The following is a 57671-nucleotide window of genomic DNA, read 5'->3' on the forward strand; positions in this document are numbered from 1 at the left end:
CAAGGCTCAGAGCTATCGGCAGAGGCACATATGGGCATTGACCAAGTAACACTGGAATCGCGCAATTATGGATTTGCTAGACATTTTAATCCTTATATTGTGAACACTGTAGTTGGCTTTATTGGCCCAGAGTATTTATACAACAATAAACAAGTAATTCGAGCAGGTCTCGAAGATCATTTCATGGGCAAAATGCATGGTATTCCTATGGGGGTAGATATTTGCTATACCAACCATATTAAGGCAGACCAAAATGATGTGGAAGATTTAAGTGTATTGCTGACAGCTGCTGGTGTTAACTTTATTATTGCTGCGCCAATGGGCGATGACGTGATGCTCAACTATCAATCGATGAGCTTCCATGATGTGGCTACATTACTCCAAACATTTGGTAAAAAACCAGCACCAGAGTATTTAGCATGGTTAGAGAAAATGGGCATTTATGAAAATGGTCGACTGTCAGCAAGAGCTGGCGATTTATCCATTTTTGAAAGGTAGGTGAGTTAAGTGAATGATCAATTAGTTTCTATGATTACACAGCTTGTCATGGAGAAGATGGAGAAAAGTACAGGTAGCCAAACACCTGAAATAGCAGCTACTCCAACAGAACAACCACTTATTAAATTTTATGATACAGTAGAAAATCGTTCTTCAGGAACAACAGAAACTATCGCAACATCACAGGAACCATTAATTCAGCTGTATCAGCATGGAGCTCCACAGCAAGTAACGACGGTTACTTCTGCTACTTTCGAACAACCAGTAAATGACGCTGTGCCAATCAAGCCCTTTCAGTTTGAGGCGGGCTCGTTAAGTGAAAGTGTGCAGGCTGCTAAGAAACATACACCTGCTCGTATTGGTGTAGGAAGAGCGGGGACAAGACCGAAAACGAAAACCTGGTTAAAATTCCGACTTGATCATGCTGCTGCGGTAGATGCTGTATATGGCGAAGTGACAGAAGATCTTTTACAAAAGCTTGATGTCTTTCAGGTCACAACGAAAGTCACAGATAAAGAGGAATACATTACAAGACCTGACTTAGGGCGTCGTTTATCAGAAGAATCAAAGGCATTGATTCAGCAAAAATGTAAACCACAGCCAAAGGTACAGATTATTATCTCGAATGGCTTGAGTGCAAGTGCGATTGAGGAGAATGTTCAAGATGTTTACTTAGCCCTTCAGCAAAGTCTTAGCAATTTAAATATTGACATTGGTACTACGTTCTATATCGATAAAGGGCGTGTTGCTTTAATGGATGAGATTGGTGAGCTGCTACAGGCAGAGGTTATTGTTTATCTAATCGGTGAGCGTCCAGGGCTCGTATCGGCAGAATCGATGAGTGCATATTTATGCTACAAGCCAAGAATTGGGACAGTGGAAGCGGAACGTATGGTAATTTCAAATATCCATAAGGGTGGTATCCCACCATTAGAAGCGGGAGCTTATCTTGGCACAGTCGTAGAAAAAATCCTGCGTTATCAGGCAAGTGGCGTAGAGCTTGTCGCAAAAGAAGGTTAGGAGGCTGAAATATGTATCCTCAAAAAATTATGGCGCAAATCTTGGCGATGCAAACCATTCCAAGAGTCAACAGTGAACTAGCAGAGCAGTTAGATTTAAAGCCACATCATCATAGCATTGGACTTGTCACACTGACAATCGACGATGTTGGCTACGTAGCCTTAGACGAGGCGACGAAAAAGGCAGATGTCGATGTTGTCTATGCAAAAAGCTTTTATGCGGGAGCGGCACATGCGTCTGGTCCATTGTCAGGTGAAGTGATTGGCATTATTGCTGGAAGCTCACCTGATGAAATTCGTAGTGGTCTTGATGCCATTCAACAAAAAATTGAATTTGATACGTATTTTGAAGCCATTAATAATAATGACAATCATGCCTTGTTTGCCCATACTGTGGCAAGCTGTGGGACGTATCTTGCTGAGCTTGCAGATGTAAAGGTTGGCACCCCACTTGCTTATTTAATTGCTCCGCCGCTTGAAGCGGTTGTTGGATTAGATGCAGCATTAAAGGCTGCAGATGTTGAGCTAAAGGTTTTCTTTGGTCCTCCATCTGAAACTAACTTTGGGGGCGGCTTATTAACTGGCAGCCAATCTTCATGCGAGGCTGCGGCACATGCATTCAGAGAAGCTATTGAAAATATAGCTAGAAACCCAGTGATTTAGAAAGGAGGCGGCTTTATGGCCACATTAGACAAAGACTTATTAGCGATTCAGGAAATGAGAGATGCCGTTAAACATGCTAATACAGCACAGGCTGCCTATATGCAATTTTCTCAGCAACAAGTAGACAACATTGTAAAGGCTGTCGCGGATGCTGCCTTTAAGGAAGCAGAGCGTTTAGCAAAAATGGCTGTGCAAGAAACAGGAATGGGTATTCCTAACCATAAAAAGATGAAAAATGAAGTTGCTTCACGAGATGTCTATGAAGATATTAAAGAATTAAAAACAGTTGGTATTGTGGGCTATGATCGGATGAAAAAAGTAGCTGAAATTGCAAGTCCTTTCGGTGTCATAGCTGGTATCGTGCCAACAACAAATCCAACCTCTACAGCGATCTTTAAGACACTTATTTCTTTAAAAACGAGAAATGGTTTAGTGCTTAGTCCACACCCATATGCTGTGAAATGTACAAAAGAGGCTTTAGATATTTGTCGAGTAGCTGCTGAAAAAGCAGGTGCGCCAGAAGGATTACTACAATGTTTAACAATGTCCTCCATGGAGGCAACACAGCAGCTAATGAAGCACCCAAACATTCATTTAATTTTAGCTACGGGTGGTGGTGCATTGGTCAAGGCGGCCTATAGCTCTGGCAAACCTGCCTATGGGGTTGGGCCAGGAAATGTACCAGCTTATATTGAAAAATCGGCTAATATTCAAAAATCTGTACGTCAATTGGTGCAAAGTAAATCGTTCGATAATGGCACAATCTGTGCAACAGAGCAAGCCATTATTGTGGATAAGATGATTGCAGAGCAAGTGCAAACAGAATTAAAGAAAAATGGTGCCTATCTATTAAATGCGGAAGAAAAAGCTAAAATGGAAAAATTGATCTCGCCAGTTCCTGGGAAAGTAAATCCCCAGATTGTCGGTAAATCAGCTACTTGCCTAGCAGATTCTGTTGGTATTACGGTACCAGACGATACAAAAGTTCTTGTGGGCTTCGAAACAATGATTGGTAAGAATATTCCATTTTCTCTTGAAAAACTATCACCAATCTTTGCGCTTTATGTTGTTGAAAACAGTACAGAAGCCAAGCAGGTGATGATTGACCTGCTCAATATTGGAGGACGCGGACATACATGCTCAATTCACACTGAAAATGCAGCATTAGCAGAGCAATTTTCTGTCGAATTACCAGTATCACGAATTGTGGTTAATACATTATCCTCAATTGGTGCAGTAGGTGGCACAACGGGCTTAGCACCATCCTTTACATTAGGCTGTGGGACATTTGGCGGCAATATTACGTCAGACAACATTACAGCAAGACATTTATTAAATATCAAACGTATGGCGTATGGCATTAAAGATGTCGAAGTGCCAAAACCAGAATTCGAAGTACAGTCCGTTGTTGAATCGGTAGTTTCACAAGAACCTACTCTTGATACAACGATGGTTCAACAAATTGTCGATCAAGTATTAAAACAAATCACATTACAAAATAAATAAATTATTTGGAGGAATGACAAATGAGTACAGCATTAGGAATGGTAGAAACAAAAGGTTTAGTAGGAGCAATTGAAGCAGCAGACGCAATGGTAAAGGCAGCAAGCGTTAATTTAGTAGGCAAAGTACATGTAGGTGGCGGGATCGTAACAGTTCTTGTACGTGGTGATGTAGGTGCAGTAAAAGCAGCAACAGATGCAGGGGCAGCAGCAGCACAACGTGTAGGAGAGCTATTATCTGTCCATGTAATTCCACGTCCACACCACGAATTAGAAATGATTTTACCAAAAGCAGAAGCATAATTTCATGTTCTTTCAAACGCTATAGATGGAAAAATAACTACCATTTATAGAAGAGAGCTGGATCTAACTTTAGAACAGCTCTCACCTTGTCCTGATAAAATAATCAACAAAATAAAGAGGTGGCTAACATGACAACAGCAACAAAAACTTTTCCAGTGGCCATTTCGGCTCGTCATATCCATCTAAGTGAAGCGGATTTACAAGCACTTTTTGGTCCAAATGCAACCCTAACGAAAGATTTCGACTTATCACAGCCAGGGCAATTTGCTGCAAAAGAGCGCGTCTCTATTGAGGGACCTAAAGGCGTTATTCATAATGTCCGTGTCCTTGGACCTGTAAGACCAGCAACCCAAGTAGAGGTAAGCCGCACTGATGCCATGAAGCTAGGAGTGACACCACCTTTACGCCAATCAGGTGATATAGACAATTCTGCGGGCATTAAAATACTTTCTCAAGACAAAGAAATAGAGATCCAGCAGGGAGTCATCATTGCGCAAGCGCATATTCATATGACTGAGGAAGATGCCAAAGCATTGGAAGTACGCAATAATGAAATAGTTTCAGTAGAAGTTGTAAGTGATCGACCTGTCACTTTCCGAGGTGTCGTTGTACGTGTTTCCAATGATTTTAGTCTGGAAATGCACATTGATACAGACGAAGCAAATGCTGGTTTTATCGAACAGCAGGCACAGGGTAAATTAATAAAAGTATCATCGTAAGGAGGAGGCAAGATGCAAGAAAATTTAGTGCAAAAAATTGTGGAAGAAGTTCTGCAACAAGTCTTAAAAAATCAATCTTCCCCTCCACATGACGGTAAAATTCCGATTGGTGTATCTGCCCGTCATGTCCATCTTGCACAAGCAGAAGTTGAACAGCTCTTTGGTGAAAATTATCAGCTCACACCGAAATTTGAGCTTTCACAGCCAGGACAATTCGCTGCGGAGGAAACTGTAGTAATTGCAGGTCCAAAAGGGTCAATTGAACGAGTGCGTATTCTTGGCCCCGCTCGTTCCTTATCGCAAGTGGAAGTAAGCTGGACAGATGCTATGAAATTGGGTCTGAAGCCACCATTAAGAATATCTGGTGATATTCAAGGTTCCAGTCCTGTTACATTGATTGGTCCAAAGGGGAGTGTTGTGTTAAATGAAGGACTCATTATTGCACAGGCACATATTCATATGTCCCCAGCGGATAGTGCAAGATTCCAAGTCGTAGATGGGCAATCCGTCCAAATTAAGGTAGAAGGTATTCGCCCGATTATTTTATCGAATGTGGTTATCCGTGTTTCAGAGCGTTATCGCTTAGAAATGCATATTGATACAGATGAAGCAAATGCAGGGTTAATTCAGCAAGGAACGCTTGCAGAAATCGTGCATCATCAAGTAAGTGAACCTATGATCGCTGTGAAAGAGCAGTCGCCAGTCTTACAGAAAGTAGAGCAACCATCTGTCTATCATTATGACAAAAAGCTACTTTCACAAATAGAAGTGCTCGATATCGATGCACAAGAAATTGTCGTTCCAAAGAAAACCATTGTGACAGCATTGGCTTATGATAAGCTGCGAGAGTTAAATAAAACATTAACGATTCGTTCAGAGTAGTAAGACAATCTGTGTCGCATAAAGAGGGTGAAGTTCATGCAAATGGGAAGAGTGATAGGCAGTGTATGGGCAACACGCAAGGAGGAGGGGCTGAATGGTTTAAAGTTACTAATCATTCAACCTATTGATTCCAATCAACAGCCGATTCGCACAGAAATGGTTGCAGCTGATCGTATAGGAGCGGGTATTGGTGATGATGTCCTGATTACAAGTGGTGGGTCATCTCGCTATATTATGAAAGATAATCCGTTACCGATTGATGCAGTTGTCATTGGTATTATTGATTCTACAGAAGTAATGAGAGGTGAGGACAATGAGTAGCGCAATTGGAATGATCGAAACAAAAGGATTAGTTGGTTCTTATGAAGCCGCTGATGCGATGATTAAAGCGTCAGATGTCACAATCGTCAAACAAGAATTTGTGGATGGTGGCATCGTGACGATTGTCGTGAAGGGTGACGTAGGTTCTGTACAAGCTGCAGTAGAGGCTGGAAAAGCAGCAGCTATGCGTGTTGGTGAATTATTAGGCGCTCACGTCATTCCGAGACCTGATGAAGATGTCTTTAAAATGATTAAAGGACCAGAGGCACCAAAGAAAAAGGCTGTCTCTGCACCAGCAGCAACCCGTGCTAAAAAAACAACAGAAACAACAGCAGCGACAGATAATCGAGGTGAGGCATAATGGCATTTCGTAAAAATAAAATCGCTGTTATTGGAGCAGGCCACACTGGTTCCACACTGAGTTTATTTTTAGCACAGAAAGAATTAGGCGATGTAGTGCTTGTTGATATTCCAGAAGCCGAGAACCCGACAAAAGGGAAAGCTTTGGATTTGCTACAAACAGGCCCCATCGAAAAATTCAATGTGTCCATTAAAGGCACGAGTCAATATGAAGATATCGCTGGCGCGGATATTGTTGTCATTACAGCAGGTATTCCACGTAAACCAGGAATGAGTCGGGATGACTTAGTCACAACAAATGCTAAAATCATTCAACAGGTTTCAAGACAAATTAAACACTATGCTCCAAATAGTATTGTTGTTGTGTTGAGTAATCCTGTTGATGCCATGACGTATGTGTGTCATAAGGAAACAGGCTTTGCCAAAAATCGTATCATCGGTCAATCTGGTGTGTTAGATACAGCTCGCTTCAACACGTTTGTGGCGCAGGAGCTTCACATTGCACCAGAGGATGTATCAGGCTTCGTCCTAGGAGGACACGGCGATGAAATGGTACCACTAATCCGTTATTCCTATGCAGGCGGCATTCCATTAGAGAAACTAATTCCTCAGGAACGACTACAGCAAATCGTGGAGCGTACGCGTAAAGGCGGCGGTGAAATTGTTGGCTTACTAGGTAATGGTAGTGCCTACTATGCACCAGCAGCAGCGTGTGCCCAAATGGTTGAAATTATTATCAAAGATCAACGAAAAATTATCCCTTCTATTGCCCTATTAGAAGGAGAGTATGGGTACCACGATCTCTTTTTAGGGGTACCAACTATTTTAGGTGGCAATGGCATCGAATCTGTCATCGAATTGCACCTTACAAATGAAGAACAAACAGCCCTTCAGCACTCTGCAGAGGCTGTGAAACAGGTAATTGCTATTTGCCAAAACATTGAATAGAGTAAACAGACTCTATTTTTCAATGGATCGAAAGGATCCCCAACTTTCTTTCCAATAAAACTTCATGATAGCTCAAAAAATGTTTGATTGGAAACCGAACATGACTTGAAGGCTAGTATAAATCCCCAATTATATAGAAAGCTCTCCTCTAGTTATGGGAGCAGAAACTGTAGCAGACTTAAAGTTTGCTGCAGTTTTTTTCATTCACAACTTATATCAAAAAAATCATAATCGCTTCTACTATAATGAAATTAGGAGGGATGTGGATGAACAACATTGTACAGAAGATGATTGATTGGATTGAGCGTCACCTATTAGAAGGATTTTCATTAGAGCAATTAGGAAAGGATATGGGTTATTCTCCTTATTACTGTTCTTTTAAATTCCATCAGACGACAGGGATGACGATTAAAAAATATAGATCACTACGTAAAATTTATCTTTCTACTATTGCATTAAAAGATCCCCAAAAGAAAATAATCGACATCGCCTTTCACTACGGCTTTTCATCGCAGGAATCCTTTTCTAGAGCTTTTAAAAGGTACTTTGGTATAAGTCCGAATGATTACAGAAAGTCTCCTCAACCTTTACAAACCTTTGTAAAGTTGAGATTACAGGATGATGGAGGATGGTTGACGATGGATATTTCTCAGAAATTTAAAATTGAAGCATTACAAGAGAAGATGAATGTGCAATACGATCAAGAGCTATTGAATGTATTAAATGGTCAAATGATGTATGAGGAGTTCGCAAAACAACAATTAATGGGCAACAGTGATTACGTTCCTTTCAATGAAGCGATGTGTGCGAATCCAACGATTAGTCCGATTTTCAGTGAAGAATTTAATAAACTGCGTGCTATAGGGCATGAGGTGTCTTTACAGCAATATGAGCAGGTGACATTGAAGCCGTTGAAGCCATTGTTAACAAATGACTATAAATGTATTGTTTTATGGTTTGGAGATGATATGTTTTGTCAGATGAATTTATTGACCGTCCTTGCTTTCCTAGAGCAACAAAGGTATCAAGGCAAAGTCTATTATTATATGGTCAAGGAAATGACCTATGATGTGGAAGAAACAGAGATAGAACTTGGACCGTATGGGGAGGTCTATCAAGAGGTCTTAATGCACCATCGTCTACCCAAGACAACGCTTATACCTGTCATGTATCAGGGCATTCAATTATTTTTCAGCTATTTAAATGAAGAGAATGAGATCACTACGTATATAAAAAAACACCTCAATCTATCTCAAAATGACCTGTTAAAGCAATTGTTTTCCCTATTTCCACACTATGGATTAGGGGATAGACAATACATCAAAATAATAGAGAAGTTAAAAAAGGAATATTCTGAATAATTATCCTAGAAAGTCCGCAATATACAAAATTTTCGAAAATATGATAAACTTATAACGTGAAAAGGAGGATGAATGCATGACTGTTCAACAATTTACAGACTATGTGAAGAAAATGCAGCATTATGAGGAAGCGCTCAATGTGATTTATTGGGATATGCGGACGGGTGCACCGAAAAAGGGGTTAGCACAACGTTCTGAGGTAATTGGTACATTATCAGCCTCCTTATTTGATATGCAGACGAGTGAAGAACTAGGAGAGCTTCTAGCAGCATTAGAGGCACAAAAAGCTGATCTTGACTATGTAACACTACGTTTAGTAGAAGAAGTAAGAAAGAATTACGATCAAAATAAAAAAATCCCTGCGAATGAATATAAAGAATTCGTCATTCTTCAATCGAAGGCAGAAACGGCTTGGGAAGAAGCGAAGGCGACGAATAATTTTGCTCTATTCCTACCATACCTAGAAGAAATCATACAATGGCAGAAAAAATTCATTCAATATTGGGGCATTAAAAATGGATCTCCATACAATACATTACTAGATTTATATGAGCCAGATATGACAACAGATGTCGTAGATCAAGTATTTGGTGAATTACGAGAGTCTATTGTGACGCTTGTTCAAAAAATTGCTCATTCATCGAATAAACCCGATACTACCATGTTATTTAAGCATTTCCCGCGTGAGGCACAGCGTGAATTATCGTTAGAATTGCTTGCTCAGCTCGGCTATGACTTCAATGCTGGTCGCTTGGATGAAAGTGTCCATCCTTTCATGATTGGCTTAAACTATGGTGACGCTCGTATTACAACTAAATATGATGAAAATGATTTCCGTTCAGCTATTTTTGGCACAATTCATGAATGTGGACATGCGATGTATGAGCAAAATATTGATGAGAAGCTTGCAGGACTGCCATTAGCGACTGGTACATCGATGGGGATTCATGAATCACAATCATTATTTTATGAAAACTTTGTCGGCAGAAATGAAAAGTTCTGGGAGCATAACTACGGACGTCTTCAGCATTTTTCACCAGCTCAATTTGGTGATGTAGCGTTAGCCGATTTTTTACGTGCCATTAATATGGTAGAACCATCATTGATTCGCATTGAAGCAGATGAACTAACGTATCCATTACATATCATGATTCGCTATGAAATTGAACGTGACCTGTTCAATGGCGATTTACAGGCGAAGGATCTACCACAGGTATGGAATGATAAATATGAGGAATATTTAGGTATTCGTCCTGAGACAGATGCACAGGGTGTACTCCAAGATATGCATTGGTCAGGTGGTATGTTTGGTTACTTCCCATCCTATGCGTTAGGAATGATCTATGCAGCGCAGTGGAAGCATGCGATGGACAAGGATATTCCTAATTTTGATAAATTACTAGAAAAAGGAGAGCTACTGCCAATTCGAGAGTGGCTAACTGAGAAAGTTCATCAATATGGAGCATTGAAAAAGCCATTTGAATTGCTGAAGGAAGCGACAGGGGAAGGCTTAAATGCGAAGTACCTAGCAGACTATTTACAAGAAAAATATACGAAACTGTATCAATTATAAAGTGAAAAAAGCGATTTCTCGTTACAGAGAAATCGCTTTTTTATAGGAAGATGCGTTTGGATGCTTACCACAATTGATAGCCTTTGGAGCCGGCTGGTGAGTTTGAAATAATATCGATAATTGGTACTGTGTAAGCGAATAAAATTAAGGCTACTAAAATAACAAGCCATATTTTAAAGTTTTCTAAAATCGCTGGTGTTGGACCGCTAAGCTCATGTACATCACCTACAGGGAATTCTTCGTCACCTTTAGGTGCGAACCAAGCTAATTTCACGACGATATAAATGATCACTAGGATGGCGATAAAGAGGATTGTTCCACCCACAGCTTGCGCGATTTGATAAGGAATCCAATCGTAAGCCTGCTGAGCGCCACCATATTCTGAGTAATCTGAGCGACGAGGCGCACCAATTAGACCAGCAATATGCATTGCTGAAGACATAATCGTCATACCAGTAGCCCATAAGATACCAGCGAAATTACTAAGATTATTTAAAGACTTTGAAAGTGTACGGCCTGTTAAATGTGGAATTAACCAGAATGCCGCACCGAAGTAAGTTAAAACAACAGCTGTTGCAATCGTTAAATGAAAATGCCCTGTAACCCAAATAGTATTATGAATTAATTGGTTCATTTGATAAGAGGCATTGACAATACCGCCTGCACCCCCTGGAATAAATGACACCATACCGATAAATGGTACGAAGAAACGAGCATCCTTCCAAGGTAATTTTTTAAACCAACCAAATAGTCCTTTGCCACCTAATTCACGTCCACGTAACTCGAACATTGCAAACATCGAGAAGGCAGTCATGAGAGAAGGTACGATAACAGCAAATGTTAAAACAACTTGAATGAACTTCCATGTACCATCAATACCAGGCTCTGTTAACTGATGGTGAATCCCAACAGGAATAGAGAAGAGTAAGAATAGCATAAACGAAAGTCTTGCTAAAGAATCGGAGAAAATTTTCCCGCCAATTACTTTTGGAATAATCACGTACCACACCATATAGGCAGGTAATAACCAGAAGTATACGAGTGCATGACCAAAATACCAGAAAAGGGTACGCGATAATGCCACATCGACACGTTCAATTAAACCTAAGGACCATGGTAATAATTGAATTAAAACAGAAGCTGCAACACCAAGCGTTGCCACGAACCACATTAAATTATTAACAACTACCATAAATGATAGTAACGGGCTGCGTTGTCCACTCGCTTTATTTTCCTTGCGCCACTGGACATAACGTAAAATTTGACCTGCGCCGCCAACCCAAGAACCAACAACGACTAATGTAAGACCTAAATAGAAAATCCAATGTGCCTTTAATGGTGCATAGAATGTATAAAGAACAGTTGCTTTATTCAATAACACCATCGTTGCGGCAGCAGCTGTACCAATCGTCATTAACCAGAAACCAATCCAGCCAAGTCTTCTCTGAGTATCAGTGAACGTACCAGATGTTCGACTTACACTTGCAATTTGGAAGCCGTAAATAAAGAATGTAGTTAATATAAGACCGAGTAATACACCATGAACTGTTAATACTTGATAATAACCAATGCCTGCTGGTAATGTAAATTGACCAGAACGTACAAAAACCTGTAATAAACCTGCAAGACCACCTAATAACAATGCGATAAATGCCACGTAAATATGTGCCATTGCTAGCTTTGCATCTCGACGATCCACTTTTGTCATTGAATTAGTGTGACTCATTTGAATCCACCACCTTTAGCATAGAGTGCATCATCGTATGTCCTGTACCACAATACTCATTACATACGATTAAAAACTCGCCGACCTTATTGACTTCTGTTACATATTCCGAAATATAGCCAGGCTCAAGCATCATATTGATATTCGTACCTGCAACCTCAAAACCATGCATAACATCCTCGCTTGTCGCGATAAATTTCACTTTTGCACCAAGTGGAACCTCAATTTGTGGAGGATTATAATTGAATGCAGAAGCAACTACTACCACTTCGTAATCCCAATCTTTACCTTCAACCTTATGGACACCTGGATTATCAAAAGGCGCTGTCTCTTTCACTTTCTCGTAATCTAGTGTTTTTTTACCATTGTTTGGATGGGAGCCTTGATGAAATGCTCCGATACCGAGAATGATCAGGAATGCCACTAAAGTGGTAACTCCAAACACAAGCCAGTATTTCTCATACTTATGTATGTGCATATATTTCTGTCCCTTCTTCGTAGATTAAAACCGTCCAATGAACAAATCGAAGCAGTACACCCAAAGTAAAATGATGATAATACCTACTCCAAAAACTGCATAGAGTGAACCTTTTAAATTTTCATCTGACTTCTTTTTATTTGCCATTTTTGCTCCTCCTACGCTTTTTATTGTTGTGTTTCTTACAGTCATCATATAAAAATCCCCTGCATTTTGATGTGAAAAAAATCACACTTCTAGAGGGATTATGTGAAAAAAGTGTGAAGAATTACGAAGAAAAAAAAACAAGCCATCTCAAAAGTCATTGAGATAGCTTGTCACCGTACTATATTTTGCTTAATTTTAGTAAAAATAAAAGATTGGTAGGAAAGTACATTCTTTTTTGTGCGAATGATAAATCTTTTGCATGTGTGCTGTCTGTTTGAGCATACAATGTCTTATTTGGAACATTCCTCAAATCTTGTTTTCTATTCTTCTTCCTCAATCGTTAATAGAACTGTTAGGGCACCGACGCTTGGGACCGAAACTGGGAGAGCAAATGCCTTTTCAAAGCCATATAATTTTGTATTGCCCACCATCACCGTTGGCGGAGTGATATCAATTTCTAAGCTTTCTTGCCCAACAGCTGTACATAAATTTCCTGCAATCATGTTACCAAATTCCCCTGTAAAGGATTCTAGCATTTCTCCTTCAAGCGGCATACCGAACATGGTACTACCGATCCCGCTGAATACTTCGGGAGAGGAGTCAATGATGACGCGTCCCTTTAAATCTCCGATTAAGCCAATTAATACGCCCATTTGTTGTTGTTGAAAGGGTTCAGAAATAATACTAGGCGACTTTACTTCTATATCCATAGGAAGAATGGTTTTTAAAGCGTGAATTGTCCCGTTTAAAATAGTTTGAAAGTACTTCGAATTACTCATCATTACCGCATCCTTTTTCCGACTTTTCTACATCTTACCATGTAAAAAGGGTAAGATGAAAGTATGTCTTGACGAATTCACATGAAATTTATAATATATTAATGAGAATGATTTTCAAATTCAATGTAAACGTCTGAAAACTTAACGAAAAATAACTAAGAAGGAGCGGTTCGCAATGACATTCGTATTGATTGGAGCAGCTGTAGTGATCTATATTGGAGTTGGAAAATACGTCATGAACCAGGCAACTGCACATTTGAAATAAGAGCTAATACTTGTTAAACATCTATAGGCATGGTCCGAATATTCGGACCATGTTTTTTTGTATTTCTAGGAATGATAAAAAAATTAAATGTTTTTTCGGAATAATTTAATTAAGATGAATTTTTATTTTTTTCTGAAAACTATTGAAATAACCAAGTTTTTTCTGTTAAGATTTTAAAAAATGGAATCGCGTTTCATATTTTGGAACGGAGGGGGAAATGAGTTTGAATATTTTAGAAGTAAGCGATTTGAAAATAGGTATTCAACAAAATAAAAAAGATATTGCCATTGTGAATGGAGTATCATTTCAACTTGAAAAAGGAAAAACTTTGGGGATTGTAGGGGAATCAGGTTGTGGAAAAAGCATGACATCACTTTCACTTATGGGATTGTTACCTGCTGGGGTTAACTGGCAAGGTGGAGAAGTTTACATAGATCAAAAACAAATTAATAAAAAGTCGAATAAGGAATGGCGAAAGATTCGTGGGAAAAAAATTTCTATGATATTTCAAGAACCAATGAGTTCGCTCAATCCAGTATATAAGGTTGGTTCTCAAATTATGGAAATGATTCATAGCCATGAAAAAATTTCAAGGAAAGAAGCTCATGAACGTGCCGTTGATATGCTTCGTCTCGTAGGTATTCCTCGTCCAGATAAAGTAGTGAATGAATATCCTCATCAATTATCAGGAGGAATGCGACAAAGGGTTATGATCGCCATGGCATTGGCTTGTGGACCAGAAATATTAATTGCAGATGAACCTACTACAGCATTAGATGTGACAATCCAGGCTCAGATTTTAGATTTAATGAGAGACATACAAGAAAAACTAGATATGTCCATCATTTTAATTACCCATGATCTTGGTGTAGTAGCAGAAATATGTGAGAAAGTAATTGTGATGTATGCTGGTGAAATTGTTGAAGAGGCAACAGTGCTAGATTTGTTTAATTATCCGCTTCATCCATATACAAAAGGGTTATTAAATTCATTGCCTGACATTGAATCAGAACAAGAGTACCTTCCATCAATAGAAGGGGTGGTGCCATCACCATCCGATATGCCTTCAGGTTGTAGATTTTTCGATCGCTGCGAATTTGCAACAGATCAATGTAAAAAGAAGCCTGATCTATATACAACCTCTATTGGTACCAAAGTTAGATGTTGGCTGTACGAAGAGAACGAAGTAGGAGGGGGAATTGTCAATGGGCAGTCCATTGTTAGAAGTTAAACACTTAAAGAAATATTTTCCAGTTAAAGGATCACGTTCAGGTCATTTAAAAGCAGTAGATGATGTTTCATTTTTTGTAAATGAGGGTGAGGTTTTAGGAATTGTCGGAGAGTCTGGGTGTGGAAAGTCCACTATGGGTAAAACATTAATTCAGCTTCTAACACCTACTGAGGGTGAAATTTTACTGAATGGAGAAAATATTGCCACTCTTAGCCCAAAAGAGGTACGTCAAAAGCGCCGTGATATGCAAATCATCTTTCAAGACCCTTTTTCTTCCCTTAATCCTCGTATGAAGGTGTTTAAAATAATCGAAGAACCTTTGGTGAATTTTGGAATAGGTACAAAGGAAGAGAGAAAACAACGCGTTTATGAAGTAGCTAAACAGGTTGGACTTACACAAAAGCAGTTAGAACGTTTTCCACATGAATTTTCAGGTGGTCAAAGACAACGGATTGGAATTGCTCGAGCATTAGTGTCCAATCCAAAATTGATTGTTGCAGATGAACCAGTATCTGCTCTGGATGTTTCCATTCAATCTCAAGTATTAAATATTATGAAAGATTTAAAAAAGGAAATGAACCTTACCTACATTTTCATATCACATGATTTAAGTGTAGTGCATCATTTTTGTGACCGCATAGGGGTAATGTATTTAGGAAAGTTAGTGGAAATGGCAGATAAACACGAATTATTTAATAATCCTAAACATCCATACACAAAAGCTTTACTATCGGCATTACCAAAATCTCATCCTTCAAAAGTAAAGGAGCGAATTGTGCTAAGTGGAGATGTTCCCAATCCTGCTAATCCACCATCGGGTTGTACATTCCATACACGATGCCCAAACTGCATGGAAATATGTAAAGTGACACCTCCGAAATTTAAAAAAATTGGCGATAAGCATGAAGTTTCCTGTTTACTTTATGAAGAGCAAATGGAGCGATTAACATGAGCAAAACATTGGAAAAAGGTATTAATATTTTAACGTTATTTACTGAAGAAAAACCTTCTTGGCGGTTAGACGAGCTAGCGATCGAAACGGATATTCCTAAACCGACTTTACATAGGTTTTTAAAAACATTTACAGATTTAGGCGTATTAAAACGTCCTTACGTTCAAAGCGGTGGACAGTTAGTATTGAGTGATCATTATCTACTTGGGAATAAACTCATTGAATTAGGTGCAATTGCTGCAAATTCAATTGAAATTCGTTCTTTGGCTATACCGTATATGAAGATGTTGCAACAGAAGTTTGACTTGGCTGTTCAACTAAGCATACTGGATGAAACAGATGGTCTTTATATCGAAAAAATCGAAAGTTTAAAACCAGTTTTATTATATACACGGGTGGGGAGAAGAGCACCTCTTTATGCAGGCGCTTGTTCAAGAATACTTTTATCCTTTCAATCAGAGGAAAAAATTAGTGAGGTACTTCAAAAAACTCGTAAAAAATATGCTAGTGGAACACCTGTTACTGATGAAGAGATATTTGAACTAATTGAATTTGGGAAAAAAAATGGCTATGCCTACAGCGTGTCAGAATTGGAAGAAGGCACTGTATCAATAGCAGTACCGATTTTCAATAGTGAACGCAAGGTAGAATACTCGATTAGTATAGCGGGCATAGAGACACTCATACCAAAAGAAAAAATAAATGAATTTTTAGAAGGTCTGTGGGAAACGGCAGCTTCAATATCTGCTGAACTAGGTTATTCGATGCCATATCCTTATGGCGTATAGATAGCACAAATACAAAAGGGGATGAACAATGTATGAAGAAACAAAAATGGATTGCGCTATTACTTGTTTGTATAATGATTGTTTTAACAGCATGTAGTGGCGGTACATCATCAAAAGACGAAAGTAAAAATAGTAGTAAATCATCTGGTGAAAATCCAGCAGCAACACGTGGAAATGAATTAGTTATTCGTGTGGCAGGAGACCCACAAAACTGGGACCCAATTGATACATTTTTACTTGCTTGGAGTACAGTAGCAACATCGGTATTTGAAGGATTAGTAAGTCGTTCTTTAGATTTAGAAATTCAACCAGGGTTAGCGGAATCTTGGGAATATATAGATGATAAAACGATTGTTTTTAAACTACGACAAGGTGTTACCTTCCATAATGGCGAACCGTTTAATGCGGAAGCAGTTAAATTTACATTTGATCGTCTACTAGGAGAAGAAGGTCAACAAGGTCCGCAATATTCAAACTATACGTCGATTGACAATGTTGAAGTGACAGGTGACTATGAAGTCACTATGCACCTAAATGCTATTGACCCAGTATTATTGACTAAACTTTCAGGATATGGTGCTGTCATCGTACCACCTAAATATATCCAAGAACAGGGTGCAGAGAATTTTGACATGAAGCCTGTTGGTACTGGTCCATTTAAAATGACTGATTATCAACGTGATAAACAAGTAGTTATTGAGCGATATGAAGATTATTGGAATAAAGATGCTATTAAACTAGATAAAGTAACATTTAAAGTGATTCCAGAGACAGCGACGGCACTGGCAGAATTACAAACAGGAAATATTGATATTATGACACGTTTAGAGGTTTCGCAAGCGGCAACAGCAGAAGGAACTGATTTCATTGAATTAAAGGATGTGTCCACTCCTACAGCGTATTCAATTCGTTTTGATACAGCACAAAAGCCTGTTGATGATGTACGTGTTCGTCAAGCGATTAACTATGCCATTGATAAGGAAACAATAGTGAAAGAAATTTTAGGTGGCTATGGCAACCTCATTAGTTCGTTCCAAAGTAATCTATCTTTTGGCTATAACAAAGATTTAGAGCCATATCCATATGATCCAGAAAAAGCAAAAAAATTACTTGCAGAAGCTAAGGTTCCTGAAGGTACTACACTTGAATTCTTTATTCCAGGTACGGATGGAACATTTAAAGAAATAGCCCAAGCAGTAGCATTTTATTTACAAGAAGTGGGATTAAAAGTTTCTATTAATAGTGTGGAAAATACTACATTCCAATCAGAGTTAATACCACAAGGGAAAGCTGGTCAAATGTATAAAAATGGCTGGGGTGGTTGGACTTTAGATTTTGATAATACAGCTTATTTAATGTATCACGAAGGGGAATTCTGGAATCCATCCTATAAAAATGAAAAAGTTGAACAATTATTAGCGGCAGAGCGAGCAACAATTAATAATGAGGAGCGTCAAAAAATCTTTAAAGAGCTGACAGAAGTGTTATATGAAGATGCTGCAGAAGTTAATTTATATTCTGAGGTTGAAATATACGCAGTGAATAAACGAATAAAAGATTTCCAACCACCTCATGATGGCCGCTTTAGATTTGAAGGTGTCACTGTCGAGTAAGTAAAAAATTATGAGATAGTATGCTTGTCATACTATCTCTTTCATTTCAAATTAGGAGGATGGAATTATGCTTTCCTATATACTACGACGTTTATCGCATACAGTGTTGGTGATAATTGCTGTCTCATTAATTATATTTTTCGCCATTCGTTTAACGGGGGATCCGGTAAGCATCATGTTCGGTGCTGGGGAACCTTCACAACAAGCAGTAGAGGAACTGACAGCAAAGTTGGGTTTAGATAAGCCCATTTGGGAGCAATATATCATATTCATGAAAGATTTAGTAACGCTTGATTTTGGTACATCGTATCGTTCGAATAGTCCAGTTTTGGAAATGTTGTTAGAACGAGCATGGCCAACACTAGCACTTGCTTTAGGGGGGATGACTGTAGCATTGTTAATCGCTATTCCTATCGGTATCCTATCTGCAGTTTATAAAGGCAAGTCCATTGATATTTTTGGTCGTATTTTTTCTTTATTAGGTATCTCTTTCCCTAATTTTTGGTTAGCGTTTATGCTAATCTTGATCTTTGCTGTTCAGTTAAAATGGTTACCTGTATCGGGCTTTGATGGGTTTAGCTCATTGATCCTGCCATCCATTGCATTGGGTCTGATTTTATCTGGTATTTTAGTTCGATTAATTCGTACCTCTATGCTTGAGGTACTTAAAATGCAATATGTGACAACTGCTCGAGCAAAAGGAATTAGAGAATGGCTTGTCATTATTCGACATGCCTTTCGAAATGCCTTATTGCCAACTGTGACGTTTGTTGGGTTACAGTTCGGTGGACTCTTAGGGGGGGCTGTTATTGTAGAGCAAGTATTTTCTTGGCCGGGAATCGGAAGATTAATTGTTGATTCTATTAATCAACGAGATTATCCAGTCGTACAGGGTGGAGTAATTCTCCTAGCTCTTATCATGATTGTCGTCAATCTAATTGTGGATTTATGTTATTCATTAATTAACCCAAAAATACGCACTGGAAGAGGTGACAATTAATGACACAGATAATGGAAGCAGAAAAAGTCGAAATAAAAAAGGTTAGTAGAATAATAAGTATTTTAAAGTTTATTAAAAATAATCCAACTGGGATAATCGGTCTATTATTAGTTGTCACGACTATTCTATGTGCGATATTTGCCCCTTATATTGCTCCACATGATCCAGGAGCAGCTAGCTTAGGACATCGTCTAGATTTGCCTAAATGGTTAGACGATACTGGTAAATCTCAATATTTACTTGGGGGAGACCAAGTTGGACGGGATTTGCTAAGTAGGATTATATATGGTGCTCGTATTTCCCTTTTGGTAGGGATTTGTGGTGTGCTCATTTCGTTAGTCCTTGGAACATTTCTTGGAATTGTGTCAGGGTATTTTGGGAAATGGATGGACGATTTAATCATGAGGTTAGCTGAAGTTCAATTAGGTCTGCCATTTATTTTACTAGCAATTGTAATTATGAGTGTATTTGGAACAGGGATTGAAAAAATCATTATTATTCTTGGACTTACATATTGGGTTAGTTTTGCTAGGTTAATTCGAGGGGAGATTTTGGCTCTAAAGGAACAAGAATATATACAGGCTGCAAAGGCAATCGGAGGCACACATTTTAAAATTATCCTTAAGCACATCTTACCAAATGTTGCTTCTTCGATTTTAGTGTTAGCAACGATGTGTATCGCAGAGTTTATCTTATTAGAGGCTTCACTAACATTTTTAGGGTTAGGTGTTGAACCGACAGTACCTTCGTGGGGCGGAATGTTAGCAGACAGTCGGAATTATATGACGTCAGCTTGGTGGATTTCTGTATTTCCAGGTATTGCAATTATGTTAACTGTACTAGGCTTTAATTTACTAGGAGATTGGCTACGAGATCGCTTAGATCCAAATATGAAAGTTTAGGTGATAGTGTGAACTCTAAAATATTTTCAATTTTATTTAATAAGAATGAAACCCTAAAAAAGCCTTCTTTATTTATAAACTTACCTACAAATCTTGTTCCAATCGGATTGATTGATTTTTGTGCGAGGTTAGGCTTAGAGTCAAATGAAATAGATTTTGATTTATTTCAAGCGTCTAATCAGCAGTACTCGATGGAATTTTTACAACATAGTAGTACATTTATTTCACAGAATGGGTCTATCTTTACACTCTATTATGAGACTGAGTCTTCGCTGTCAACGTTGTTAAGTACGATAGCAAGTGAAGGAATGGCCGAAACGCATACAGATATTCCATCCTCTTATTATGAAAGTTTAAGTCATCTGTGGTCAGCCTATGGAACTGGTGAGAAGGACGAGGCACATCCACATCAGCATTTAAGTGTGAAAATTAATTTACAACAAGAAATCATGTCAAACGCCATTATAAAAGAAGTTTGCTATCTTGCATTACGTTTAGGACTGTATGCTACCTCTGTTTCTTTACCAGTTGTCACAGAAGATCATCGACAGTTCTCGATTGATATCAAGCAAGGAACTGAAAATTTCATGGAGTTAAGTTCTAGAAACGTTATTCAAATTTGTGGTACTAAAGATTGCTTACCGACTGTCCTACATTCAATAGCAAAAGAAAAGCATGTGTCTGAAGGTGGCTTATTTGGTGTTTGGGAGCTAAACGAAAAACAAGTAAATGTAGCAGATTTGTTGTATGAAACAACATGGGAAGATGAATCGGAAGCATCGTATATTTTAAATGCTTTGCAAGATGAACCAAATAAAATGCTTGATGCTGAAATCTATCTTACAGCTTCTAAAAAAAATCGAGATGAATATTGTTTAGATTTGTATAAGAAATTTTCAAATTTAAAGACAATTACAGTTCGCTCTGCGTTTAAAACAGGGTTATACTGGATATTAGAGGAAGTACTTCCATCTGTTTCGGGTCATTTTGAACAAGTAAAAATAATATGTAAAGATGGGGTTAATCAAAATGGTTTAGAACAACATAATCGCTGGATTATGGAACTTTACCCAGTGGACGAATTGATTGAAATGCAATATGGCATACCGAAAGAAAATGTACAATTTGAGCTTTCAAGCACACAGCAGCACATCTATAGTGTCTATGTTGATGATCTATTAATTGCTGAATTAAATCCGCTGATTAGTGAATTGGATTATGTTGATGGTCAGAGAAAAGTCTATCCAACTACAGCGGGGTATAGGTTATTTGAAGATGGGAAACTGGTTCAAGAAAATGCAATATTGTCAGATCGTGAGCGTTTCTATAAAACGTATATCAATGAGTTTCTTCCTCAGATAGTGGGAAAATTAAATATTGATGTAACAAATCGTGATCAAGGACAATTGTTCCCTTTATTTGATCGCATCGAAATTGACTTTACTTCATCTGGAATTGAAGAAGAATTAAACGTGAAGCAAGAAGCAAACTCGTCCTTTGAAGCGTTATACGAAGACCTTTATTTTAACACGCTTGATTATTTTAATGAACTCGGTCGCCGATTAGTTAATCAACCTTATCAAGCTCCTGGTGGTATTATTCCCTTTATTCATATAGAGGAAAATATTTATAAGCCTATTAAAAGTGTAATACGGGCATACAAATGGCATGAAAAAACCAATTTAGTTTCAGTTACAAAAAGAATTTTATTTAACCAAGAGGGGCAATTTGAAACAGTAGAAATGTATTTAGGTAATTATCTGAAAGTAATGAAAATGAATGATAATTTAAAATACAAAATTAAAAATGTTTATCAACTATCAACGCGGTATCAAAATTATTCTGAGGTCAAACTAAATTATGGGGATATATCTTACAAAGGGAATGTCATTCCATTTTTTGAAGTGACTGAGCCTATTACTAGTGACTTTTATTCAGGACTTAAAAAATCGGATGAAAAGCATACGATTGTCTTTGAAGCGGGCCATCATCCAAACGAAGTATCTAGTACACCTGCTATATTAGAGCTCATGGAAGATATTATTTGTCACCATCCTGAAATCTTAAAAAAGATTAATATAATCATTATTCCGCTATCAAATCCAGATGGTTATGAAATAATGGAGAGCTTGACAAAAGAACATCCAAAATGGAAACATCATGCTGCAAGATTTAATGCGGTAGGTTTAGAGTTTGCCTATGTCAAATTCCAAGAAAGTGTATTTGGTGAGGCAAATGTTTTACCACTTATCTTAAAAAAATGGGCACCTGATATAGTGATTGATGATCATGGAATCCCTGCTCGTGAATGGGTTCAACCATTCGCAGGATATGCGTGTCCACCTATTTTCCCTGTTTCTTACACGCTTCCAAGTGCTAAGATCTACGGAATTGGTCGATATGCGGATTATGATACGAGGGAAGTCCAGGCTACGAATCTAGAACGAGTAGCTGAAAAAGTGAATATGATTTTTGAGGGTACAATATTTGCCCAAGAAAATGCATATTGGCGTGAACGCTACTATAAATATGGCACAAAGTGGGATCCACAAAAGTACCCAATTGAAGAAATGGGAAATATAAATTTTTATCGAAGTATGGAAGTTACGCCAACATACTCATCGGTAAGTATATTACGCTACCCGCAGTGGGTGGCTCTAGATATCATTTCTGAAGTGTCTGATGAAATTGTTTATGATGAAGAATTAACTTCTTGTATTGAAGCACATAAATTATTTAATCAAGCTATTATTGAAGCAGCACTTTCTACTAAAGTAAATAAAATTAAACAATTTGGACGCTACTTTAAAAAACGTCCGATAGAAATCAGGTGACAAATATGACAAAAATATTAGTAACAGGGTTTGAACCATTTCTTGATTTTAAAATAAATCCAACAATGCAAATTGTGGAAGCATTAAATGGAAAGAAGATAGATAGCTATGATATCGTCGGACGAATTTTATCTGTTGATTTTCAGCAATCAGCGGAGCAATTAAAACAACATATAGAAGAAGTGAAACCACAAATCATCATTTCATTAGGGTTAGCAGGAGGACGTTTTAAAGTAACACCAGAGCGCATTGCCATTAATGTGAAAGACGGAGAGCCTGATAATAATGGCTATACACCCGTTGATGAGAGTATCTATGAGGAGGGGGAGGATGCTTATCTAACAAACTTACCGATTCGCAGTATGGTAAATCGTTTGCAGGCAGAAGGATATCCAGCGGAAATCTCCAATACAGCAGGTACATACTTGTGTAATAACATTATGTATGAGGGGCTTGCTTATGCCCAGCAACATAAAGGGGTTCGTGCTGGCTTTATTCATATTCCAGCATCATTTGAGCTGGCAATCCAACATGGCCAAATTCCCGGCTGGAATATCGGAGATTTGATAGCTGCAGTACAGCTTTGTATTGAGGAGACGGCACGTGCAACCAATCATTGATTTTCCTCATTCGATGTGGATTAGTCAACATACTATTCGTTTTGCATTCAAGGAGGAAATCTCCCACTCAAACTTTCACGCGGTCCAAACGTTTAATCGTTTTCTGAAACAGCAGCTACGACATAACCTAGTTGAAAGTGTTGCAAGCTACCATACAGTAACAGCTTATATTAAACAAAAAATAGATGTTGAACGTTTAGAAATGCAGTGGCTTGAGATGCAAGCCTCCACAACAATTGATAAAGGAACGAATCGATTTTTAAAAATACCTGTCTGCTATGATGAGGAATTTGCCTTAGATTCAAAGCGCGTCATGAATTTTACAGGTTTACCTTTTGAGGACATTAAAACATTGCATATGTCCAAAAGCTATTATGTGTATTTAATCGGCTTTTTACCAGGCTTTCCTTACTTAGGCGAGCTTGATTCTAAATTATTTGTGCCACGCTTACAGAAACCAAGGGCATCTGTATCAGCAAGCTCTGTTGGAGTTGGGGGTGGACAAACAGGAATCTATCCTGTCGATTCACCCGGTGGCTGGAATATTATAGGGAAAACACCGTTGGATTTATTTGATGTTCATGGCAAAGAGCCATTTTTATTTGAACTTGGTGATGAAGTTCAGTTTTATGAAATAACCAAACAGCAATTTTGGGAAATGAAAAGCAAAGGAGTGTAGCGTTTGAAGCCACTTCTGCTCGTAACAAAACAAGGGGTTTATGGTAGCTTACAAGACAAAGGAAGGTACGGCTATCGGGCATTTGGTATTCCGTTATCTGGACCAATGGATAACCGATCGTTTCAAGCAGCTCAGAGAATCTTACATCACCACCATGATCAAACGTCTTTTGAAATGTTTGTTGGTGGTTTTGAATTTGAGGCGCTTGCTGATGGTGTTTATGTATTAACAGGGGGGCATAGTACATGCTTGGTTAATCATGTACCAATCGAAATGTGGAAAACATTCCATTTAACGAGGGGAGATAGATTAGCTATCAAGGGTGTCCATCAAGGCTCTATTGTTTACTTAACTCCATTAGGAGGTTTTCGTACCAACGATGAGCTTGGTAGCCAATCCTGCCTTCCGCTTGGCAATTTGGGAACACGGATTACAAAAGGAAGTATTTTGTATGGGCAGGTATCATCGTCTTTAAAATATAATAGAGGGCTATATGCACCCTATCGTCCGCATTTTGACAGTTCCATTACGGTTCGATTGTTTAAAGGACCGCACTTTCATTTATTTACAGAAAAGAGTCAGCAACAATTTTTACAAAATCCTTTTCAATTTATCGGCGGCAATCGTATGGGCTACTACATAAAAGGACCTGCCTTACAACTTCAGGAAATGAAAGATATACTGTCAGAAGCTACACAGTTCGGTACGATCCAAGTGCCGCAAAGTGGTGATCCCATTATCCTAATGGCTGATGCTCAAACAGTAGGAGGCTATCCTATTATTGCGACAGTTCATGAAGAGGATTTACATAAAGTAGCACAAATGCGTATGTTTAACACTATTCACTTTGTACTGGAGGAAGCATGATGCCAATTGATATTAATTGTGATTTAGGTGAAAGCTATAATGCTTTTATCACAGGTAAAGACGAAGCACTATTAGACTATGTAACTTCCATCAATATTGCATGCGGCTACCATGCTGGACATCATTCGATTATGCATCAAATTGTCCGTAGTGCCATTAATAAAAATGTTCATATTGGTGCACATCCAGGCTATCCTGATCGAGAGGGATTTGGTCGCCGCAATATGGAATGTAGCCCAGCTGAAATTTATGATATGTTAGTTTATCAGATTGGTGCCTTACAAGCATTTGTGCAGATTGAAAAAGGTACGCTTCATCATGTTAAACCACATGGCGCTCTCTATAATCAATGCGCGAATGACCGTGAAAAAGCGTTAGCTGTAGTCAATGCAGTGTATGATTTTAATCCACAGCTTATTTTATATGCCTTATCTGGTAGCCTCATCGTAGAGATTGCTAGAGACATAGGGCTTCCGGTATATGAGGAGGTTTTTTCGGATCGACGCTATAACGATGACGGCACATTAGTGAACAGACAGGAACCAAATGCCTTCATACAATCGGAAGAAGAAATGCTAGTGCATGTAAAAGGTATTTTGACTGCTAATGAAGTGTTGTCAGTCCAGTCCCGAAAAATTAAAGTTGCGGTGCAAACCTTATGTATTCACGGTGATGGCCCCCATGCGCTAGATTATGCGAAAAAAATTGGAGGTATTAGACAGCAATTATAATAAAATGTAAGAATGGATGCCCTAAACAAGGCATCCATTTTATTTAGATTGTTGTCACTAGCTCCACAGCTTCTAGCACAATTGGCGTACCAGCAGAAAGTGTACCTGTGACAGTATTGAACGTTATTTCAGTTGTAGAAACTGTATAGGCACCACCCTCCTGAAGAACACCATTGATATATAAGTTATAGTAACCATTCGCGACTTCTGGGAATGCTGTTGCGGCTGTACCGCTATCAGTTAAAAACGTTGATGCAGCGACTGTTGTGCCATCTGCAATGGCAAGTGGTGCAGCTAAGACGTTAAAAAATCTTGTAGAACTACCGGTTACATTGACGTGAATATTAATAATGGAAAGTGCCACCCATTTCACCTCCTTTCATTTCCTTTATTTTGTTGTAAAGCCTAGCGATTCAATAATAATGGGTGTTCCTCTATACAATGTCGCATTATAGGGTACGATTGTCAGGGAGGCTGGGGTTACCGTATAAATACCGCCTTCCTGCATTACTGCATTAATATAAAGGTTAACGTAACCATTGGGTGAAAAAACTGCAAACTCAGTAACGGAATTTGCTTCATCATTCCAAAAGAGATCGGCTGGAAGAGTTGCCCCATTCGATAGATCAAGATCAGCTGTAACGATATAAAAATATCGCTGGATCGTTGGTATAATCATACCTTCAGGGACTACTTCAGGAGGAACCATGGGTATTCCGTTTGTTGCTTTTATACGGGGCCAGATAAATCGATCCTCACAGTTACATGAACAATATTTTTCAATGATTTGATGAGACTTAGGATTTATCATATGGCATCACACTCCCTTCATAAAAAATATAACTTTGCCCCGAATATGCTTACTATAAAATATGAAGTAAATATAAAAAGAACTAGTTGACCATCTATCATTTGGCATAGATTTTTTGTATAAACATGTTTTTGTAAGGATGGAAACGTTGGCATATATGCTTTAAATTAGTGTTATACTTTGCTAGTTGAATAAGGTAGAATACTAATTATGAATAATTAATGAAAAAGGGGTTACTGGTTTCATGAAAGATTTTGAACAACAATTGGAGGGGCTATTAAAGCAAGCCTCTTTGCAATACATAATTTATCAGCATAATGGTGATACAGAGCGCATGGATAAAACATCACTTTTTGCTCGAAAAATTCAGCAAAAAGAGTATGTGATTGGCTTTGCAGGCCATTTCTCTGCAGGGAAGTCAAGTATGATTAATGCGCTGTCTGGTGAAAATCTACTAGCATCTAGTCCAATTCCAACAAGTGCGAACATCGTAAAAGTTCATAAATCAGAGGAAGACTATGCAATTGTTTATATGCACAATGAAAAGCCCGTAAAATTTGAGGCTGGCTATGATTTTAAAACAGTAAAAGAGCTAAGTAAAAATGGGGATTTAGTGTCACAGATTGAGATTGGACACAGTGCCTCTACACTACCACTAGGTGTTACTGTAATGGATACGCCAGGGGTAGACTCCACAGATGATGCACATCGCATGTCAACGGAATCAGCATTACATATTGCCGATATCGTATTTTATACAATGGACTACAACCATGTGCAGTCGGAATTAAATTTCCAATTCACAAAGCAATTAATGAAATATAATCCAAATGTTTATTTAATTGTCAATATGATTGATAAGCATAAGGATAATGAATTGAGCTTCGAAGAATTTAAAGCAACTGTTCATCAGTCCTTTGCAGCATGGGGTGTTGTACCGAAGGGTGTTTTCTTTACATCATTAAGAGAGCCAGAGCATCCACATAATGATTTTGAGGCAGTAAAGAAAATCGTGATGGACAGTATGAATGACTGGCAGGAGCAGCTTGTGCAAACAGCTACGAATACATTGCGTTTATTGCAAAGCGAGCATGACAATTATTTAATGGAAGAAAGACAGGATCGTTTAGCAATTGATGAAGAAATTTTAAGTGCGGATGACTGGGCACACCATCAAGATATTTTAGAGCAATACAATAAATTAAATCGTCAGGTTGAATTATTTTCAGTAGAAGCTTGGAACGAAACGTTTGAGGAGCAACGTAAGGAGTTGCTCGCGAATGCTGCAATTATGCCAGCTGATTTACGCGATCACTTACGCCTTTATTTAGAAAGCATGCAGGAAGGCTTTAAAGTTGGAGGGCTCTTTACTGCAAAGAAAAAAACAGAGGAAGAGCGAAACAGACGTAAAGACAATGCGTATAGTGCCTATCAAAATGTGGTCCATGCACAAATCACGGGGCATTTAAAAGGTCTTATGAAAAAGGCATTGAAGGACGTTGGTGCATTAAATGAGGAACGTGCCGCTGCTATTGATGCCTATGTATTTGACTTACCTTTTTCATTGATTGAGCAGCAAGTTCAAACAGGCGCTATTTTAACAGGTGATGCTGTGTTAAACTTCGCTAACCGTATCGCAGAAGCAACAAAGCGCTACTTCATTCAGGAGACAGATAGCTGGAAAAATGCGCAAGCGACAACTCTTGAAGCTGTAGCCACAGAAACTGCCGCACCATCAAAATTAAAAATGGCGAGTATGCAGGATAAAGTAGATGCCATTAATGCGGTCCTTGAAATTGAAGGCTATCAGCAATATAGTGCAAGCACTATGCATCAAGCGAGCAATGAAATTCGTAAAGTTGCCAATCAACAGCTTACAAATTGGGAACAATCATTTAAGCAAGATTTAGCAGAAATTCGTCTATTTGACGAGTCCATGTTGCAGCCAAAAGAGCAAATCATCCAACAAGAGGAAGCTCAGCAAGCTACTAGTGCAACGACTCTACCAATCGATGGTGTGATTAATCGTGCACTCCATACTGCCAATGCAGTCAAAGAGGTGCAAGGCTTTGCTGAAGTAGCCCAATACCTTGAAAATAAAGTAGAACGACTACAGAAAAAGGATTTTACGATTGCTTTGTTTGGCGCATTTAGTGCTGGGAAATCTTCCTTCTCGAATGCTTTAATGGGAGCCAAGGTATTACCTGTATCCCCAAACCCAACAACTGCGGCCATTAATAAAATTCGTCCAGTTACACCTGAACACCCACATGAAACAGCGGATGTACAGCTTAAAACTGCAGAACAAATGCTAGAGGATATTCAAGGCTCCTATGCGGCGATTGGTTTGTCTGTCTCGTCATTGGAGGAAGCCTATAATCGTGCTGATGAAGGGCTAGCCGTTCAGTTAACAGACGAACGTTTAAATGTTCATAAATCATTTATTCGTGCCTATAAAGAAGGCTATCCAACCTTTAAGTCTGAGTTTGGCTCTATCCTTCGCGTAGACCGTGAAGAGTTTGAAAAATTTGTAGCACAAGAGAATAAATCTTGCTTTGTTGACAATATCGACTTCTATTATGATAGTCCATTAACACGTATGGGTGTGACACTTGTTGACACGCCAGGGGCGGACTCTATTAATGCCCGCCATACAGGCGTAGCATTTGAATATATTCGTAATGCTGATGCCATCCTATTTATTACGTACTATAACCATGCCTTTGCCAAAGCTGACCGAGAGTTTTTAATTCAACTTGGTCGTGTGAAGGATGCATTTGAGCTAGATAAAATGTTCTTTATTGTCAATGCAATTGATTTGGCAACAACGGATGAAGAACAGGAAGATGTAAAAGGCTATGTACGCTCAGAGTTACAACGCTTTGGCATTCGCTTCCCAAGACTATATGGGGTATCTAGTCTTTTAGCGTTGAAGGAAAAGGTAGAAGGTGCCGATTTAACATCAGGTATGCCACCGTTTGAAAGCGACTTCCATACATTCTTAAATGATGAATTGAGTGCATTAGCCGTTCAAGCTCTTGCAGAGGAAGTTGATAAAACAGAGCAACGTTTGGCGGATTTAATTGCCCAAACAGAGGAAAACTTAAAACGTAAAGATGAGCGACTAGAGGAATTAGCAACACTTGAACAACATATTCAATCGAAGTTCAGTGTGCTGAATACGAGCATATTAGAGAGTGAAACAAAGCAGGAGCTTGATGAGCTACTCTATTATGTTCTTCAGCGTGTTTATTATCGTTACCCTGAGTTCTTTAAGGAAGGCTACAATCCTTCTACTTTTGCTGCAATGCCCGCACAGCAAGCGTTGGAGCATGCATTAAAAGAAGTGATGCAAAGCTTGCGTTTTGATTTTACTCAAGAAATGCGTGTAACAAACTTCCGTTTATCGCAATTCATTAGCAAAAAGATGCAACAACGTTTTAAAGATGAAGTGCGCGAATTGAAAGAGTTAAATCGAAGCTTCTCATTCCTAGCCTTTGAATCCTCTGAGCCAAATTTATTGGATTTTGAAGGACCGTTTGCGGATATTTCCAAATATGCTAGCGTAAAATCTCATTTCCGCAATCAAAAAGCTTTCTTTGAAAAGAATGAAAAAGTGAAGCTAAGTGAGGCACTAGAAGCTGTAACAAAGCCAGATGCACAAGACTATTTAGATGCACAGAAAGTTTCTCTCATGACATGGGCGATTACGTTTATAGCAGAGGAAGCCGAAAAATTACGTTACTATATTTATCATCAAGCGCTTGAACAAATTGACACAGAAAGATTAGCCTTACAAGAAGAGAGTCGTTTAGCTTCTTGGAAAGCGATTTACGCACAATTACAATACGCATGAGGTGATTCTAATGGGAAAAGTATTCAAATCAGTGGATGAAATTCAGTATGATGGCGTCCGTTTTATCGATGCTCGTTTCGATCTTCAGGACAAAGAGGCTGGCAAAAAAGCATTCGAGGAAGGTCATGCTACTGGTGCTATCTATATTGATTTAGAACAGCAGTTATCGGATATGGACAGCAAAGAAGGTCGTCATCCAATGCCAAGCAAAGAAAAATTGGCATCCGTTTTTCAAGAACTAGGATTACGGTATGAAGATCAGATTGTAGTTTATGACCAAGGAGCAGCTCCATTTGCCCCACGCGCCTGGTGGATGCTAACATATGCTGGTTTCCCAAATGTAGTGATTGTCAACGGAGGTGCCCCTGCGCTAGAGGCAAAAATTCCTTTTACCAAGGATATTATTAAATATCCTCCAACTATCATTGAGTTTGATTGGAAAGATGAGCTTTATGCACCACGCCAAGCCGTAAAAGCCATTGTAGATGGAGAGGTAAAAGCTACTTTACTCGATGCCCGCGCTGCTGAAAGGTATCGAGGAGAAGTAGAGCCTTTGGATAAAGTAGCAGGTCATATCCCAACTGCGAAAAACTTTGACTGGGAGCAATTGAAGTCAAATGGTCAACTAAAGGCAAACGATGCATTACGTCAAAAAGTTACACCTGATGAACAGGTTGTTGTTTACTGTGGAAGCGGCGTAACAGCCTCTCCGCTTTATGCTGTATTAGCAGATGAAGGCTATGAAAACATCCAATTATATGTAGGTAGCTTCAGTGATTGGATTACAGAATATGACGTGGAAAACGGCACAAACGAATAAAAAGAAACGCTCACTTCGGTGGGCGTTTTTTTATAGTGCGGTGGATAGAGCGTAAAGTAGAGGTTAGAATTTAATGTAGCGGATAACCTCTTCAGATTGGCGGATAAGGAAGAAAAAGTGGAGGATAGAACAATCAAAGTGACGGATAAAATTTAATGTAGCGGATAACCTGTTCAAAGTGGCGGATAGAACGTTCAAAGTGACGGATAAAATTTAATGTAGCGGATAACCTGTTCAAAGTGACGGATAAAAATGAAAAAGTGAAGGATACCCCTTTTAAAGTAGGGGATAGAATTTTATACCTGATCAAAAAATCCATCAAAGTGGAGAGAGCATGCTCAGGTATTGCAGCTTAAATTAGGGACGACGAAAACCATTTTGTATCGTGCATTAAAAAAACTAAAGCAGGCACTGGAACAGGAGGGGCAAGGGTGAACGATCTAAAAAAGCAGATGGATCAAATAGACATTCCAGAATCGTTACATCAACGTAGTCTACAAGGTATTGAACAAGCAACAAAAGAGCAGCATAAGCCTTTGTACTGGGTACCTAAAGTCTTGACTGTTGCTGTAACACTTGCAACGGGTGGATTTGTGGCATTCATGGTGGGGGAACAACACGTAGATAATGATCGGGCTAGTGCGTTAATGTCACAATTAGATCATTTATCTTCGCCAATATACTGGATTTTGGCTATTTTGTGCGTATGCATCATACTATACATCTCTAGGAAAAAGCTTAAAGTTGGCGCTAATCAGAAAAAGACGATTGGTGTTGCTGTAGTTTTGATTTTACTGATCGGTAACAGTACGATTTTTTTACAACATCAATTCATAAAACCGATAGTGGTTCCTACTGCAATTGAAGTTACAGATAGCTTACAGAATGCTTTAGAGGTACGCTATATTACAAACAAAGATGACCATCGATATGTGAAATATTTACAGGCAGAAGACGTGCAATTACCAATAGTATATGATCAAACAGAGCAAGCAAATCTAGTCAATGGCTTTTATTATCCATTGGATACTTCTCAAGATTTACGCTATCAAAATATTCGATTAGCTTTTTTTCAGCTTGATTTAAACACGATGAAAAAAGTGATGGCAAGTAAAACTGTTTATCTTGTATTAAATAACGGGATGAAATTACCTGCTCCAATTCATTTTACGAGGGAAACCTTCATTGATGAAAATCAGATCATGAATCATAGCTATAGTCAGTCACAACATGATTCTGAACAAATCATATCATTTACCCTTCAGCAGGATGCAGTTTTTGATGCATTTTATGTTCCAGCTACATTAGAGGATAAAATACTGTTGAAGGAATGGCGATTAAACGATCAGCGCTACACAGCAAGTGATTTTCCTTTTTCAGTGACGAAAGGTCAACGCTTGGAGATGATTATTCAATTTAAGGAAGACCCCTTAGATATCAATACATCCATAGGTTTTAGTGGCCCGGATGGTTATTTAACTAAAAGATTATATTCACAAGCGTATTTTACGTCGAATTTGGTAGAAAAGGTGCGTGAAAACAATGAGTGAATCTAAACAACAGGTAAAACTTTTACAATGGTTTGCAGTGGCGCTCTTTTTTCAATTTATCTATTTAAATGTTTTTAAATACGCTAATCTTCTACAAGATATCCTTGTTTATGGGGCCTATTTAAAAAGTCTTTCATTCTATAAAGAAAAAACACCTATCAGCAAATATATGGCTTGCGCTATGATTCTTGCCTTGATGAGTACTTTCTTTTCTTCACATCTTCTCTTCTATTGGAGTACGGTTTTAATTCAAGGAATTAAATTGCTGATCATAATGGAATTTGGAAAAATTTTATTAAGCATTGAACAAAAACACGATATACAGGGTTCCACTACAAGAGTGATGAAAAAATATATAGCGATTGCCTTTGCTGTCATTATAAGTTGGACGCTGTTAATGAATGTTACAAATGATTGGCAGATGGGATTATTGTTCCTAGGCGCATTGCTTTTATTGGCTGTAAATATACGATTATTTCTTCATGTGTTAGCACTTCGTAAACATGTAAAAAACAAATCCTTTGTTGTTACATACTTACAAAAATGACTCACCATTCATTTTATGCTACACTTTTTGTACAAGGGGCAAAGGGGGAGCAGGATGTTTAAACGGGAGAAAAGTATCGAGATTCAGCATCATCACGGTGTACAATGTGCGCATGGGAAAGTTGCGGTGCAGGGGGTTGGTATGAGTGTGTACAGCTTTTTTGTGGATGGGTTACTGATTGATACAGGTTCCTACTCACTATCGCAGGAATTTCAATCCTTTTTTAAGGGTATACCGATAGAGCAATTGGCATTAACGCATTCACATGAGGATCATGCAGGAAATGCAGCGTGGATTCAACATCATAAGAATGTACCTATTTATATTCATCGTGATTCAGTCAATCTTTGTGCTGAAGATGGAGACTATCCACTCTATCGTCAGGCATTGTGGGGGGAACGACCCGCGTTTGTTGCCCAACCATTTGGTCAAACCTTACAAACGAACGCAGCAACATGGGATGTTATTGAAACACCTGGGCATACTACAGATCATCTTTCTTTTTACAATCGGGAAACAGGCGCTATGTTTACAGGTGATTTGTTTATCCAGCCAAAGACAAAGGTTGTGCTTGATGAAGAAAACATTGTTCATACTTTGGCGTCTTTAAGGAAAATAGTAAACTATGATTTCGATGTCGTCTATTGCTGTCATGCAGGCTTTATAGTGGATGGTCGAGCGAAAATACAAGAAAAAATTGCTTATTTGGAAGACATGCAAGGAAAAGTGAAGCAATTATTTATGCAAGGTTATTCTGTTGAGGAAATCACCAAAACCATTTTTCCTCGTGATTATCCGATTACAAAAGTTTCGGGAGAGCAATGGTCTTCCAAGCATATCATCACGGCCTTTATTAATCATTTTACCGAAGAGTCCTTTATATAGGGCTCTTTTTTGTCTTGTTAAGAATTTCACAAATACTTTGATCTGTATAATAAAAAACTTTGTGAAAAAATGTGAATAAATTGTGACGAAGTCAATCAGGGCAATGGATGCGCTTACAAAAGTTTGTGAAAAAATTCTCATTTACATAAGAAAAATACTATGTGAAAAGTTGAACAGGCTAAATGGCTCTATGTGTACACTTTTTAATGTGTTAACAATCGCATTAATTATCTTAAAATAATTGATTGTGAAATGTTTAATTTGACAGAAAAATGTAATGGAAGTCATTAAACATTGAATTATTGAAGTTAAAAATAAATTGACAGAAAATTCGTTGACTATATTTTCACAAAGTATTATGATTCTGAAATATAATAAAAAATCAAAGGGAAAAGGATGGGATGGAATGGACGTAATGAAAAAGGCTTTAGAAATGCATGCACACTATAGCGGAAAATTAGAGGTGAGCTCAAAGGTACCTGTACAAGATTCCTATGATCTTAGCTTGGCTTATTCACCGGGGGTAGCAGCGCCATGTGTGGAGATTGAGAAAAATCCTTCGCTTGTGTACGACTATACAATGAAGGGCAATATGGTAGCTGTTGTGTCGGATGGGACAGCGGTTTTAGGGTTAGGAGATATCGGACCGAAAGCGGCATTACCTGTAATGGAAGGGAAGGCGATTTTACTAAAGCGTTTTGCCAATGTTGATGCTTTTCCAATATGCTTAGATACAAAAAATACGGATGAAATCGTCAGCATTGTGAAGGCGCTTGCCCCGACATTTGGTGCGGTAAACTTAGAGGATATTTCAGCACCAAGATGCTTTGAAATTGAAGATCGCCTACGTCAAGAATGTGATATTCCGGTTTTTCATGATGATCAACATGGAACAGCAATTGTTGTAGGAGCAGCGATGATTAATGCCAATCGTATTGTGAAAAAGGATATCGCAACGATGAAGGTTGTGATTAACGGTGCTGGTGCTGCAGGCATTGCGATCTTACGTATACTTGTACAAATGGGCTATAAGAATATTTATATGTGCGATACAAAAGGTATTATTTATGAGGGTCGTACAGAGGGGATGAACCCGATTAAAGAAGCGGTTGCTCATTTGACGAATCCAGAGAAGCAACATGGTACACTGGAGGATGCACTAACAGGTGCAGATGTCTTTATTGGAGTTTCTGTAGCCAATCTATTAACAGAGGCACATATTGCGTCCATGAATGAAAATCCAGTTGTCTTTGCCTTAGCCAATCCAAATCCAGAGATCACGTATGAAAATGCCAAAGCATGGGGAGTACGTGTTATGGGAACAGGCCGTTCAGATTATCCAAATCAAATTAATAATGTTCTTGCATTCCCTGGTATTTTCCGGGGAGCTTTAGATGTGCGTGCTACGGATATTAATGAGTCGATGAAGCTAGCTGCTGTAGAAGCGATTGCCTCCCTTGTGAGTGATAAGGAACTGAAGGAAGAATATATTGTTCCTAAGTCTTTGGACGAACGCGTTGTGGCAATCGTCTCACGCGCAGTAAGTGGGGCAGCTGTAGAATCTGGCGTATCTGAGCTATTCCAGCAAAGTACAGCACTATCTGTTTAATAAAATTGAATAGGGAATTAGAACAGATAGGGAAAAGTGTATTGCTTTTCTCTATCTGTTTTTTATCAAATATGCTCGAAATTTGTTGTTTTTTGGTGTTTTATGTAATAAAATGATTAAGTAAAATGGAATGTTTTACATAGTTGATTGAAGAGAAGAAATACTTATTGACGACAGATTTAGGTTAAAAAATAAGTCTTAAGTCCATTTAAAATTGAAAGAAGTGATGAGGGAAAATGACATCAATCGTACAATTTCGATCTATTAAAACGAAGCTAATCGCTTTTTCATTGCTGCTTTTAATGATTCCGTTACTTATCTTAGGTTTTATAAGCTATCAGCAAAGTAAATCAAACCTAGAAACAGTAGGGAAAGAAAATCTAAAAAATAGTGTCGAAATGACGATTGCTATGATTGAGCAATTCAATCAAGAGGTAGAAGCAGGCCATTTATCATTAGAGGAAGCTCAGGAAAAAGTAAAGATTGCTATTTTAGGAGAAAAGGATAGTGAAGGAAAGCGACCGATTAATAAGGACATTAAACTTGGCGACAATGGTTATATTTTTGTCGTTGACCAAAAAGGGATGTCCGTTGCCCATCCAAATATAGAGGGTACGAGTGTATGGGATGAAGAGGATGATAAAGGCGTTAAGTACATACAAGAAATCATTGCTAAAGGGAATGAAGGTGGTGGATTTGTTTCATATTCGTGGCCGTTACCCAATTCAGGTCAATTAGAGGACAAAGGGGTTTATGCAGAAACAGATCCATATTGGGGTTGGGTCATTGGTGCGAGCACCTATTTAATGGACTTCAATAAACCAGCACAAAGTATTCTTAAGATAACACTTATAGTAATTGGCTTGGCCATTATTGTGGGGATATTGATCATTTGGCAATATGCGAGTAGTATGACAAAGCCTATTAACCAAGCGGCTCAAGCGATGGAGCGTTTTGCAGAGGGAGATTTATCTCAAGAAAGTATGGCTATACGTTCAAAAGATGAAATTGGAAAACTGGCAAATGCCATGAATCAAATGCAAATAAGGTTGAAGGATATGATTCATAATATTGCCCAAGCATCAGACTTAATTAATACATCTAGTAAAGAGCTAACGCATTCAGCAAATGAAGTCAATATGGGAGCGGAGCAAGTTGCGATTACGATGCATGAATTAGCATCGGGTGCTGAGGGACAAGCTCACCATTCTAGTGCATTAACTTCATTAATGGAGCGCTTTACAGCAGATTTACAGGAAACGAATCAGCATGGTGCACATATTCATCAATCTTCAGTAGAAGTTTTAACATTAACGAATGAAGGAAGTCAGCTAATGACATCCTCTAATTCTCAAATGGAAAAGATTGATAGCATCGTGCAAAATGCCGTTGAGAAAGTGAAAAAATTAGATGCTCAAGCACAGGAAATTTCTAAATTAGTCGTGGTCATTAAGGATATTGCAGATCAAACGAACCTGCTGGCTTTAAATGCTGCGATTGAAGCGGCAAGAGCGGGAGAGCATGGCAAAGGATTTGCTGTAGTGGCAGATGAAGTACGTAAGCTTGCAGAACAAGTCGCCTTTTCAGTAAACGATATTACATCCATCGTCACGAATATTCAGCAAGATTTTGATGTGGTCACGAACTCTTTAGAGGATGGTTACCAAGAAGTAAAAGAAGGAACGAATCAAATAAAAGCTACTACTGAAACATTTAACACGATTAGCCACTCCATTAATGATGTAGTGGAGAGTGTCCAATTAATTTCAACGAATTTATCGAAAGTTACAGAAGATGGCCATAAAATGAACAACTCTATTCAAGAAATTGCTGCGGTGGCAGAGGAATCTGCTGCAGGGGTCGAGCAAACAACAGCTACGACAGAAGAGACAAGTAGCTCAATGGAGAATATGGCTGGAAAGTCTGCTCAACTATCGGAATTAGCATTACAATTGAAAGCTCTTATTGCTCAATTCAAACTATAAAAAACATCTCCCACTCTCTTAAATGAGAGGGGAGATGTTTTTACATCATGCCAACACCAATAATTCCGATGAGTATGACAAAGAAAAGAACAAATAACACGATGAAGATAATAATGGCTGGAATAAAGATGGTGAAAAAAGCCATCCAGTTCGAAATTTGATGTGCCTCAGCGACTACACCTACAGAAATAACAAATGACCAAATCGTCACAATGATGCTTACTAAAATAGTTGGCCAAAAAATCCACGGTAATGAACCCATAAAATTAGGATCCAATAATGAATCGGGTGAAGTCATTAACCAAATAATATAAAGTGGAATCAGTACGATATATGGGATTGCTGTTAAGCTTAACCCCTTAAATAAGTCCGAGTAAGTCCCAGTACCTTTAAATAATTTCCCGAATAGCCAAGAGATGAGTGCAGAAATAGCTGTGCCAATCATACCTGCGATAGGAGCAAAAATGACACATAATAGGACTAAAAGCCATGGCGAAAAATCAGGAAGAAATTCTGAATCAATTAATCCAGACATAAGGGAGCCAATATAACCAATAGACAAAACCAAAATTGCAAAGCCGATAGATTTTTCATTAATCATATAACGAGTCGTTTGCTTTGGATGCATCCAAACCGATAAAAATGGATTTAGTTTTGACCTTTCTTCTTTTGATGTCTCATTCAAGTTTTCCATCAAACTACCTCCAAAATAATAGAATAATTGCTTGTTACATATAGTTAATATACGAGTGAAGTAAAGAAAAGTTTCATGGAAAATAAAAATAAGCCCACACATAAAAAAAGAGTCGTAATTATCGACTCTTTTTAAGGTTACTTCTATTATTCAGCTAACATAATTTTCTCAAGTTCTAACGGCTCAATATATTGATCACCTTTGTAAGCACGCATATTACCGCCTGAAATTTCATCGATTAATAAAATTTCATTGGTTTTCGCATCGCGGCCGAATTCTAATTTAATGTCATAAAGCGTTAAGCCTTTTTTAGCAAGCTCTGCCGCTACAAATTTGGAAATTTCAATTGTACGTTGTTTTAAAATGGCGTATTCTTCATGAGTTAACAGGTTTAACATCGCTAAAGCATCTTCAGAAATTGGAGGATCTAAACGATCATCATCTTTGATTGTTACTTCTACAAAGGAGTCTAAATCTTGTCCTTCCTTTACATAGGCACCATAACGGCGTAGGAATGAACCAACTGCCTTAAAGCGGCAAATCACTTCTAAACCGTTACCGAAAACAGTTGCCGGTTTTACTGTCATTGTTGCATCTTCGAAGTTAGCATCAACGAAATGAGTAGGAACTCCTTGTTCGTTTAATTTTGAATAAAAATAGGAAGTTAAACGTAAACCAGCCAAGCCAGCCCCATCAATTGTTAAACCAACAGTATTTGCACCTGGATCAAACACGCCGTTTTCTCCTGTAACATCGTCTTTAAATTTTAATAAATAATGACCATCTTCTAATTTGAACACATTTTTTGTTTTACCTGTATACAATAATTCCACAAAAAACCCTCCAATATTTTTCATAGTACTCTAAAATTATAACACGAATGTTCTAAATATTTAATGATAAAAATGTTCGTTTAAAACGTTTATTTTGATGTTTTATAACGGAATTGAAAATAAAAAATAAGGTGATAACGAATGTTCGTTACCACCTTGGTTGAAATTAAGAATATTCCGAAATCAAATCCTAGGAAACATTGAAAATAGAAGGTTATTAATAGACGCCTTCAGTAAGCATTCCATCTGCTACTTTGATAAAGCCAGCAATGTTTGCACCAACTACTAGGTTACCTGGGAAGCCATATTTTTCTGCTGCCGCTTTGCTGTCTGTATAAATATTTTTCATAATTTGATGAAGTTTCGCATCTACTTCTTCAAATGACCAAAATACGCGACTAGAATCTTGTGCCATTTCAAGAGCAGATACTGCAACTCCACCAGCATTCGCTGCTTTTGCTGGACCAAATAATACGCCTGCCTCTAGGAATTCATTGATTGCTTCAAGGTCTGATGGCATATTAGCACCTTCACCAATTGCTTTCACACCATTCGAAATTAATGTACGAGCTGACTCACCGTTAATTTCATTTTGCGTAGCACATGGTAGGGCAATATCACAAGGAATCGTCCAAATTCCTGTACAACCTTCTGTAAAAGTAGCATTTGGTCGGTAATTAACGTAAGTTGAGATACGGTCACCTTTTACTTCTTTAATTTCTTTGATAGCATCTAAATCTAAGCCCTCTGGATCATAGATATAGCCTGAAGAGTCCGAGCAAGCAACCACTTTGGCACCATACTGTTGCGCTTTTTCAATCGCATACGTAGACACATTACCAGATCCAGAAACAACTACTGTTTTTCCTTCGAATGAGTCATTTGCATCCTTTAGCATTTCGTTCACAAAGTAAACAGTACCGTAACCAGTTGCTTCTTTACGTGCTAAAGAGCCACCGTAGCCAGGAGTCTTACCAGTTAATACACCTGATTCATTTGCTTTTGTTAAACGCTTATATTGACCCCATAAATAACCTACTTCACGAGCACCTACGCCAATATCACCAGCAGGAACATCGACATCTGGACCAATATGACGGTATAATTCAGTCATGAATGCTTGGCAGAAACGCATAATTTCTGAATCTGATTTACCTTTCGGATCAAAGTTTGAACCACCTTTACCACCACCGATAGGTTGCCCTGTTAAAGCATTTTTAAAGATTTGCTCAAAGCCTAGGAACTTAATGATGGATTCATTTACGGAAGGATGGAAGCGAAGACCGCCTTTATATGGGCCCATGACATTGCTGTATTGTACACGATAGCCACGATTCACTTGCACTTGATTGTTATCATCTTGCCATGCTACACGGAAAGAAATAATACGATCTGGCTCCACAATACGAGATAAAATATTGGCCTTAATATATTCAGGATGTTGCGCGAATACAGGTACTAATGAGATGAAAATTTCTTCAGCTGCTTGTAAAAATTCCGCTTGATGACTATTCTGTTGTTTAAGTTGCTCAAATACGCCATCTACGTATTCTTTTGCTAATTGTTCATTGCTAACAGTTGTAATTGTCATAAATAAAACCCCCATTTAGTTGATAGATGTATCGTATATCTATTTTTCAAACTATTCAATAAAATACTTTTAAAGTTTGTGAAAAATTGAGCAAGAGAGGTTGTTTTAAAATTATATTAAAATAATTTAGTTCTAAGTGATTCATCTAATTACGAGAAAGGAATGATGCCTTATTGTGAAGGTTCTTATAGACGCTGATGCCTGTCCAGTAGTGGATTTAGCGCTATCTATATCATCTGAGTTTGAGATAGAAACTATCTTGTTTTGCGATACATCACATCGTGTTGAACGTGATAATGTAATAACAATTATTGTACCCAAAGGTCCAGATTCGGTTGATTTTACGCTAGTGAACGCGCTTTCAAAACACGATATTGTTATTACACAGGATTACGGATTAGCAGCCATGGTTTTAGCACGAGGAGGGTATCCGATTGATCAAAATGGACGAGAAATGTCTAATGAAAACATCGAACGTTTGCTCGATATGCGGCATGTTGGTCAAAAAATTAGAAGGGCAGGTGGACGAACAAAGGGACCTAAAAAAAGAACACAAGAAAACAATATTTCGTTTGAAATGAAATTTCGACAAATTTGTGAACGAGCAATTTTAGCCCATAAACTGGAGGAATCTACAGGTGAAAAATGAACATAAACACGAACTATTCGAACAATATCCGCAGTTGAACGAACTAGCAAAAAAGGCTACTGTATTGTGGGAAAATACAAATTGGATGAAAAGTCCTGAAACAACGCTCTTTACTATGGCTGAAGTGGATGATGCGGAAGCAACATTACAACGTTTTTCTTCTTATTTAAAAGTAGCATTTCCAGAGCTTCTAGAAAGTGATGGTTTGATTGAATCAACGATCAAGGAAATTCCTGCAATGAAAAGTGCTATTGAACAAGCATATGGTGTGGCGATTCCCGGCCAATTGCTTTTAAAATGTGATCATGCATTACCGATCTCTGGCTCGATCAAAGCACGTGGAGGAATTTATGAGGTATTAAAACATGCAGAAAGGCTAGCTTTGGCAAGTGGAAGACTTAAAGAAGTGGATGATTATGCAATTTTAGCAACAGAAGAATTTCAGTCGTTCTTCCAACAATATACGATTGCAGTAGGCTCTACGGGGAATTTAGGATTAAGTATCGGCATTATGGGCAAGAAGCTCGGCTTTAATGTCGTTGTACATATGTCGAGTGATGCCAAGGAGTGGAAAAAAGCCTTACTGCGTGAAAAGGGTGCGACAGTGATTGAATATGAAGCTGATTACAGTGTAGCTGTTGAGCAGGGGCGACAGGAAGCTGAGCAAGATCCAAAATGTCATTTTATTGATGATGAAAATTCTAAGGATTTATTTGCTGGATATGCCGTAGCTGCCAAGCGTTTAAAGGAACAGCTAGAAAGGACGAATATTTCAGTGGATGAAGCACATCCATTGTTCGTCTATTTACCATGTGGCGTAGGTGGAGGACCAGGTGGTGTTGCCTATGGATTAAAAGAAATTTATGGTGAGCATGTGCATATTTTCTTTGCAGAACCTGTCGCTTCTCCTTGTATGACGATCGGGCTGATGACAGGCTTACATGACGCAATTAGTGTAGAAGATATTGGCCTTGACAATCGAACAGAAGCGGATGGGTTAGCTGTTGGTCGTGCCTCCAAATTTGTAGGAAAAGTGATGGAGACGTATATAAGTGGTTGCTATACTGTATCAGATGAAGAGCTGTTTACATCTCTGGGATTAGTGATGGAAAGTGAAGGTTTATTTTTAGAGCCATCTGCACACGCAGGAATGTATGGAGCCATTCGTTTATTACAACAAGGTCAATCCTATCTAGAAAAGAACGCATTAGTAAACCATCTACCACAAGCCACACATCTTGTATGGGCAACTGGCGGTAGTATGGTCCCACCTACGATGCGAGCTGCTTATTTAGCAAAGGCCAAGGAATTTAATTAAAGACGATGTGAAGCTATGTTTGGATGGAAGCTCGACCTCTATTAGTGATATCCCGCTCGAGCATGCAGTAAAGCATTCGAATAGTGAGATGACCCGCTCCAATAGGAGTCCAAAGCGCTCGCAAAATGTGTGGACCTGCTCAAGCAGGAGTCTCAAGCGCTCACAATATGTATGGACCCGCTCAAACAAGAGACTAAAGCGCTCAAAAAGTGAAGCAACCCGCCCAGATTAGCGTCCACAAACGTGCAACGCAATTTCAAGTTTAGTAGAAACAAAATCAAATTAAAAAACAGGTGGAGTCATTTTTCTCCACCTGTTTTTGCTGTTTAACGTTGTAGTGCTTTACGTTGTGCGGCTAAGTATACTTCTTGTGCGGCAAGGACGCCTGCTCCTGGTTCGAAATCATAGGAGAAGTCTTGTAGGGCAGCCTCGAGTAGGGAAACGGCTTGTAAAATGTCACTTGGGAAACAATAGCCCATATGGCCGAATCTAAAAATTTTACCCTGTAGATGACCTAGACCGCCTGCGAAATCTAAATGATAGTGTTGCTTAAGGTGCAACAAAAATTCACTAAGATCAATTCCTTGAGGTGTTTTAATTGCTGTAATAGTTGGAGAAGCGTATTGATCTTCAGTTAATAGCTCAATGTGTAATGCTTTCATTGCATTTCGCACCATGTTTTTCATGAGGTCATGGCGGGCAACTGTTTGCGTAAAGCCACCTTCTTGTTCAATTAATTTACACACCTCATGCAGTCCGTAAATCAGTGTGATAGCAGGGGTATTAGGTGTCATGCCCTTTTCCGCCCAGCTACGATAGCTTTGAAGATTTAAGTAATAAGCAGGTGTTTGATTTTCTTCAATGACATCCCAAGCTCTTTCGCTTACGCTGACAAGAGAGAGTCCAGGTGGGAGCATCATGGCTTTTTGAGAGCCTGTCACCAGAATATCAATGCCCCAAGCATCCATTTCAGCAGGAGCGCCACCAATACAGCTTACACCATCAACAATAACGAGGGCATCTGTTTCTTCACGGATTACCTGGGCTAGTTCAGCAACAGGGTTTAAAATACCTGTGGATGTTTCATTGTACGTCACAAAAACGGCTTTAATAGTTTGTAATGGCTGTAAAAATGCTCGAAGTTCTTCGGCTGTACAAGCCTGTCCCCATTCTTTTTCGAGCTTATGTACATGGAAGCCATATTGCTCACAGATTGAAACGAAGTAGTCGCCAAAAGCTCCAACTGTGATGACGACAACCTCTTCACCAGCAGATACAGTATTAACAGCTGCAGCCTCAAGCGCGGCTGTCCCACCCGAAGGTAAAAGTAAGATGTCCTGTGTCGTACCGAAAACAGGCTTTACTAATTCAATTGTTTCTCGGTATAATTCTACAAATTCCTGACTACGATGACTAAAAATATCCTGATTCATCGCAAGCTGTACCTTTTTTGGAATCGGTGTTGGCCCCGGATGTCTTAAAATATTTTCATACATATTCATTTATCCCCTTTGCTAGAAATTCAAAATTTTCTAACTATAATAATAGCATATTTATGGTGCTAGCTAACTACTTTTTTGAAAAATGATGGAAGAGATTGTCATTGTGGTACAATTTTTAAAAAGGAGGCAGTGCGAATGGAAACATCCATGCATTATCCATTTATCTATTTCTTCTACGACACAAACCAGGTGCTAGTATATAGAATTCAAGCGTTAGAGTATATCACAATAGAAGAGGTGATGAGGGAGGGGGAATGGCAGGGGTATGAGCTTGAGCCATCTGAATCTTTTACAGCATTTCATCATGAACAAAGCACACCTCAGCAGGGATGGTCTTTCTTTATGGGGCAGGAAGAGCTCTATCAGTTGGTAGAAATTATTAATGATTATACTCAACAGGTCATAACTACTACTTCAGCACAAATGGTACATATTGTTTGCTCGGAATCTGCAGCAGGCTCCTTACGAGCGACACTTGCTCCACCGAAATATGTGATCGGGTTTCCAGAGGATTTGTCGATTGGACCATTGTGGAAACTCGATGAAAAAAGAGGACAGGCATTCCGTGATGAGTGGCTAAGAGAAAATATTAATGATGGAATGGATGATTTTGTAAATCGAAATAAATTAATGAACACAATCAGAGAGATACAGGATATTCCAAGCAACCTGCAGATTTACATTTGGTGTGGGTACAATGCAGAAGAACAGTGTGGTATTAGATTTCTACTCTATTTATTACGTAATAAAACCAATGAAGTTGTTCTTATCAACACAGGTGAACAGCGGGCTATCAACCATCAATGGAACATGGAAATGTATGATATAAAGCGAATGTCCGCAAAGGAGCGTCTAATTTTTCAGCAACAGTGGGAAAGTTTAGCACAGACAAAGGATGTTTGTCGACTATGGCTACATCGACAAATTCAAGCAGTCCAAGAGAATTATTATGATAATTTGATTATGTCAACGATTGAACAACTTCATAAGGAGCAAGGGGGTACTGATTTTATACAAACAGGTGAATTCATCTCAGAGCTATTAACAAGAATGGATGCCCCCCCAAATATCTTCTTTTTAGAATATAGAATTCGCTATTTAGTATATAGCGGGGGTTTTGAATTAAAGGGAATTCCTAAATCAATGCACCATTACTCTGTGAAATTACATAAAAAACCTCTTTAGCCTAAGGGCATAAAGAGGTTTTAAACAATTAAGCAACGAAAGGTCTGTTCATACGCATTAAGCCGTAGATGGCAAAGAACAATCCACCTGTTATTACCATTAAGATTGTGTATAATACTGCCTTACCTGTTTCGCCACACCAGCGGTAGAATAGGCGATACGTGAAATACAGTGTAAAGCCTGCCGCTCCTAAAGAAGCCAGAATACCGATAAATGGAATAAACGAAACAATGATCAAGCCTGCATAAATAAGGGTATTTTTTAAAGCTGTTGCACGTATTGTTTCTCGAGTATCCCCACCAGCTGTCAGCAGGAAGAGACTATATACATTAATAATGGGAATCCAAGCAATATAGGCTACATCTCCAAAACCATTTGTTTTAGATGTCATAAAATAAATAAGTGCACTAATAATGTAGGCAATTAAACCAATAGCAAGAGCGGCTAGTATAAAGATAAAAAATAAACCACCCATGGCTGCATCTAAATCTGAGTAATAATAAGAATCATTATAGTCATAATTCATCAGAAAAACCTCCCTTCATATGAAAATACCTCCTAATCATAACAATCCTCAAGTGTTTAAGCTACAACAATTTAGATGTAATATTTAGTAGAAATCGCACAAATGTACTAGAATGAAGTTGATTATTTAAGACTTTAATGATGATTTTTTGAGTGCCTTGTGATAAAAATGCAAAAAATATCCTTGGGAACATTATTATGCTAGTTTTTGAGAATCATTTTCCGTTTTATTAATTTCAAAAATTACGTACAAAAACATTACTATCCTATGATGGTAGATGCACAAGAAATGCCACAAAAAATAAAAATAGCCATCTTAACTACATTGTAAGATGACTATTTTCACGTGTATTAAATGAATTTGGCGATGTGCTCAAGTTCAATGCGGGAAGAATTGTAAGCAGGTGCGGCTGCCTTACCAATTGCAATTAAAATAACTGGGACGATATGGTCAGCTAATTCAAAGCGTTGAGCAAAGGCTTCTTTATTAAATCCACCCATTGGCACTGTATCATAGCCCATGTCTTTAGCTAGTAGCATAATCTGCATGGAAATTAGACCAGCATCAAATGTAACGATATTTTTTAACACTTCTTGGGGAAGTTGAGAATATAGATTGATTGAGTTGTTAATCATTGAATCTTTTGTTGCCTCATTGATATAGCCAAGATCGAAGTTCTTTGTATAGACAGCCTCGGCATTTTCGTACATCTTTGTATCACCTAAAACGGCAATAATTGCTGAGGAAGTTTCTACTTGTTCTTGGTTATTGGCAATAGCACGTAGCTCTTTTTTGACCGCTTCATCCTGAATTACTAAAAAGCGCCAAGGCTGTAGGTTACTAGACGATGGAGCAGACGTTGCTTCTACAAGTAATTCTTCTAATTGTTGCTGCGGGATTTTAAAGTTTTCATCGTATTTACGAACGGATTTACGCTCGTGCATAACTTTAGTTAAAGAACTTTTTGTCACTGTCATTATTTTGTCTCCTTCATGGTATGATGCGTTTTTTACTATACGATAAATGAATTCATTTTCCAAGTAAATTGCTCGAATTAAAGAGTCTTGAATCTAGGATTTAAAAGTTACAAAAAAAACATATTTTTGTAGGTATAATCCATTTATACTAGAGATGGAATAGAGCAATAATAATAGATAGGGAGTGAAGGTGAATGAAAAAGCTATTAGGAAATTTAAATATTATGGCAAAAATCGCAATGCTTATTCCTGTCATCACTGTTTTTTTAGGTGGTATGACCTTCCTTAACTATTTGAACGTATCCAATGAACTTGAAAGCTCTATTGAAAATGAAATGTCTATACTAGCAGATGATGTTGCAGGTTCCGTTGAGAGCAAATTGCATGCACACATTCAGCTCATAAATAGTGCAAAGACAACAATAGAATCGGCTGACAGTATGATGACCAGAGAGCAATTTATTCGCTACGTACAGCAGCTATTGCCTTTCAATAAGGAAACGTATGGTATGGGATTATGGCTAGAGGAGGATGTGGCAAAAGGAGAAATTTTCGGGCCTTATGCCTATAAGGAAGAAGAAAAAATTGTCTCTACGGATGCTTATGAAGATCCTGCCTATCATTTTCACGAGCAAGAATGGTATCGCAATAGTATCCAATCTAGTAAGGTAGTTCATACTGCACCTTATTTTGATGAAGCTCTTGGGGAAATGTTTATCTCATTTGGTACACAAATTGTCAAAGATTCTAAGCCCATTGGCGTTATTACAGGGGATTATGTATTAGATTCAATTCAATCCATTGTTTCTGACGTGAAAATTCGAGAGAGTGGTTATGCATTTATAATTGATGATAGTGGCAAAATTTTAACGCACCCTGATGTAAATAAAGTGAATAAAGAAACGATCCAGCAGTTGTTGAACATGCCTGTGGAGCAGATTTCTGAGCAAAAAAAGTTAATACATACAAGCAGTCAGGGTAGTGATTTTACCTTACAATTTATGCAAATACAAGATATGCCGTGGAAGTTAGTTTTACTGGTTCCGACAACTGAGCTTTACGGCGAAATACAGGCAATGCTTCAACAGCAAATCGTGATCAGTGTCGTTCTAATTTTACTTATCGCAATTAGTATTTATTTCCTTGCTCGTTATATCCGTGGGGAAGTGAAAACAATGAATACTCATTTAGGCTATCTTGCTACGGGTGATTTAACGCAACAAATGGCCGTTCATACGAAGGACGAATTTGGTGAAATGGCGCAGTATTATAATGACTCTGTGGAAGCATTAGGTTCGATGATGCAGCGCATTGTAGCTGAAACCGAGACAGTTGCTTCTACTGCAGAGGAATTAACGGCAAGTGTGCAAGAGGTCAATAAAACTGTCACAGAAGTTGCGATTTCTATGCAAGAGGTGGCAGAAAATACGAGTTCACAACAACAGGTGAGTGGGGAGTTAGAGGGTGTAACAACACAACTAGGTGGGGATATGAAGACCGCCATGGACGATTTACATGAAGCTGTCCAACAATCACAAAAAACCTCTGAACTCGCTACTGGCGGATCACAAAAAATACATGGTTTCGTGAATGATATTGTCCACCTACATGCACAGGTTGACAGTAGTGCCAATCTGGTGAATGGCTTGAAGGAGCATTCGATTCAAATAGAGCAGATGAGTCAGCTCATTTCGGCTATTACCGACCAAACTAATTTACTATCACTTAATGCTGCCATTGAGGCAGCACGAGCAGGGGAAGCAGGGAAAGGCTTTGCCGTTGTTGCAGGAGAGGTTAAAGCACTGGCTGAACAAACTAGCCGTGCTTCGTTAGATATTGCAAAGGTTGTGCAGACGATTCAGGAACAAATGAATGACGCAGTAGAGATGATGGAGCAAAGTCGAAAAATAGCTCATCAAGGCATTGGCTCTGTTCAACAAGCAGGCATGACCTTCGATACAATTGCCAGTGCAACTGAAGGTCTCCAAAACACCATGCAAAAGACAAGCAAAACGACATCTGATGCTTTTGAAAAGTTGCAGGCAGTAACCGAAAAAGTACAGGCAATTAGCAAACAGGCACTTGCAACAAATGATCATACATTAAATGTATCGGCCATCACGGAGGAGCAGGCATCGACAATGAATGAGATGTCTGTAGCCTCTGAGCAGTTAGCACAACTTGCTCAAAATCTACAAGAAGAAGCAACTAAATTCACGATTTAGTGCTAAGGTGTACATCTAGATTTAGGTGTACACCTTTTTAAGATCTAAATGAAAAAGCTTCCCATTGTATATTTTTCTTAGGTGCAGCCGATTTGAAATGCTTGATCATTTTTTCTGGTCCACATATATAAATACTAGTTTGTGGAGAAAAGGATAACTCATCAACAGAGAGTCTATTGCGCTGTGTTGTATCAATAAATGTGACAGTAAAATGGTCATTTGCTTGTGCATAATCCTCTAAAAAATCTTTGTAGATGACATTGTCTTGCCCGTGAAAAGAATAATATAAGTCAATTTTTTTATCAGGCTGTGTGTGTAAATAGGCAAGAAATGGGGTGATGCCCATACCACCTGCAATCCATAGCTGCTGTGCATTCCCGTTGCCGAAGTCAAAATGACCATAGGGGCCATCTACAGCAACCTCTGTATGAACCTGAATAAGGTTGTAGACCTGTTTGGTATAATCTCCAATAGCTTTTATTGTAAGATTGATTTGTTGTCCACACCCTCCAGAAATAGAGAAGGGATGTGGTGCTTTTTCGATACCCTCTTGAAAGACTTTCAGAAAGAGAAATTGTCCTGGTCGATAATCCACATGTTTTGTAAGCTTCAACTTAATTTCCAATATCTCAGGAGTCAGCCTTTGAATGGATGAAATCTGACCTTTATAGGGAAAGAACATATCCTGATACATTGTCAGCATATAAAGGGCTGACATAAATCCAATCGTAGTTGTTAATGCTGTAAAAATTCCTAAAGCTGAGGGCTGTAATAAATCATAGTGGCTAGAAAAATAAGCATGATAAATACCCAATGTATAGGGCACAAGTAATAAGCGATGAAGCCAGCGCCAATGCTCGTACTTCAGGAATTTTGCAATAAAGGCAAGAATGATTAGGAAGATAAAGCCGTATTGAGCAAGCTCGCCAAGATCTTTTGCGAATTCGTTGAGTGGTGTTTGTTGTGTTAGCTCTTCATCAGGAATCATTTTTTGTAATTGCCCGTGAATAAGAATCAATACAAGTGAAAGGATTGCTAGTAATTTATGATAAAAATAGACATGCTCAAGACCACTAAACCATCGCTCTAACATTTTTATTCTTGTAGCTAATAAGAATACAAGAAATAAACAAGTTATGGCTAAGCCACCAATGACATGACTTAGTGTGTTCAATGGATGAATCGGTGCCATCGGTTTGCTAAAATACCAAAGCAAAGCACTACCACACAAAATGATGAAAATAAAAAGTATTCCTTTATAAGCTCTCATATTTAACCTCCATCACTATGTTTATCCATAATTTAACTAGCTATACAATCAGAGTGGAAAAAGTTTCGAGCGTACGTTCGGAATGTATGTTCCCTTTTGTGTCGAATTATGTTACATTAAGAAGGAAAAATAAGAGAAAAGGAGTGGAAGTAATTTATGCAAGGGAATACCCATATCGTTGGGGGCATTACAGCAAGTCTTGCCTTTGCGCAGTTTTCAAATGATAACCCACTTGTCTTAGTTGGTGCGGGGGTTATTGGTGCATTACTTCCAGATATTTGTCATAGAGGTAGTAAAATAGGTCGAACATTTCCCCTCATCGCGAAGCTAGTGACTACAGTATTTGGACATCGTTCCTTTACACATAGTTTGTTGTTTTTAATAAGCATGATGGTTTTATTACATATGTTGATTCCCTATCGAGCGATATCTATTGGAATAATTATCGGGATGGCTAGTCATATCATACTTGATATGTGTACAAAAAAAGGGGTTAAACTATTTTTCCCTGCGACTGTCTCCATTCGTTTTCCACTTACAACGAAAACTGGTAGCAAGGTAGAAGGTGTCGTACTGATGTTGTTATCGATGCTATCCATCTATTTCAGCTATGAATTAATTGTAAGATTTATTGATGCGATATAAATAAGAAAAGCCCCAGTAATCGTTTACTGGGGCTTTTCATGTTAGTCTGCCTGTACCTCTTCAACAGTTTGCTCTACCTCAGCACGAGTCATTTTTTCTCGTCCTTCTTGCATTGCCTTTAGTGTTTTGTGCGCTAAGGCAAGTGGTAGGCGACAGAATAGCTGAATAGTACGTTTATTGATATCCTTCATATATAAATCTGCTTTGGCTAAATTTTCTTCCGCATACGCAAATAAATCCTCGCGTGTCCATCCCTCTGGTACGAAACTTACACCACGTTCATCTAAATCCTCATGCTGATTACGTAAGATGTTGACAGCCTGCAATCCACGGCCATAGCCTATTGCTAGCTCGCGATCCGTTTGAACGCCTGCACCCCATGCCCAAAGCTCAGACAGCATCGTCCCTACAAGCCCAGCCACGTAGTATGTATAATCGTCTAAATCCTCACGTGTGCGGACCTGCCAATTCGCCTTTGCCCATTTTGCCATCCCAAAAGCCATTTCACTTGTGGAAGCCTGTACAATTTTTCTGGATTCCTCAGGGCAAAATGTCAGCCAATCTGCTAAACGAAGGGATACTTCAGGTAATAGCTCTGCATAAGGTGCAAGTAATGACTGATAGGCTTCGTTATTGAAATTGTCCTTTAGTAATTCACTCGTTGCTGACAGTAATTCAAATTTTACATCATTAGAAAGTTCTTCATGGTCTTCAATTTCATCAATGGCACGCATTGCTAAATAGGCTGCAGCCACTGATATCTTTAAATCATTTTTTAAAAATGTAATAGGTATATAAAACGTGCGGCTTGTATCTTTCAAAACCTGCATCGCTTCTTTGTAAAGTCTTTTTTGCTCGTTCACTTGTATTCCTCCGTTCAAATGGTTCCACATATATAGTATATCGTATCGTAAAAATAGGGAAAGATAAAACAGATTGTTCATATTTAGAGAGATATTCTTTGAAAACGTTTCCTAAAAGTGATATAGTTTAATAGTAAACTATTTAAACCTATACTTTCATTGTGGACGAAAGTATAAGTTAACCACATTACAGAAGAGAGGAAGTTTAGAAAAATGGGACGTTTAGATAACAAAATTGCGATGATTACTGGTGGCGCATCTGGTATGGGTGCAGCAATGGCGAAATTGTTTGCCCAAGAGGGTGCTACGGTAATTGCAGCTGATATTAATGAAGATAACCTAGCAAAAATTTCTGAGCTTGACCATGTAGAGGGGATGAAATTAGATGTTTCCTCTGACGAAAACTGGGCAGAAGTGACGAAAGCCATTGTGGAGAAATATGGTCGCATTGATATTTTAATTAACAATGCTGGTATTTCATCCGAAAAAGGGCCAGATCAAATTACACAAGCGGATTGGTCAATCATGCATAATATCAATGCCTTTGGACCTTTCCTGGGCATTAAACATGCCTCTAACTATATGAAAGAAGCTGGGAAAGGCTCTATCGTTAATACATCCTCTTACACAGCAATTATTGGCGCTGGCTTTAATGCCTATACAGCCTCTAAAGGATCTTTACGTGCGATTGCTCGTGCAGCGGCATCCGAGCTTGGTGCTTTCAATGTTCGTGTCAATACAGTATTCCCTGGGGTCATTGAAACACCAATGACTGCTAAATTATCAGAAGCAAAAGAAGCAATGGATATGTTAGTAAGAGCAACACCAATGGGTCGCCTTGGCCAACCAGAAGAAGTAGCGAATGCTATTTTATTTTTAGCATCTGATGAAGCTTCTTACATTACAGGTGCCGAGCTTGTCATTGATGGTGGCTATTCAGCACGCTAATTAATCGTTTTAGGAAAGTGAAAGTGAAAGTGCCTGTTCAAGCAGTGCATTTTCACTTTTTTTACATTTCAAGATTTAAATAGTGGAACGTCCGATTTGGACTCTCCCATCACTATTTCATGAACCACCCAAAGCGCCTTAATATGATAGGCATCGTGCATAGCTAATCTCTTCATTTCAAGCACGAATGAGTGCTCTCCTGGAATCTGTTTATATAAATCTTCATATTCCGCTTTAGAATATTCGTTAAATTTCAAAAACAGCATTATGCTTTAACAAAGCTTTATTTTTTTAGTAGAATGATAATAAAGCTTTAGAAATGCATTAAAATTCAGCTATCATATAGAAAAAATTTGATATTTTCCATGATTTTTTCATGAAAGTTTACGAAGTTATTGCACAATCATTTCAACAGCGTTAAAGTTTAGAAAGGGCGAAAATGTCATTACACAATTTGGGGGATTGTACTGAGCGTTTAGCTTTTGTACGAACAAATTAATTGGTCAGGATTTTGGCACACAAAACTCCTTGCAAAATCCTTCGTACCAAAGAGGGCATGTACTTTAATAGTTGCCTTAATCTTCGCGTAAACTGCAATCATTATATGACAAAGTTGCGTAATAAAAACAAAGGAGAATTGTATGCCAAAGGCTATAGGTATTGATGCAGGCGGCACATTGACAAAGGTTGCTTATTTAGATCAACACAATGAACTTGTTTTAACAACCTTTCCGTCTAATGATCTGCAATCTGTAAAAAAATGGATTATCGATCATCCAGATATTGAGGATATTGGTGTTACGGGGGGACGTACAGAGCAATTACTTGATGTCATTAAAACAATGAAATCGATTCATTATATAGTGGAATTTGAAGCAACATTAAAGGGTGTCCGATTTTTACTAAATAAAGAAGGCTACTTTTTTGAGCGTAGCATGATTACCAATATCGGGACAGGCACTTCCATTCATTACATGGAGGGCAATACCCATATTCGCGTTGGCGGGACAGGCGTTGGTGGTGGGACGTTAATTGGATTGTCAGCGCTTACAACAGGGATTACAGATTACAATGAAATACGAGAAATGGCTGACAAGGGCCATCGTGAGAGCATTGATTTATTAGTTAAGGACATTTATCAGGGCATGGATACACCTATTGATGGTCATTTAACTGCAAGTAATTTTGGAAAAGTAGGCATTACCCAGTCCATAAAACATCCTGCAGAGGATATTATAGCGACTGTTCAGGGTCTAGTAGGTGAAGTTATTACCACGCTTAGCATTCAATATGCGGAAGAAAAAAAGGCTCAGCATATTGTCTATATTGGATCAACTCTCAGCAATAATGCTCATCTTGCCCGTGTGATTGCAAATTATACACGTACGAAAAAGCATACACCTGTCTTTATTAACGATCATGGTTTTTCAGGCGCTGTCGGAGCATTACTCAACATTACAGAATATACAATTGTCTAGGGACGAAATATGAATGAACATGACTAATACATATTAGTCATGTTCATTTTTTTACAATTAGCGAAGAAACTGACCTACATAGTAACGCCTCAATTTGAACAAATTATGTGCAGGAGGTGATGTTACGTGGGGAAACGTAATAATCGAAATAACAGTAAAACCATGAATATGCGAACGCATAATCCATTTGGTACCTACAAAAGTAAGGATCTTGATCGAAGTAATAGCAATAACAACAATCCGAATGATAACTTAAACGAAGAATTCGCAGCAGAATTTGATGCAAAAGCTAAAAATAAAAACAATAAAACGAATCATGATAAAAACCAGCAGTCCAATAAAACGAAATAACGGAGGTACAAATCATGGCAAAGAAGAGAAAAACAAGCTTTAAAAAGAAAAAGAAGGAAGATACACATAAAAAGAATGATCGTGAAGAGTACTCAGCAGAGTTTAACCAAGTCATTCATAATAACCCTCAACAGCCAAAGCAATAAAGACAAGCTGCTCCAAAGCTTTTTGGAGCGCTTATTTTTTTAAAGGAGTGATTCAAGTGCGGAAGTTATATTTACTTGGGATTGTGCTTGTTTGTCTTACTGTGTTCATACAAACAGCAATGGTCGCAAATGCACAACAAGAAACACCTCCAGCCTATGCCAAATGGGGACAAATGGCCATCAAAGAGGTAAAGGCAAAATATCCTTCAGCCAAAATTATTGATTATTTGCATGAGGGTAAAGAAGTACATGGGGCGTCAACAATCGAAAAGTTTAAGCTTTGGCTCAAGCAACCCGATAAGGAATTTGGTGTCTATGTAAGAATTAGTTATCAAAGTGCAACACAAAAGGTAGAAAAAATTGAATTACAAGAAAGCACGTCATGAAAAAAAGGATGCCCAGAAAAGGCATCCTCATTCATTTAACTTTCAAGCTTTTGAATAAACGCACGCATCAAGCCTGGTAAATCAGGCCATGCATGTCCACTTACTAAATTGCCATCTGTATGAAGATTCGCATCAATATAAGTAGCGCCAGCCACTTGCACCTCTGGCTTGCAAGCAATATAGGCTGTCAGCTCACGTCCTTTTAGCACTTCAGGAATCGTTGCGAAAATTTGTGCTGCATGACAAACGGCTGCAATCGGTTTATTCGTTTCGAAAAAGTGGGATACGAGTGGTGGCACATGCTTATTTAAACGAATGTATTCTGGCGCACGACCACCAGGAATAATCAATCCATCAAAATGGGTTGGATCAACATCAGCAAAAGAAGCATGTGCCTCTAAACCATAGGCAGGTCGCTCGATGTATGTATCGACGCCATCTACAAAGTCGTGTAGTACAGTTTGTAATTTCTTAGCTGATGGTGCTGCAATTGTGACATCATAGCCTGCCTCAAGACAACGATAATAAGGATAAAAAATCTCTAAAGCCTCTACGGCATCTCCTGCAAGTATTAAAACATTTTTCCCCATGATTCCATCTCCTTTACATTGTAAGTTTATTAACTTTTATTCGACACATGCAAAAAATTTCCTGCTGCTGGTCAAGCCATCTTGGCAAATTACTTCCTTTACAAAGAAAAAAATGAAGCGTATAGTATTTATTTAGCTAGGTAAATAATTTTAGGAGGTTGATAGTGATGAATCCAATTTTCCATGCTTTATTCCAAAAAAATCGCTATTTAACTAATTGCTTAAATGAAGTGCTGAAACAGCATCATTTATATAGTTCTCAGTGGACCATTTTATATTGCTTACATAAAAATGGACCGATGACATTGACGCAAATTTGGAAATATTTAAATGTGGAAGCGCCAAGTATCACTAGAGCGATTACAAGGCTTGAGGCATTGGGCTGGGTACAACGATTAGATGGTGAGGATAAACGAGAAAAGATAGTGACTTTATCCACACAAGCAGAGGAGCGCCTACCAGCCATTACAGCGACTATTCGGGCGTTTGAGGAGGAAATGGTAGGTTCTTTAACTGCTGAAGAACAAGAGCAATTTCTGAAGCTATTGGAAAAAATGAAAGGTTGATGGACATGCAGCAAGAAGAGAATACACAAATATGGACGAAGCGTTTCATTAGTCTATTTTTAACGAATATCTCAGTTTTTTTTGTATTTTATGGACTTGTAACGACTTTGCCGCTTTATGCAATAGGGGAGCTACATCAGACAGATAAGGAGGCAGGGCTTCTATTGTCTGGCTTTTTATTGTCAGCTATCATTGTACGCCCGTTTTCAGGAAAACTGTTGGATGTATTTGGTAAGAAAAAACTGTTAGTCCTCTCAATCGGGGGCTATTTTATATGTACCGTCTTATATTTATTTATTCATCCATTCGGCCTTTTACTTGGTCTACGTTTTATACAAGGGATTTTCTTTAGTATTATTACAACAGCTGCAGGATCTTTAGCGGCTGATATCGTTCCAGCTAAACGAAAAGGAGCAGGCCTTGGCTATTTCACGATGTCTACAAATCTAGCTGTCGTTATTGGTCCATTTATCGGACTATTATTAATACAATATAGTACCTTTAACGTATTGTTCATCGTTATGAGTGTCTGTATTCTAGCAGGAGGAATTCTAGCGTTAACGGTCAATACTGATGATCTACCGAAACCTGCACATGAAGGAAAACTAACCTTTAAATTTGATGATTTGTTTGAGCGAAAAGCGTTACCTGTTGCTGCGATTGCTAGTTTAGTAGCCTTTTCGTATGCCAGTGTTTTATCCTTTTTATCGGTCTATGCACAGCAAAAGGATTTAATGGCTGTGGCCAGTCTTTTTTATGCGGTGTTTGCTGCATCCATGTTAATTACGCGTCCGTACACAGGTAAACTTTATGATACGAAGGGACCACAATTTGTTATTATTCCCGGCATTATCTCCTTCGCCATCGGGCTCGTTATGCTCGCTTTTGTAGAGGGGCCCGTATTATTTTTGAGTGCTGCTATTTTTGTAGGTTTCGGCTATGGTGCTGTGACGACAAGCTTGCAAGCATTAGCCGTTCAATCCACAGCCATCCAGCGAAGTGGCTATGCTACAGCAACCTATTTTACGATGTTTGACCTTGGAATCGCACTAGGTTCTTATATTTTAGGAATGGTAGCCGTGCAGGCAGGCTATGCTTCAGTTT

57 protein-coding genes (2 of these 57 running past the window's edge) are annotated in these 57671 nt (G+C 38.4%); 42 read left to right on the plus strand and 15 right to left on the minus strand.

Annotated elements, in window-relative coordinates:
• The 12 genes from MKY76_RS08130 to MKY76_RS08185 form a co-directional block, all read left to right on the plus strand.
• On the plus strand, window positions 1-498 hold the end of the coding sequence (locus tag MKY76_RS08130; protein WP_008176446.1) for an ethanolamine ammonia-lyase subunit EutB. The gene continues 873 nt to the left of window position 1, outside the view; only the last 498 of its 1371 coding nucleotides appear in the window; its start codon lies off the left edge, out of view; its stop codon occupies window positions 496-498.
• A gap of 9 nt (window positions 499-507) precedes the next feature.
• Window positions 508-1518 carry an ethanolamine ammonia-lyase subunit EutC gene (gene eutC / locus MKY76_RS08135; RefSeq protein ID WP_259419149.1) on the plus strand — a complete coding sequence of 337 codons (1011 nt, stop codon included), beginning with the start codon at window positions 508-510 and terminating at the stop codon, window positions 1516-1518.
• Between the two features lie 11 nt (window positions 1519-1529).
• Window positions 1530-2180: an ethanolamine utilization microcompartment protein EutL gene (gene eutL, locus MKY76_RS08140; protein ID WP_036077522.1), complete on the plus strand. Its 651-nt coding sequence runs from the start codon at window positions 1530-1532 to the stop codon at window positions 2178-2180.
• A gap of 15 nt (window positions 2181-2195) precedes the next feature.
• Window positions 2196-3686: an aldehyde dehydrogenase family protein gene (locus MKY76_RS08145; RefSeq protein WP_342557635.1), complete on the plus strand. Its 1491-nt coding sequence runs from the start codon at window positions 2196-2198 to the stop codon at window positions 3684-3686.
• A 20-nt stretch (window positions 3687-3706) separates the two neighbouring features.
• Entirely contained in the window at window positions 3707-3985 is a 279-nt protein-coding gene (locus MKY76_RS08150; protein WP_004269321.1) for a BMC domain-containing protein, read from the plus strand.
• 128 nt (window positions 3986-4113) lie between these two features.
• Complete coding sequence (locus tag MKY76_RS08155; protein WP_112117727.1) at window positions 4114-4704, plus strand: phosphate propanoyltransferase; 591 nt, start codon at window positions 4114-4116, stop codon at window positions 4702-4704.
• A gap of 12 nt (window positions 4705-4716) precedes the next feature.
• A complete protein-coding gene (locus tag MKY76_RS08160) occupies window positions 4717-5586 on the plus strand; it encodes a phosphate propanoyltransferase (RefSeq protein ID WP_342557636.1) in 870 nt (289 codons plus the stop codon).
• A 36-nt stretch (window positions 5587-5622) separates the two neighbouring features.
• Window positions 5623-5907, plus strand: coding sequence for a EutN/CcmL family microcompartment protein (locus MKY76_RS08165; protein ID WP_004269324.1), 285 nt, complete (start codon window positions 5623-5625; stop codon window positions 5905-5907).
• Window positions 5900-6268 carry a BMC domain-containing protein gene (locus tag MKY76_RS08170; protein WP_112117728.1) on the plus strand — a complete coding sequence of 123 codons (369 nt, stop codon included), beginning with the start codon at window positions 5900-5902 and terminating at the stop codon, window positions 6266-6268. Before MKY76_RS08165 ends, MKY76_RS08170 begins: the two co-directional genes overlap by 8 nt.
• Window positions 6268-7215 carry a malate dehydrogenase gene (gene mdh / locus MKY76_RS08175; protein ID WP_016991928.1) on the plus strand — a complete coding sequence of 316 codons (948 nt, stop codon included), beginning with the start codon at window positions 6268-6270 and terminating at the stop codon, window positions 7213-7215. The genes MKY76_RS08170 and mdh overlap by 1 nt, the downstream gene beginning before the upstream one ends.
• A gap of 266 nt (window positions 7216-7481) precedes the next feature.
• A complete protein-coding gene (locus tag MKY76_RS08180) occupies window positions 7482-8576 on the plus strand; it encodes an AraC family transcriptional regulator (RefSeq protein WP_342557637.1) in 1095 nt (364 codons plus the stop codon).
• A gap of 76 nt (window positions 8577-8652) precedes the next feature.
• On the plus strand, window positions 8653-10149 hold the full coding sequence (locus MKY76_RS08185) for a carboxypeptidase M32 (RefSeq protein ID WP_342557638.1): 1497 nt from the start codon (window positions 8653-8655) through the stop codon (window positions 10147-10149).
• A 64-nt stretch (window positions 10150-10213) separates the two neighbouring features.
• Here MKY76_RS08185 and MKY76_RS08190 read toward each other — a convergent pair whose 3' ends face one another.
• The 4 genes from MKY76_RS08190 to MKY76_RS08205 form a co-directional block, all read right to left on the minus strand.
• On the minus strand, window positions 10214-11875 hold the full coding sequence (locus tag MKY76_RS08190) for a b(o/a)3-type cytochrome-c oxidase subunit 1 (RefSeq protein WP_048390013.1): 1662 nt from the start codon (window positions 11873-11875) through the stop codon (window positions 10214-10216).
• Window positions 11862-12353 carry a cytochrome b5 gene (locus MKY76_RS08195; protein ID WP_004269330.1) on the minus strand — a complete coding sequence of 164 codons (492 nt, stop codon included), beginning with the start codon at window positions 12351-12353 and terminating at the stop codon, window positions 11862-11864. The genes MKY76_RS08190 and MKY76_RS08195 overlap by 14 nt, the downstream gene beginning before the upstream one ends.
• A gap of 24 nt (window positions 12354-12377) precedes the next feature.
• Entirely contained in the window at window positions 12378-12548 is a 171-nt protein-coding gene (locus MKY76_RS08200) for a hypothetical protein (RefSeq protein ID WP_175400755.1), read from the minus strand.
• Window positions 12549-12820: 272 nt separating this feature from the next.
• Window positions 12821-13279 (minus strand): chemotaxis protein CheX, encoded by a 459-nt coding sequence (locus MKY76_RS08205; protein WP_048390015.1) that lies wholly within the window; start codon window positions 13277-13279, stop codon window positions 12821-12823.
• Window positions 13280-13761: 482 nt separating this feature from the next.
• On the opposite strand from MKY76_RS08205, the gene MKY76_RS08210 reads away from it, so the two are divergent.
• The 11 genes from MKY76_RS08210 (at window position 13762) to MKY76_RS08260 (ending at window position 25761) form a co-directional block, all read left to right on the plus strand.
• Complete coding sequence (locus MKY76_RS08210) at window positions 13762-14775, plus strand: ABC transporter ATP-binding protein (protein ID WP_026023343.1); 1014 nt, start codon at window positions 13762-13764, stop codon at window positions 14773-14775.
• Window positions 14750-15727 carry a dipeptide ABC transporter ATP-binding protein gene (locus tag MKY76_RS08215; RefSeq protein ID WP_036077504.1) on the plus strand — a complete coding sequence of 326 codons (978 nt, stop codon included), beginning with the start codon at window positions 14750-14752 and terminating at the stop codon, window positions 15725-15727. Before MKY76_RS08210 ends, MKY76_RS08215 begins: the two co-directional genes overlap by 26 nt.
• Window positions 15724-16515 carry an IclR family transcriptional regulator gene (locus MKY76_RS08220; protein WP_016991920.1) on the plus strand — a complete coding sequence of 264 codons (792 nt, stop codon included), beginning with the start codon at window positions 15724-15726 and terminating at the stop codon, window positions 16513-16515. The genes MKY76_RS08215 and MKY76_RS08220 overlap by 4 nt, the downstream gene beginning before the upstream one ends.
• Before the next feature lie 32 nt (window positions 16516-16547).
• A complete protein-coding gene (locus MKY76_RS08225) occupies window positions 16548-18128 on the plus strand; it encodes an ABC transporter substrate-binding protein (protein WP_016991919.1) in 1581 nt (526 codons plus the stop codon).
• 67 nt (window positions 18129-18195) lie between these two features.
• Window positions 18196-19128, plus strand: coding sequence for a nickel ABC transporter permease (gene nikB, locus MKY76_RS08230; RefSeq protein ID WP_036077499.1), 933 nt, complete (start codon window positions 18196-18198; stop codon window positions 19126-19128).
• Entirely contained in the window at window positions 19128-20030 is a 903-nt protein-coding gene (locus MKY76_RS08235) for an ABC transporter permease (RefSeq protein WP_342557639.1), read from the plus strand. The genes nikB and MKY76_RS08235 overlap by 1 nt, the downstream gene beginning before the upstream one ends.
• Before the next feature lie 8 nt (window positions 20031-20038).
• Complete coding sequence (locus MKY76_RS08240; protein WP_342557640.1) at window positions 20039-22864, plus strand: M14 family metallopeptidase; 2826 nt, start codon at window positions 20039-20041, stop codon at window positions 22862-22864.
• 5 nt (window positions 22865-22869) lie between these two features.
• Window positions 22870-23484 (plus strand): pyroglutamyl-peptidase I, encoded by a 615-nt coding sequence (gene pcp / locus MKY76_RS08245; RefSeq protein ID WP_315057272.1) that lies wholly within the window; start codon window positions 22870-22872, stop codon window positions 23482-23484.
• The gene (gene pxpB / locus MKY76_RS08250) at window positions 23468-24163 is read left to right on the plus strand and encodes a 5-oxoprolinase subunit PxpB (RefSeq protein WP_312124492.1); all 696 of its coding nucleotides are present in this window, start codon (window positions 23468-23470) and stop codon (window positions 24161-24163) included. Before pcp ends, pxpB begins: the two co-directional genes overlap by 17 nt.
• Before the next feature lie 3 nt (window positions 24164-24166).
• Complete coding sequence (locus MKY76_RS08255) at window positions 24167-25030, plus strand: allophanate hydrolase subunit 2 family protein (RefSeq protein ID WP_315057280.1); 864 nt, start codon at window positions 24167-24169, stop codon at window positions 25028-25030.
• On the plus strand, window positions 25030-25761 hold the full coding sequence (locus MKY76_RS08260; protein ID WP_342557894.1) for a 5-oxoprolinase subunit PxpA: 732 nt from the start codon (window positions 25030-25032) through the stop codon (window positions 25759-25761). Before MKY76_RS08255 ends, MKY76_RS08260 begins: the two co-directional genes overlap by 1 nt.
• 43 nt (window positions 25762-25804) lie before the next feature.
• Here the strand turns inward: MKY76_RS08260 and MKY76_RS08265 are convergent, their stop codons facing one another.
• Together MKY76_RS08265 and MKY76_RS08270 are read right to left on the minus strand one after the other, a co-directional pair.
• Window positions 25805-26125 (minus strand): DUF4183 domain-containing protein, encoded by a 321-nt coding sequence (locus MKY76_RS08265; protein WP_312124489.1) that lies wholly within the window; start codon window positions 26123-26125, stop codon window positions 25805-25807.
• Window positions 26126-26149: 24 nt separating this feature from the next.
• Window positions 26150-26572 carry a DUF4183 domain-containing protein gene (locus tag MKY76_RS08270; RefSeq protein ID WP_342557641.1) on the minus strand — a complete coding sequence of 141 codons (423 nt, stop codon included), beginning with the start codon at window positions 26570-26572 and terminating at the stop codon, window positions 26150-26152.
• Window positions 26573-26816: 244 nt separating this feature from the next.
• Here MKY76_RS08270 and MKY76_RS08275 point away from each other — a divergent pair, with 244 nt between their 5' ends.
• The 7 genes from MKY76_RS08275 (at window position 26817) to MKY76_RS08305 (ending at window position 37824) form a co-directional block, all read left to right on the plus strand.
• Window positions 26817-30428, plus strand: coding sequence for a dynamin family protein (locus MKY76_RS08275; protein ID WP_342557642.1), 3612 nt, complete (start codon window positions 26817-26819; stop codon window positions 30426-30428).
• Window positions 30429-30438: 10 nt separating this feature from the next.
• Window positions 30439-31248: a sulfurtransferase gene (locus MKY76_RS08280; protein ID WP_259948607.1), complete on the plus strand. Its 810-nt coding sequence runs from the start codon at window positions 30439-30441 to the stop codon at window positions 31246-31248.
• Between the two features lie 431 nt (window positions 31249-31679).
• Complete coding sequence (locus MKY76_RS08285; protein WP_315057293.1) at window positions 31680-32798, plus strand: hypothetical protein; 1119 nt, start codon at window positions 31680-31682, stop codon at window positions 32796-32798.
• Window positions 32791-33345, plus strand: a complete 555-nt coding sequence (locus tag MKY76_RS08290) for a hypothetical protein (protein ID WP_313871841.1) — start codon at window positions 32791-32793, stop codon at window positions 33343-33345. The genes MKY76_RS08285 and MKY76_RS08290 overlap by 8 nt, the downstream gene beginning before the upstream one ends.
• A gap of 54 nt (window positions 33346-33399) precedes the next feature.
• On the plus strand, window positions 33400-34230 hold the full coding sequence (locus MKY76_RS08295; protein WP_342557643.1) for an MBL fold metallo-hydrolase: 831 nt from the start codon (window positions 33400-33402) through the stop codon (window positions 34228-34230).
• Window positions 34231-34636: 406 nt separating this feature from the next.
• Window positions 34637-35839, plus strand: a complete 1203-nt coding sequence (locus MKY76_RS08300; RefSeq protein WP_048390037.1) for a malic enzyme-like NAD(P)-binding protein — start codon at window positions 34637-34639, stop codon at window positions 35837-35839.
• Between the two features lie 236 nt (window positions 35840-36075).
• Window positions 36076-37824, plus strand: a complete 1749-nt coding sequence (locus MKY76_RS08305; RefSeq protein ID WP_342557644.1) for a methyl-accepting chemotaxis protein — start codon at window positions 36076-36078, stop codon at window positions 37822-37824.
• Between the two features lie 40 nt (window positions 37825-37864).
• Here MKY76_RS08305 and MKY76_RS08310 read toward each other — a convergent pair whose 3' ends face one another.
• The 3 genes from MKY76_RS08310 to gdhA form a co-directional block, all read right to left on the minus strand.
• Window positions 37865-38518 (minus strand): Yip1 family protein, encoded by a 654-nt coding sequence (locus MKY76_RS08310; RefSeq protein ID WP_048390041.1) that lies wholly within the window; start codon window positions 38516-38518, stop codon window positions 37865-37867.
• Window positions 38519-38664: 146 nt separating this feature from the next.
• Window positions 38665-39351 carry a phosphoribosylaminoimidazolesuccinocarboxamide synthase gene (locus tag MKY76_RS08315; RefSeq protein WP_004269355.1) on the minus strand — a complete coding sequence of 229 codons (687 nt, stop codon included), beginning with the start codon at window positions 39349-39351 and terminating at the stop codon, window positions 38665-38667.
• A 217-nt stretch (window positions 39352-39568) separates the two neighbouring features.
• On the minus strand, window positions 39569-40942 hold the full coding sequence (gene gdhA / locus MKY76_RS08320; protein ID WP_004269356.1) for an NADP-specific glutamate dehydrogenase: 1374 nt from the start codon (window positions 40940-40942) through the stop codon (window positions 39569-39571).
• A 175-nt stretch (window positions 40943-41117) separates the two neighbouring features.
• On the opposite strand from gdhA, the gene MKY76_RS08325 reads away from it, so the two are divergent.
• Window positions 41118-41591, plus strand: a complete 474-nt coding sequence (locus tag MKY76_RS08325) for a YaiI/YqxD family protein (protein ID WP_004269357.1) — start codon at window positions 41118-41120, stop codon at window positions 41589-41591.
• Window positions 41581-42909, plus strand: a complete 1329-nt coding sequence (locus MKY76_RS08330; protein ID WP_342557645.1) for a D-serine ammonia-lyase — start codon at window positions 41581-41583, stop codon at window positions 42907-42909. Before MKY76_RS08325 ends, MKY76_RS08330 begins: the two co-directional genes overlap by 11 nt.
• A gap of 326 nt (window positions 42910-43235) precedes the next feature.
• On the opposite strand, the gene MKY76_RS08335 is transcribed toward MKY76_RS08330, so the two are convergent.
• Window positions 43236-44405, minus strand: coding sequence for an alanine--glyoxylate aminotransferase family protein (locus tag MKY76_RS08335; RefSeq protein ID WP_269898752.1), 1170 nt, complete (start codon window positions 44403-44405; stop codon window positions 43236-43238).
• Between the two features lie 141 nt (window positions 44406-44546).
• On the opposite strand from MKY76_RS08335, the gene MKY76_RS08340 reads away from it, so the two are divergent.
• Window positions 44547-45596: a DUF1835 domain-containing protein gene (locus MKY76_RS08340; protein WP_342557646.1), complete on the plus strand. Its 1050-nt coding sequence runs from the start codon at window positions 44547-44549 to the stop codon at window positions 45594-45596.
• 28 nt (window positions 45597-45624) lie between these two features.
• On the opposite strand, the gene MKY76_RS08345 is transcribed toward MKY76_RS08340, so the two are convergent.
• Window positions 45625-46122, minus strand: coding sequence for a hypothetical protein (locus MKY76_RS08345; RefSeq protein ID WP_004269361.1), 498 nt, complete (start codon window positions 46120-46122; stop codon window positions 45625-45627).
• Window positions 46123-46472: 350 nt separating this feature from the next.
• The gene (locus MKY76_RS08350) at window positions 46473-47099 is read right to left on the minus strand and encodes a nitroreductase family protein (protein WP_036076309.1); all 627 of its coding nucleotides are present in this window, start codon (window positions 47097-47099) and stop codon (window positions 46473-46475) included.
• A 194-nt stretch (window positions 47100-47293) separates the two neighbouring features.
• Between MKY76_RS08350 and MKY76_RS08355 the strand changes: the two genes are divergently transcribed.
• Window positions 47294-49324 (plus strand): methyl-accepting chemotaxis protein, encoded by a 2031-nt coding sequence (locus tag MKY76_RS08355; RefSeq protein ID WP_315057318.1) that lies wholly within the window; start codon window positions 47294-47296, stop codon window positions 49322-49324.
• A gap of 37 nt (window positions 49325-49361) precedes the next feature.
• Here the strand turns inward: MKY76_RS08355 and MKY76_RS08360 are convergent, their stop codons facing one another.
• On the minus strand, window positions 49362-50594 hold the full coding sequence (locus MKY76_RS08360) for a ferric reductase-like transmembrane domain-containing protein (protein WP_342557647.1): 1233 nt from the start codon (window positions 50592-50594) through the stop codon (window positions 49362-49364).
• 156 nt (window positions 50595-50750) lie between these two features.
• Between MKY76_RS08360 and MKY76_RS08365 the strand changes: the two genes are divergently transcribed.
• Window positions 50751-51239, plus strand: a complete 489-nt coding sequence (locus tag MKY76_RS08365; RefSeq protein WP_036076312.1) for a metal-dependent hydrolase — start codon at window positions 50751-50753, stop codon at window positions 51237-51239.
• Window positions 51240-51280: 41 nt separating this feature from the next.
• On the opposite strand, the gene MKY76_RS08370 is transcribed toward MKY76_RS08365, so the two are convergent.
• A complete protein-coding gene (locus tag MKY76_RS08370; protein WP_081977460.1) occupies window positions 51281-52102 on the minus strand; it encodes a squalene/phytoene synthase family protein in 822 nt (273 codons plus the stop codon).
• A 213-nt stretch (window positions 52103-52315) separates the two neighbouring features.
• On the opposite strand from MKY76_RS08370, the gene MKY76_RS08375 reads away from it, so the two are divergent.
• The 5 genes from MKY76_RS08375 to MKY76_RS08395 all read left to right on the plus strand — a co-directional run bounded on the left by MKY76_RS08375 (window position 52316) and on the right by MKY76_RS08395 (window position 55411).
• A complete protein-coding gene (locus MKY76_RS08375) occupies window positions 52316-53050 on the plus strand; it encodes an SDR family oxidoreductase (protein ID WP_004269367.1) in 735 nt (244 codons plus the stop codon).
• A gap of 641 nt (window positions 53051-53691) precedes the next feature.
• Window positions 53692-54528, plus strand: a complete 837-nt coding sequence (gene coaW / locus MKY76_RS08380) for a type II pantothenate kinase (protein ID WP_257961364.1) — start codon at window positions 53692-53694, stop codon at window positions 54526-54528.
• A 126-nt stretch (window positions 54529-54654) separates the two neighbouring features.
• Window positions 54655-54879, plus strand: a complete 225-nt coding sequence (locus MKY76_RS08385; RefSeq protein WP_004269369.1) for a hypothetical protein — start codon at window positions 54655-54657, stop codon at window positions 54877-54879.
• Window positions 54880-54893: 14 nt separating this feature from the next.
• Window positions 54894-55025 carry a hypothetical protein gene (locus tag MKY76_RS08390; protein WP_004269370.1) on the plus strand — a complete coding sequence of 44 codons (132 nt, stop codon included), beginning with the start codon at window positions 54894-54896 and terminating at the stop codon, window positions 55023-55025.
• A 56-nt stretch (window positions 55026-55081) separates the two neighbouring features.
• A complete protein-coding gene (locus tag MKY76_RS08395) occupies window positions 55082-55411 on the plus strand; it encodes a DUF3889 domain-containing protein (RefSeq protein WP_112117750.1) in 330 nt (109 codons plus the stop codon).
• A 35-nt stretch (window positions 55412-55446) separates the two neighbouring features.
• Here MKY76_RS08395 and MKY76_RS08400 read toward each other — a convergent pair whose 3' ends face one another.
• A complete protein-coding gene (locus tag MKY76_RS08400) occupies window positions 55447-56001 on the minus strand; it encodes a DJ-1/PfpI family protein (RefSeq protein ID WP_342557648.1) in 555 nt (184 codons plus the stop codon).
• A gap of 167 nt (window positions 56002-56168) precedes the next feature.
• Here MKY76_RS08400 and MKY76_RS08405 point away from each other — a divergent pair, with 167 nt between their 5' ends.
• Complete coding sequence (locus MKY76_RS08405; protein ID WP_004269373.1) at window positions 56169-56567, plus strand: MarR family transcriptional regulator; 399 nt, start codon at window positions 56169-56171, stop codon at window positions 56565-56567.
• Window positions 56567-57671, plus strand: partial view of an MFS transporter gene (locus MKY76_RS08410; RefSeq protein WP_342557649.1) — the 5' portion only. Its footprint extends 92 nt past the window's final position; only the first 1105 of its 1197 coding nucleotides appear in the window; its start codon is at window positions 56567-56569; its stop codon lies beyond the right edge, outside the window. Before MKY76_RS08405 ends, MKY76_RS08410 begins: the two co-directional genes overlap by 1 nt.

The sequence above is a fragment of the Lysinibacillus sp. FSL P4-0201 genome (genome assembly GCF_038593425.1).
GTDB lineage: Bacteria > Bacillota > Bacilli > Bacillales_A > Planococcaceae > Lysinibacillus > Lysinibacillus capsici.

Bases quoted from the DNA above. Each gene is read 5' to 3' on its own strand.
- eutL (WP_036077522.1), top strand. From the start codon at position 1,530: ATGTATCCTCAAAAAATTATGGCGCAAATCTTGGCGATGCAAACCATT.
- MKY76_RS08145 (WP_342557635.1), top strand. From the start codon at position 2,196: ATGGCCACATTAGACAAAGACTTATTAGCGATTCAGGAAATGAGAGAT.
- MKY76_RS08150 (WP_004269321.1), top strand. From the start codon at position 3,707: ATGAGTACAGCATTAGGAATGGTAGAAACAAAAGGTTTAGTAGGAGCA.
- MKY76_RS08155 (WP_112117727.1), top strand. From the start codon at position 4,114: ATGACAACAGCAACAAAAACTTTTCCAGTGGCCATTTCGGCTCGTCAT.
- MKY76_RS08160 (WP_342557636.1), top strand. From the start codon at position 4,717: ATGCAAGAAAATTTAGTGCAAAAAATTGTGGAAGAAGTTCTGCAACAA.
- MKY76_RS08165 (WP_004269324.1), top strand. From the start codon at position 5,623: ATGCAAATGGGAAGAGTGATAGGCAGTGTATGGGCAACACGCAAGGAG.
- MKY76_RS08170 (WP_112117728.1), top strand. From the start codon at position 5,900: ATGAGTAGCGCAATTGGAATGATCGAAACAAAAGGATTAGTTGGTTCT.
- mdh (WP_016991928.1), top strand. From the start codon at position 6,268: ATGGCATTTCGTAAAAATAAAATCGCTGTTATTGGAGCAGGCCACACT.
- MKY76_RS08180 (WP_342557637.1), top strand. From the start codon at position 7,482: ATGAACAACATTGTACAGAAGATGATTGATTGGATTGAGCGTCACCTA.
- MKY76_RS08185 (WP_342557638.1), top strand. From the start codon at position 8,653: ATGACTGTTCAACAATTTACAGACTATGTGAAGAAAATGCAGCATTAT.
- MKY76_RS08190 (WP_048390013.1), bottom strand. From the start codon at position 11,875: ATGAGTCACACTAATTCAATGACAAAAGTGGATCGTCGAGATGCAAAG.
- MKY76_RS08195 (WP_004269330.1), bottom strand. From the start codon at position 12,353: ATGCACATACATAAGTATGAGAAATACTGGCTTGTGTTTGGAGTTACC.
- MKY76_RS08200 (WP_175400755.1), bottom strand. From the start codon at position 12,548: ATGATGACTGTAAGAAACACAACAATAAAAAGCGTAGGAGGAGCAAAA.
- MKY76_RS08205 (WP_048390015.1), bottom strand. From the start codon at position 13,279: ATGAGTAATTCGAAGTACTTTCAAACTATTTTAAACGGGACAATTCAC.
- MKY76_RS08210 (WP_026023343.1), top strand. From the start codon at position 13,762: ATGAGTTTGAATATTTTAGAAGTAAGCGATTTGAAAATAGGTATTCAA.
- MKY76_RS08215 (WP_036077504.1), top strand. From the start codon at position 14,750: ATGGGCAGTCCATTGTTAGAAGTTAAACACTTAAAGAAATATTTTCCA.
- MKY76_RS08220 (WP_016991920.1), top strand. From the start codon at position 15,724: ATGAGCAAAACATTGGAAAAAGGTATTAATATTTTAACGTTATTTACT.
- MKY76_RS08225 (WP_016991919.1), top strand. From the start codon at position 16,548: ATGAAGAAACAAAAATGGATTGCGCTATTACTTGTTTGTATAATGATT.
- nikB (WP_036077499.1), top strand. From the start codon at position 18,196: ATGCTTTCCTATATACTACGACGTTTATCGCATACAGTGTTGGTGATA.
- MKY76_RS08235 (WP_342557639.1), top strand. From the start codon at position 19,128: ATGACACAGATAATGGAAGCAGAAAAAGTCGAAATAAAAAAGGTTAGT.
- pcp (WP_315057272.1), top strand. From the start codon at position 22,870: ATGACAAAAATATTAGTAACAGGGTTTGAACCATTTCTTGATTTTAAA.
- MKY76_RS08260 (WP_342557894.1), top strand. From the start codon at position 25,030: ATGCCAATTGATATTAATTGTGATTTAGGTGAAAGCTATAATGCTTTT.
- MKY76_RS08270 (WP_342557641.1), bottom strand. From the start codon at position 26,572: ATGATAAATCCTAAGTCTCATCAAATCATTGAAAAATATTGTTCATGT.
- MKY76_RS08275 (WP_342557642.1), top strand. From the start codon at position 26,817: ATGAAAGATTTTGAACAACAATTGGAGGGGCTATTAAAGCAAGCCTCT.
- MKY76_RS08280 (WP_259948607.1), top strand. From the start codon at position 30,439: ATGGGAAAAGTATTCAAATCAGTGGATGAAATTCAGTATGATGGCGTC.
- MKY76_RS08290 (WP_313871841.1), top strand. From the start codon at position 32,791: ATGAGTGAATCTAAACAACAGGTAAAACTTTTACAATGGTTTGCAGTG.
- MKY76_RS08295 (WP_342557643.1), top strand. From the start codon at position 33,400: ATGTTTAAACGGGAGAAAAGTATCGAGATTCAGCATCATCACGGTGTA.
- MKY76_RS08300 (WP_048390037.1), top strand. From the start codon at position 34,637: ATGGACGTAATGAAAAAGGCTTTAGAAATGCATGCACACTATAGCGGA.
- MKY76_RS08305 (WP_342557644.1), top strand. From the start codon at position 36,076: ATGACATCAATCGTACAATTTCGATCTATTAAAACGAAGCTAATCGCT.
- MKY76_RS08310 (WP_048390041.1), bottom strand. From the start codon at position 38,518: ATGGAAAACTTGAATGAGACATCAAAAGAAGAAAGGTCAAAACTAAAT.
- gdhA (WP_004269356.1), bottom strand. From the start codon at position 40,942: ATGACAATTACAACTGTTAGCAATGAACAATTAGCAAAAGAATACGTA.
- MKY76_RS08335 (WP_269898752.1), bottom strand. From the start codon at position 44,405: ATGTATGAAAATATTTTAAGACATCCGGGGCCAACACCGATTCCAAAA.
- MKY76_RS08340 (WP_342557646.1), top strand. From the start codon at position 44,547: ATGGAAACATCCATGCATTATCCATTTATCTATTTCTTCTACGACACA.
- MKY76_RS08345 (WP_004269361.1), bottom strand. From the start codon at position 46,122: ATGAATTATGACTATAATGATTCTTATTATTACTCAGATTTAGATGCA.
- MKY76_RS08350 (WP_036076309.1), bottom strand. From the start codon at position 47,099: ATGACAGTGACAAAAAGTTCTTTAACTAAAGTTATGCACGAGCGTAAA.
- MKY76_RS08355 (WP_315057318.1), top strand. From the start codon at position 47,294: ATGAAAAAGCTATTAGGAAATTTAAATATTATGGCAAAAATCGCAATG.
- MKY76_RS08360 (WP_342557647.1), bottom strand. From the start codon at position 50,594: ATGAGAGCTTATAAAGGAATACTTTTTATTTTCATCATTTTGTGTGGT.
- MKY76_RS08365 (WP_036076312.1), top strand. From the start codon at position 50,751: ATGCAAGGGAATACCCATATCGTTGGGGGCATTACAGCAAGTCTTGCC.
- MKY76_RS08375 (WP_004269367.1), top strand. From the start codon at position 52,316: ATGGGACGTTTAGATAACAAAATTGCGATGATTACTGGTGGCGCATCT.
- coaW (WP_257961364.1), top strand. From the start codon at position 53,692: ATGCCAAAGGCTATAGGTATTGATGCAGGCGGCACATTGACAAAGGTT.
- MKY76_RS08390 (WP_004269370.1), top strand. From the start codon at position 54,894: ATGGCAAAGAAGAGAAAAACAAGCTTTAAAAAGAAAAAGAAGGAAGAT.
- MKY76_RS08400 (WP_342557648.1), bottom strand. From the start codon at position 56,001: ATGGGGAAAAATGTTTTAATACTTGCAGGAGATGCCGTAGAGGCTTTA.
- MKY76_RS08405 (WP_004269373.1), top strand. From the start codon at position 56,169: ATGAATCCAATTTTCCATGCTTTATTCCAAAAAAATCGCTATTTAACT.